Here is a 57671-nt window from a genome sequence, read left to right on the forward strand (position 1 = left end):
GTACTTCCCCACCCAGCCGCGTAGCGTACCGGGATTGATATTTAATTCATTAGCTACATCATCCAGGCTCTTCGTCTGTTCCTGCACATACTTTACTGCTTCACGTTTAAACGTCTCGTTGTACCGCTGTCTTGTTTCACTCATGTCCGACACCTCTTTGTTTTAATAGACTCATTATCTGTGTGATATTAAGAGATGTCCACTTTTTATTCTAGGTCCATTTTCCCCGTTATCTCACCTAACCCGCGAGTTTCGCTCGCTGTAACGGGGAAAAAACCTGTTAGCTCGCGCCGGCCTCCCCATCCCTGCATTGCCTCTTACCTGTAACACGGTTTTTCCCCGTTATCTCACCTAACCTGCGAGTCTCCATCCGCTGTAACGGGGAAAAAACCTGTTTGCGCGCGCCGACCTCTCCATCCGCACACAGCCTCGTCCCCGTAACACGGTTTTTCCCAGTTATCTCACCTAACCAGCAAGCTTCGCCCGCTGTAACGGGGAAAAACTATAAATGCTAACTTAAAGATGTACACTTTTGCTTGTTCAAAACTGTACATTTAGATTCAATCATTTACACTTAACCCACCCCCTCGCGCCCGGGCCTTCCGGCTCAACAAACAAAGCACAGCTGCCGGAGTCCCCTCCAACAGCTGTGCCCATGTTATCTACTTCACTACAAATTCCCTACTTCGTCGATTGGTACCACTCGTTAGCCGCCTTCACCATATCGGCTCCGCCTTCCGCTCTCCACTGCTCCAAGAACTTATCATAATTCGAGATCGGCTCGGATCCGGAAATGAACTTCAGCATGTTATCTTCAAGCAGCTTCGTCAATTTCAGCGTGTTCTTTGAGACGGCATCAATCGGCGGTGCTAATGACATCGGATCGACCACAACGAGTCCCTCTGCGTTCTTTTGGAAATTCTCAAAGTATGATTGCAGAATAGGATCCTTCCGAACCCGCGCCTGCCAGTAGATTGGATAATTCGTCTCATCTACGCCCGTTATGAAGGCACTCGCATTGTTCAGATCATCGTTGAACTTAGGAAGAATCGGATAGTACTTGCCATCCTTTACTTCATGATGAACGCCTTCCTGACCAATCGCGATTCCCTTGAACGTTTCTGGCTCCAACTTCGCGTTCAAGAATTTCATCGCTTCTTCTTTATTCTTCGAGGCTTTCGGAATTGCGATGAACCAAGAGGTATTGGCAACTGCACCTACAGTCGCTTTCCCTTCCTTGTTCTTCAGATAAGGTATGATGGTTACCTTATTATCCGGGAAGTTCTTGTTCAGCGCAGCGATCGTGCTCGCTGAGCTCCACCAAGCAAGCTTATACATAGCTGCGTTACCGCTCGTGAGCTTCTCAATCGCCTTAGCGGCGGTGTTGATCGGCATTTCCGAATCGAGCAATCCCTCACTATACAGCTTATTCATGTATGCGAGAAATTCTCTCATTTCCGGCAGCTCAGCCTTATGCACGAGTTTACCGTCTACCTCTTTCCAGTCCGTTAAGACGCCAAACGTTGTCGCAATATCACCGTACAGGGATTCCTTCCCGCCCGTAAGAGGGATCACATTTTTCTTCTCTTTGATTGTCTTCAGCACGTTATACAGCTCATCCGTGTTCGTTGGGATCTGCAAGCCCAGCTCGTCCATCCAGTCTTGACGCACTACCAGCTCTTCACCGATGCTAACGCCTGCTCCCGTTTCAGGAATCCCATACTTCTTACCGTCAATAGTCGCACTTCCCCAAGATTCCGGTTTAATCGCTTGATTAATATAGTTGCCGTGTGCTGCAAGCAGATCATCAATAGGCTCCAGAGCACCCGCTGTTGCGAGACTATAGAATTGCGCGGCATTCAGCTTCATAATATCAATTTTTTCTTTATTCGCTACGAGCAGGTTCAGCTTCTCATCCGGATTTTCCGCTGGGAGCATCTCATATTTAACCTGGTACCCGGTCTTCTCACTTATATATTTCCCCGGAAATTCTGTGTTTGGATCAAACAAGTTATACTGCATGAGCATCGTGAGCTCTGACTTGGAGTCTCCACCCTTAGCGGAGTCGCCTCCCGAGCCTTTTGTCGAACCGCCACCGCACCCAGAGACAGCTAAGGTAAATACGAGAATAGCGGAAATCCATGCATATTTCTTCTTCATGATCTGACCTCCTTGGAATGATAGTCTTCTATACCTGCACATTCACATGCACAAACACATCGGCCTTAGTCGGCAGCATCACCATCCTTTGCGCGAACAGAATTAACCTTTGACCGACCCAACCAGCACACCCTTTACAAAATACTTTTGCAGAAACGGGTATACCAGCAGGATTGGAATGGTAGCGAGCAGGATAGAGGATGCCTGTATGGACTGCGGCGTGACATTCAGCGCTGCATCCACATTGGTCTTCAAGAACTCTCCGCTGGAAGATACAAATAGCTCCTTTAAATACAACTGCAGCGGCTTCAATTCAGGAGAGGTAATATAGATCATCGCGGCAAAATAGTCGTTCCAAAACGCCACCGCGAAGAATAATGCGATCGTAGCGAGCACCGGTAGTGAAAGCGGCAGTACGATATAGATCAAGATCCGAATGTTTCCCGCACCATCCAGCTTCGCGGATTCCTCAAGCGCATCCGGCAAGCCTTCAAAGTAATTTTTGATGATCAGCATGTTGAATACATTGACCATCGCGGGCAGGAACAGTACCGGTAACGTATTGATGAGATCCAAGTTGTGCATAAGCAGATAGGTTGGAATCAACCCGCCGCTAAATACCATTGTGAACATGAAGATAAGCAGCAGCCATTTCCTCCCGCGAAGCCTGATCTTCGACAATGGATAAGCCGAGATAGTAGTCATAAACAAGCTTAGCGACGTACCGACGACCGTTAACAGCACCGATGTCTTGAATGAGTTCAGGAACATCGAGTTCTGCAGCACGTACTCGTAAGTCCCCCATTGGAATCCTACCGGGAGCAAACCAACATTCCCGGAGATAACCGCCTCCTCACTACTGAAGGACTTGGCGATGAGATTGACGAAGGGCAGCAAGGTGGTAATTCCCATCAGAGTAAAGAATATATAGTTGAATACTGCAAAGCACTTTTCGCTAAATGAGGTCTTGATGCCTCGCTTCGAGCGATCTGTTCGACCGCTGCTCATAGCATGTTGATCCGCCATTGTCTGCTCCCCTTCCATCACCAGATCCCCCGCTGCAGGTACTTGCGGCTTAACGCATTGCCCGTAATAATAAGCGTGAACGATATGACCGATTCAAACAGCCCTACCGCTGTAGTAAAACTGTAGTCTTGACTGCCTAACCCCATTCGATAGACATAGGAGCCAATAACGTCGGATGTCTTGTACACAACGGGGTTGTACATGACCAGAATCTGTTCCGTGCCGGCTTCCATGATATTGCCGAGCCTTAATATGAACATCAGAACGATAATCGGCGCGATACCAGGCAGCGTCACATGAAGCAGCTGCTTCAACTTGCCCGCGCCGTCGATCTTAGCAGCTTCATACAGCTGCGGATCAATCGTCGTGAAGGCGGCCAGGTATACGATGGTGCTCCAGCCTGTCTCTTTCCAACCCGCAGAAGTCACGAGGAGGCCGCGGAACACATCGTTGTCGAGAAAGAACGCGATCGGCTCCATATTCAACGCGATGAGCAGCTTGTTCACGAGACCGCCGTTAGTAGACAGGAGGTCAATGAACAGTCCACTGACGATGACCCATGATAGAAAGTGTGGAAGATAGATGATCGTCTGGATCGAACGCTTGAAGATCATATTCTTCATCTCATTCAGCATAATTGCGATAAAGATCGGCAGCGGAAACAGAATGCATATCTTCAGCAAGCTGATAATGATCGTGTTCATGAGCACAACCGAGAAGTCTGGAGAGGTGAACAGCCTCTCGAAGTGCTTCAGCCCAACCCAAGGACTGTCAGCAAAGCCAGAGAATATATTAAAATCCTTGAATGCGATAATGATGCCGTACATCGGAGTGTACTTAAATATCAATAAGAACAATAATCCCGGGACGAGCAGCGCATACAGCTCCCACTCTCTCCATATATCCGACCATAGCCGACCCATATAACTTCGTCGTGTATTGGGCGCTGGCAGCTTATCGAGCATAGGTCTCATAGGCTTCCCCCTCTAGGCATGATTTACATTTCCGTTACAATAAATTGTAAAATCAACGCCTATTTCTGAGTAGGAGAGACTCATTACTATTTTTGGTAGTTTGATGTTCTCTTTGCGGGATTCATCCTGCAACAAGCGCAAAAAGGCCCGAACGCGTCCAATCAGACAACATTCAGGCCCCTCTTCTATCTATTAAGGTTTGACTTCGCCGGGGTTAACTCCCCAATATTTTCGAAACACCTTTGTAAAATAGCTGACATCACGATACCCGACCAACCGAGCTGCATCGTACACCTTCAGTCCTTCCTGAAGGATCTCCTTCGCCCGCTCCATCTTGCGTTCTAGGACATAGGCGGAGAAGGCAACTCCCATCTCCTGCTTGAACAATCGGCTCAGATACGAGGAGTTCACATATAAGCGATCCGCGACGTTATGGAGCGTAATATCTTGATCCATTTCCTGATCCAATATCGTCAGAATCTCCTTCACCAGCTGATTGCTGGCAGTTCGCCGCTGGTTCTGCATGAAGCCTATAATGTGCTTAACCGTTCGCGTCAGCCACGACCGCGTCTGTTCCTTCGAGTTCAACAGCTTCACATTTTGAAAATAAACGATGTCATCCGCTACGACGCTGCTAACCCTCCACCCCTGCTTCTGAATGATGCGCACGAACAGGCTGCTCAAGTATAGAACAGCTTCATGCACTTCATCTGCTGATTCCGATCTGCTGGTGCCTTCCTCCCATATCTCGAATAATGCTTGCAGCGCCTTGCTCTCGTCGGCAGTCTCTAACGCGATCTCCAGAGTCTTCTCCAGATGCGACTGAGTGAGCAGTCCTTGCTTGCCTTGCTTTAGCTCCTTGCGATAAGGAATAGCGATGTCATGTCCGTATAGGATCCGCTCCTGCAGAGCGCTGCACGCCTGCGAGTACAGCTGATTGATCTCTCCTATGCCGCCGACCGCTGCGCAGATTCCCGCGCTCGCCGTTAGCTTCAGCACCTCTCTTATATGAGAGAGCAGCTTAACGATTGAAGCATTGATATGGAGCATCGCGTCATTTGGATCTTGCCCTTCCTGTACCTGAAACACAAGCAGCAGGTCGTTCTTCGAATCAGTGCATACCCAGCAGGAAGGCGGAGTTAACAGTTCATTTGCAATGCATTGGATCGTAAATTGCAAGAGGGCTCTATCATTCGAGCCGAATCGAGTCTCGTGATCTGGAATCGGATCAAGATCGACAACGGATATTCCGAATTGATCATCTTCTCGCAGATCGATATATAGGTCCTTGCTCTTCTTCAGTACCTCCCAGACTGTATACTTATCGTTCACCCAATTGTAGAAGAAGCTATGCTGCAGATGAGGCAGATGGTCCTTCCACTTCTGTTCAAGCGCCGCCTTGGATTGCCACTGGTCGAGCTCTTCCCGAAGCTGCTGTCTCGCATCCAGAATCGCTTCCAACACTTCCTCTTCTCCAGCAGGCTTAAGCAGGTACTTGGATACTCCATGCTTCATCGCCTCCTGCGCAAAGGCAAAGTTGTCATGACCGCTCAAAATGATGATCTTCATGGAAGCCCTTACACCCTTCTGCTCACTAAGCTTGCGAATCAAAGTTAGCCCATCCATATCCGGCATCTGCACGTCGATCAGCATAATATCCGGCTTCTTGCGCTCGACCAGCCGCAAGGCTTCAAGCCCATTTGACGCGAGTCCAACGACTTCGATTCCATGCTTGTCCCAGGGAATGTTATGAGCCAGAGCGTTGCGCTGCCGCGGCTCATCTTCTACAATCATCAAATTCATAGCTGCAGTTCCCCTTCCGTTTCTTCTTGATCTATAACAGGTGGATTGTTCAGGCGGCATCGATCCAGCGGAATCTTGACGGTTACCGTTGTACCAATTTCCAGCAAGCTATCTATCTCTAGATGAGACTCCTTGCCATAGTATAGTTTCATTCGAATATATACGTTGCGCAGCCCAAATAAATCCTTCACATGCCCCTCATCCTGCGTTAGAGATGGAACGCTGTGCAAGCCGATCTTCATCAGCTCGTTCTGAATATAATGGAGCCTATCTTTTTCCAATCCCTGCCCATTGTCCTGCACACTGATGCACACCATGTTCTCATGCTCGATCCAGCTGGAAATGATGAGACGACCGTCGGAAGCTCTGCCTTCCATACCGTGCAGAATCGCGTTCTCGACCAAGGGCTGCAGCAGCAGCTTGAGAATCGGGATCTGCTTCGTTTCTTCCGCTATTCGATATTCGACCGTAAAGCTGTCTAAGAAGCGAAGTTGCTGGATTCGAATGTAATAGTGAAGATGAACGAGGCTTTCTTCGATGGTGAACACTTCCTTGCCTTTGTTCAAGCTGAGTCGGAAGAACTTCGACAGGTTCATGACCATTTCGCTGATTTCTTCCGCTTCATAGTTTTTGGCAGTCCAATAGATAGAGTCCAACGTGTTGTATAGAAAATGCGGATTGATCTGCGACTGAAGAAACTTCAGCTCGGTTGTTGTTAATCGCAGCTGCTGCTCATAATGATCCTCGATCAAATGTTTTTGATGCTGCACCATCTGATTAAATGATTCGAGCAGATAACCGAACTCATCTCTTCGATTATTTTCGAGTCGGAAGTCCAGCTTCCCGCTTCGGAGCCGCTTCATTCCGCGAGTCAGCTTCTGAACCGGAGAAGCGATTCCGCTGTACACGATCCAGGAGATTCCGATCGCTAACAGAATGCTGATCACGATAATCGTAAACGTGAACATTCGCAATTGGTCGGTCTCAACGTACAGCTCCTTCTTCGGCTGGATCAACGTCAGCCGCCAGGTGGAGTACGGGGAATCGACCGAGACCTCCATCTCCTTATCCGATATTGGCGGCGGTTCGGCTGTCTCATCTATGCTGCCGGTGCCGACCACAAGCTCTCCTTTTTCATTATATAAGGATATGCTGGCTGTTTCGGAGGGAAGAAGCGTGCGGATCACGTTCAGCAGCTTGCTCTTGTTAAAGGTAACGATGAGCAGATTCGAAGCTCGCTCCGTGTTATACAGGTCCATCGAACGAACCAGCGACATGCTGTCGGTGCCTACCATGCTGCCGAATGTTATATCTTTGGCAACCAGCGCATCTGGCAGGATATAGCTGATCCCTGTCCCATTCGCGCGAGCAGTCTCGACCATCCATTCCTGCAGCGGCTCCGACTTTAATTTCCGTCCGCCGAAGTTAGTGGATATGACCATGTTGGAGGCCTGATGATAGATGGCAATCTGCGACACGAAACGGTTTACAGACTTCAAGCTAGACAACTGCTCGATAATGAGCGAGAAGTTGACGATCGTTTCCGGCGCTAGATCAGCGCTGTTCCCATCCAACAGCTTCAGGATACTCGTATCGGCTGCGATCAGCGTCGAGATCTCCTCCACATTTTGCAATGCCAGATCAATGTAGTTCATGGCTGAAGACAACGCTACCTCGGTCCGTTCAACCGCCTGCTCATACAAGATATCGCGAGAGCGCTCGATCGCAAATAAACTAACGACCACAAGCGGCAGCAAGATGAGCAAGAAGTAACTGGTGAGCTTAGTCTGAATATTGCGTGAATACCGTTCCTTCATCCAATAGATTAGATTACTCACTTGGTACACCTTCCGATCCGCTGCTGGCTCGATTCCTGTACCAATCGTTTACTTCCTTCGTAATCTTGCCCCCGCCCTTCTGCTTCCACTCCTCTACATAGCGATCAAAGACATCGAGCGGCTCGAGTCCCATAATGATTCGAATCAGCGTATCGTGCTCTAGATCTCGCAGCTGCTTGTCGTATTTGCTCATCGCAGGAGTCGGAACTCCGTAGAACTGATTCTTGATGAGATTGCTGTTTATCTTCTGCAGATTGTCGTAAAGATTGAAGTCCCCGAGTGAATCAAGCCTCTGCTTAAATAGTTCCTCGTCGGGCACATCAACGAGAGATTGATAGATTCCTCTGTATAGATGCTTGTCATGCATCTCAAAGTTAGTCACCATGCGACCGTTCTGCATCGACCAGATCTCATGTTCAAAGCCTAGCTTCAAATTCTTGTAATCCTGAGCTATAAAGTCCAGCATTCGAATCACTTGCTCGGGGTGCTTCGAATCAACTGGAATCACGTTGTAGCCGCGAATGATATCCTGATTGTAAACGCCCTTCTGTCCATTAGGACCAGTCGGATATTCTAGCGCTATCCATTCCGCGTTCGGATCCTTCTTCTTATTCGCGGCGATCGGGCCGCGCGTATCGTACCAGGTGGCTGAGAACAGCCCCACCGTTCCATTCTCAATCTTCTCATATAGATTATTGTGTAGATTCAAGGGGAACTCGCGATCCAGCAGCCCCTCCTGATATAAACGAGCTAGATAGGCCAAGGCTTGCTTCGTCTCCGGCATGATGCTGCCGTTAACCAGTTGTCCGTCTCGTTCAAACCAGCTATCCAGCTGCGTTCCGAAGGCGCCGAAGAACGGCGCAGAGCGCCCCATTTCTGATGTTAATGTAAGTCCGATCGTATCGTTCAAGCCGTTGCCGTCGGGATCGTCCAGCGTGAAGGCCTTAATGACCTCATAGTACTCCTCAATCGTAACAGGAGGCTTTAAGCCCAGACGATCGAGCCAATCCTTTCTCGCATACATAAGCTCAGTACCACTGACCTCATTCAAGCTCGGCACCGCGTATATTTTGCCTCCGTAACGTACCCGATCCCACGCTTCCTTCGGAATCTTCTCCTTCAGATGCGGACCGTATTGATCAATCCAGTCGTCAAGCGGCATGAGCGCCCCTTGCTTCGCATAGTTGTCGAACCATACCGATTCATAGGTATGAAGCATATCGGGAAGCTTGCCGGATGACATAATGACATCAAGCTTCTCCTTATATACTTCTGGTGGAAGGATGGTAACCTGAATATTGGTTCCGCTTCTTTCCTCTATATATTTCAGATAAGGATTGTTGTTCTCATCCATACCGTACGGAAAGCTCATGCCTAGATTATTGATTACGATGCTGATCGAGGGTAGATTCTTGCTCGTCTCTCTTGATCCGCCTATTCCAGCAATTCCTGCAATCATTCCCGTTTGAACCATAATAAATGCACCTGCAACCATAGCACCAAGCAATAGAAACCACCATCGAACAGATTTCTTTGATACTCCTTGTGCTTGTTTTGTCGAGAACTCATCGTGAACGCTATTGTCCGGCATACTCTCCCCCCTTCAACTCGCAAGCAGATGGTACCATAATTTAGGAGTAATCTAGGATATGAAAATTATAGCAGAGGACTAGATGTAAATAATAGATACTAGAGAAAATAGTGAGGGGAGGAAGCGGACACACGATCCGCTATTTGCACCTAAAATGGTCAAATCGCCATGCTAGCGGACCGTAGAGACGTTATTTGAGCAAAATCACCAGGTAATCCATCAATTCCAAGCAAATAACGGCCTCTGTGTCCGCCAAACTCCAAAAATACGGATGATTCGCCTAAATAGCGGCTTCTGTGTCCGTTTCAATGTGAATGGGTAATTGAGCAAATGGGCAAAAAAAAGAGACTGCTATCTTCTTCAGCAGCCCCTCTTAAGGTGTAATCTATTCACTCGCGATCAGCTAACGCGAACTTATAACAGCAGCGCTGTTTCTAGCGCGAGTTCAATCATATCGTTCAGCGTCGTCTCACGTTCTTCCGGCGTGATCGTTTCGTTCGTCAGCATCTGATCGGTTACCGTCAGAATGGACAGCGCCTTCGCATTATAACGCGCAGCAACCGTATATAAGGCGGCTGTCTCGTTATCCTGTGCAAGCACCTGATGCTTCGCCAGCACATGCTGCATCTCTTCATCGCTGTCGTAGAAGTGATCGTCCGTGCATACCAGTCCCGCACGCACAGGCTTGTCCAGCTTAACGCCAAGATCATATGCGGTCTTAAGCAAGTTGAAGTCAGCGAGCGGCGCATACGCATATTGACGGAAAATATGCGAGTACAAGCTCGAGTTCGTGCACGCCCCCATGGCGAGTACGATGTCCATCTGCTTCACGTCCGGGTGCAATGACCCGCTGGAGCCTACACGGATGACGTGCTTCGCTCCGTAATCTTGAATCAGCTCTGTCGCATAAATGGACATGGACGGCATTCCCATTCCGGTACCCTGTACAGAGATGCGTTTGCCTTTGTAAGTTCCGGTGTATCCCCAGATGTTGCGAATATGATTATAACACACCGCATCTTCAAGATACGTTTCCGCGATATACTTCGCGCGTCGCGGATCTCCTGGCAGGAGTACCGTGTCGGCAATGGCCCCTGGTGCAGCTTCGATATGAAAACTCATAGGATCTCCTCCTTATTCTGTGACAGTTTAATTATTTCTAGCAGCGTTGTAATCGCGCTTCCATTCGAATAGACCGTCGAAGCAGATAAATGTGTTAATGAGCGTCAGCAGGATCATAACGTATAGACCTGATATGAAGTACACGACAACCATAATGACGTTCATGAGTATCCACATGTGCCAGTTCTCCAATATTTTCTTGCTCAAGAAGTACTGTGCCACAAGTCCGACGACCGCGATGAATGCATCTAGATACGGGCTGCTCGCATCCGTGAATTGAATCTGCACGATCGACCATACCGCAGTAGCCGCAAGGATCACAATCGACCAGATCAATACAAGCTTTGGTGTTAAGCGCGTAATCGGCGTATTGTCATCTGCGCCTTTCGTCTTGTTCCAGTAGTACCAACCGTAGATATTAAACCACAGCTGCAGCACAGCCAGAATCGTCATGGCGTATAACCCGGTCGTGAAGTAAATGTACATGAAGCAGATAACAGCGATCGCTCCAAACAAGAAATTAATGACCTTTTGCCGCGCGATCAGCCAGACGTTAATAACACCTACGACCGATGCGAAGATCTCAATGTAAGAAGAGTTGAGATAGAGACCAGCTACAAGACAGATGACGCTGGCGATGATGACAAATAGCGGATGTTTGATCATAAGAAGCAGCACCCCTTTTTCGTGTTGAGTAATTGGTATCATGGTGATGGCTTGGGATGATCCGAGTTGTACTAGATATGATAAGGCTTACATTTTACCATTTCCAGCGCTGATGCCCTCGCCTTTCATACTCTAAGTATAGCGGAGCAGGCTGAGAGATTTACAGGACGAAAGTCCGATAACGACACGAATTCCGCATAATTTGACAGCGTTTTCATAAACTAAGCAGGACAATTGTCCCGACCTCCTCCGTGCATCGTATTTCGCCGAACTCCGTTAACCCTCTAGCTTAGCTTCCTGCTGCAATCTGCCCAAGTCTCGAATGAGTAATTGCTGCTTCTGGATATCAATGATCCCTTCTTCTCGTAGCTTGAAGAGGATTCGGTTAATGCTCCGCTGTGTAACGGCAAATTGCTGGCTCCACTCCTGCTTATTGATCTCAATGGCTATTCCGTCGGGATGCCGGACCCCGTGTTGAGCGCAGCGCAGCAGATAAGTACATACCCGGTGGTGAAGGGGATACAGAATGTTAGTCCCCTCACGTTTCGAGATCGTGTAATTGTAATACAACACGCGGCGAATAAAATATTGATTAAAGTTGCTGTCCAGCTGGATCCACTTTAGGAAATCATCACGATGCAGGCTCAGCATCACGACATCAGTGACAGACTCAACGTTGCTGATAAATGGAATGAGATCATGGATCTCGATCTCGCCGATCATATCCCCTGCCGCGTAAGTAGCTTGCGAGTATTTCTTGCCATTTTCCCCGATCACGTTAATGTCTGCGAGACCCTCTACCAAGATGCCGAATCGATCATACACCTCATCCTGCTGAAATATCATCGATCCCTTCTTGTACCGCATAAGCTTCCATTGCCGCAGTATCTCATAAGGGCAGTGCTTCAGTATGCGATAGAGTTCAGGGCTGTTCTCCATGTAATCGGCTATCTGCTGAATATTCATGCGGCTCACCTCAAGCTGATATTGTACCCTAGTGCTCACAAAAGAATCACTACGATTCATTCGCATGAACACATAGTGATTCTACTATAAAATATAATGCAGTTTCGAGATTATCTCGCTATGCTCTTAGACGTTCTCACACTCGGCAAATAATGGCGAGACGTTCTCTCCACAAATATTCGGCCATTGTTGGCTCGAAGCGCCGCCCCTTCTATCGTAACCTCGTTCATATGATCCTCTTCTACTTCAGTTGTCGCATATGGTATCTGATCATCCAGCGTATGGAATAGGGAAACGACATCCCCCTTCTTCACATTGCGGATCGTGACATCACCTGAAGCACTAATCACCATGTCGGAGGTCAGCACCTTAGCAGAATGATCAGGATAAGCATCATCAAATAACTCAAATGCATAGATCCGCGTATGTCCGCCGCCATTCATGCTCATCTGTGAAGGCTCCATCACCTGCAAACGGAAGTAGCGCGCCGTTACCTCGTCGTACAGAATGCGGTTGATTACATCATCTTGATTATCCGCAACTTCATCCACGATGCTGAAGTTCTCGCCGTCCATACTAGCCAAGATCTGCACATGCTTCGTACTCCACATCCAGCTCTCGCTCGCCTCCGGATGACCGCAATTCACGATCCGATACTGCTTCACCGTGACAGGCTGCTGGAGATCGACCGTAAGATACGGTCTGTGGTCGGATGAACACCATTTGCCGCTGCTAATCTTGCCTGAAATGACTTGATCCGCATCCTGATCCTTACTTATGGACTGGGAAGCTGTTGCCGTTACGCCCAATGATTGCAGAGCGATATTCTTCATCTCATAGCTTGGCACAACGAGCGCCTGCTCCGTTCCTGCTGCGACAGCCGTCTGCACGATCATGTCCGAGATGAACGGTATCATGACCAAGGTCCCTACATCAACGGTGAAATCATGCGGAGCCTCCTCCTTTAGACGACGAACCTTACATTCCTGCATCAAGGTTAGAAGTTCGAAGGCTGCTTCATTGTTCATGTCCATAGCAGCCAAATCGCCTGCACGCTGCGCGTGAACAGCATGAATCACACGCTGTGCCGCCTGCGCCATGAGCCGGAACGCCTTCAAGAACGGCGCCAACTCGCGCAACAGATTCTGGTTCGTACATTGCTGTTCGATATGATCGGCTGCTGTCTCCATGCGAACGAAATGCGCTTGAAGCTGATCGGCGCATGCTGCAACATCATGCCCCTGCTTCATGGCATCGGTTAAGGCGGCTATGTCATCCTTCAAATACCAGGATTCATCGAACAAGAACTCACCGCTCGCACCGCCGTTATCTCGAACGTAGCAGCAGTTCGAGGCGAAGATCTCCAGATCCTCGGCCACTTCTGGTGCCAGTGCCTTGAAGGAAGCGGAGTAGCTCTTATCGGTGTCGTATGCGTCGGTATTCCAGTTATGGTCCGCGATGCAGAACAGCGCCTGCTTAGAGGCTTGCGACTGATTCATCGGATTCGCGAAGAACCCGTTCACGTTATCCAGATCGGAGCTCAGATTGCGTATCTTGCCCATCAGCAGCTTCGCATCGCAATAATCGTTCACCGGATAGTTCCACCATACGGACAATTGCTTCGTTGAATGGATCTCGCGTCTAGGCGCTTCGAATTGCTCCTTCGCAATGTTCGACATCGTCGCCGCGCCTGTCCACATGACCTCGACATCTTCATGCAGCGTGTCCACAAATGGCTTGAAGTACTGCTGCATCGACGGTCCCCAAGCTTCGCAGTAGCGTGTTCCTACCGTGATTAGCGGTCGAATATCCCCCTTAGCCTTGATGAACTCCGCATCGATGCGATTAATGAATTGAGCCTGCTCGACTCCGTTCGGCACACCGACAAGATCGTCGAATAGAATGCCGAACTGCCGCACGCCCAAGCTGTATAGCTGCTCCAGCTTCACGATCACGGACTTCGCATCTTCCTCAGACGACAGATCGATCGAATCGCCCGGATGGATCGTCCACACGAAGTTCATATTGGTCTGGTGGCCTGCTGCTGCGAGCTCAGCGATCTCCCGCGCCTTATCCGCTGGATACAGCTCTCGCCAGTCCTTGCGATGATAAGGATCGTCCTTAGGCGCATAGATGTACGTGTTCAGCTTCTGCTCACCGCCGAAGCGCATGAGATCGATGCGATCCTCATGGCTCCAAGGGTATCCATAGAAGCCCTCGATGTACCCGCGATATAGAATCTCGGGATAGTCCGTGATCGCGCAGTTCTGGAGTACGTGACCGCTAGACTGCTGCAGAATGCTGCGGAGTGTCACGACTCCATAATGAATGCCCTCGCGATCATGACCGACAATCGTTACACGGCCAGCATATATAAGGAGGCGATAGCCTTCAGTCCGATTCAGCATCGTTGCAAGTTCAGGATGCGCAGCAGCCATCGCTTGAAGCTCCGAACTCTGCTCATTGCAGAGGTATATGTTGCTCTGGCTCGGTACCTCTTGTTCCGACACCGTATATGTGAATCCGTGCGTTGTCAGCGTATCCAGCAGCAGCGGCAATGTAGCCGCTTTCAGTTCTGCTGACACGATAACATTAACGTGGTCTGTCATCTTAGATTGTCCTGCGAGATAGGTCATCTCCTGAGGGGTGGGAAATATGTCGTATTGCATCTTCGTTGTATCCTTGAAGTTGTTCATCACTGTTGTCCTCTTCTCCTCATATATGTATTTACTTGAATAGTCCTTCATGTAAGTATAGCTTTCTCTGGTGATCTTTGCTAGAGGATGTATTATCTCGATTGTGACTAAATGGAAGGTAGAATCTGATTGTCTGTAGGAATAATTAGATGATCACTGTAATTGGTCTGTGAATTCATCTTTCCAGCATTAGTTCAGCTACAGATTCGTATATAATACGAAAAACCTGAGGGAATAGGTATATCCTTTCAGCCTCAAGCTCTTTCGTCATACTGTTCAATTAAAGGGAAATAGAATCAACTCTTAGAACGAACAATTGTAATCAGAAGAGTTACTCGTTGTGAATGCCAAGAACCTTTTGTATTCAATCCACTTGTTGACTCTTAATAACTTCATTTTGAATCGTAGAGGAGTATTTAGTTATTATATGACTCTCAAAACTTACTGCAACATACTACACATGCACCGTATGCGGGAACATGTGGGGGTTGGAAGGATTGTGTGTTAGTTGTTTAAAACCCTTGATCTATAAGGGTTTTAAACATAGAGTATTGTTCGTTTTGTTTGCGTTTGATTGCTTGTTGACGACGTTCGTCAACAAGCCGTCAACAAAATACGATATGTAAATAATATCAAGGGCTACGTAAACGGAAACAAAAGTCTAAAACAAATCTGTACTACTCTCCAAACCCGCTCCACTACTGCCCTATCAGCACACTGTACCATCCCACACCAACAAAGCCACAGCCTCCCAATGGAACGATAGGATCATGTGGATGTCTGGAGTGTGTTTTTGCACTTTTCCGACACGGACAATACGATCGCGCCGTTTTATGTGATTTATACGTCCACGGGAATATGTCCACATTTATAGGTTGAGTAGTCAGTCTGGATGTTTTTCATATTGTGAATGGAACGATAGGATCAGCTTGATATCTGGAGTGTAATTTTACGTTTTTCCGACGTGGACAATGCGATCGCGCCGTTGCATGTATTCTATACGTCAGCGGCAATATGTCCAGTAAACGGATAATCCTCATAGGCGTCAGGAAATGTGAGGAAGATGTCGATAAAGTCTTGTCGGGTCATATCGCTATCGACTTATTCTCTTCGCCAAGCATCAATTCTAACATTCTTTCTTGGTGTGCTTCTATGTCTTCAAATTCCCATTCCTGACCAGCAGCTCTGACTTTTTGGTTGTCTTTGCATTTCTGCATCATGATCATAAACTTAATCGATGCGACACTGACCAGCTTAATCTTTCCGGAAGCATCTAAATAGTGATCGAGTTTGGTTTTTGGGCTCCAGTTCGAACCGGAACTGTTCGTCTCGCTGCCTATCATGGCATAATTACCTAAGCAGTTTATTTGATCTTCATTAGGTGCACCGCTTTCACCGTTTGCATTGGCTTGTGGATAGTAATGCTCTAAACTTCTGCGCGTTCTCGAAAAATAAAACTGCTCAAAAGCTTTCAGCCCAAAATCAGCACATCCGAGTACAGTGAAAAATTCAGTCCGTTCTTTACTACCTTCTTTTGTTTTCTTGCCGCGGAACTCATTAGCATATTTCTCCCACAGTTTATAGTCAAGATAGTTGAAAACGAACAAAGGAATTCCCTTTGACATTATCGTGCCGTCTCCATAGATAGCGGCAAAATCAAAACTGTCATTGTGAGGCGTAATATCAAGTTCGTTTTTGCAAAGAATGGTGCTGTCAAAACTGCCGGGTTTCGGCGTATTTATTTCGTTAAGGTTATCCGCCACCAAATATACATCTTTGATGTATTTATCCGCCAGTCCCAATAAGAATTCGTAATACTTGCCAATATCCCAGTCCTCAGAATGGAAAAGGTAAAGCAAGCAGTAGAAGAGGTAATTCTTCCTTTGCCTCGCCGTAAATGATACTTCGAACATAGAAAGCAGTTGCACCAATTTATGCTGGATATCGCTTTCGCCATCAAGATTTTTCAGATATCCTTTTTTCCCCTCTTTCTGCCAATATTGCAGCTTCCAAGGATTGTTCTCAATAGTGTCATCTTCATTTGAATGATGCACGATATAGTTGTCCAACAGATATTTTGCCATCAGCAAGTTGAAACCGAACCTCTTGACAAACCCTGTATCAACTTTTACCTTATCAAATTCATGAATCAATTCTTTGTCATCGAGATTAAAACTTACAGGATCAAATTCACTTTCTTCCATGCGTGTGAGCTTCAACACAATAAGCAAGAAGTTTGAATAATCCATAATCGGCTGAAACGTATCGATTTTATCCTCCTCTTCCTGCCAGTTGTCCAAGCCTTTATAATTGATAAGTTCGCTAATTTTCAGCGTATTGGTTTTGTCCTCTACACCCGGCAAAGCATCAAAATCCATAACATAACCAAAATCGCCAAGAGACTTCCCGAAAATTTGTTCCGCGCTTTTCCTGTCGCTGCTGTACTTTTGCTGAATATAAACATTCATCTCACTACAATATTCCCAAAGGCGGTTGAATTTCGCTTTGTCAGCGTTATTTAATTTTTGGAGAAGGCGCGCCTTAATAATCTCGTGTTTTTCAAGTTGCTCCCCTCTGGAATTCATAATCTCAAAGTAGTGGTTTAGGTCTATATCCTTCGGTACTTGGTAGTGAATTAGATGAACACTATTTTGGAAATAGATCTTAAATCCATCTTGGCAGGCTTTCGGAACTACCTCATCAATAGCATCCTCGGCGTATTTATACCCATTTACGATTCCATAGTCTTTTTCGTCAATCTGAAAATCGGGAAGGTTTTGGATGGTGTCGTTCGATTTTTTGCGGGCCCGGTAAGTCAGTTTATTTTGAAGAGGAATACCCAAGGCGCCAAGCACAAGGTTAATCGTGGTTAACCTCTGCTGGCCATCTATCACTTCATAAACTTGGTCGCCCTTATGAAACGACACCAATGTCCCGATGTAATATGTTTGCTTTTTAGCGGTAAACGCATCATAAACGTCCTGAATCAGTGCGGAAATTTCGTCCTTTTCCCACGCATAGTTCCTTTGGTATATCGGCACTTCATAGGTTGCTGTGTCTCCGTTGTAAATTTCGGAAATTGACATTTCTTTGAGCGGTAGGGTTTTAGTTTTCATCTTCTCCCTCCAAAAACTTATTTTCTTTGAAATAGTGAAGGTAATTTTGATAAATTCCATCTGCATCTATCTCATCAAAATTATCTCTTTTGTTAACTTTATTTTCAGCTATGCTGTCAATCAGCAACGGATTAACCCTTTCGGAAAGTGTGCTTAATAGCGAAATCGGTGAATCCGACTCGGTGATGATTTTGTATATATTGAAAGAGTTAGTGATATCGTTCCCCATGATGAAGTTTTGTGCAGTCAGCCAACCGACATTATAATACTGCGCTCTGAGCGAATAAGCCCAGACGAAAGCAAACACCACAAACTGGCTTACCATTTCCAAGTCTGCTTTTGTAGGTCGTTCGGGACAGAATCTGTCAACATAGAGCAAGATGGCAGTGTCGAATAGCAAACGTGTGATTCGGTTACCGATTCCGTTCTTGTATATCCGCAAATTGAGTGTTTTCACGATATCGTTGTCCTTAATGTAATATCCCTCATATTTGTCGTTGTTCTGAATATCTTTAAGGATTTCAAAGTAGTGCTTTGCATAATCAAAGAACGGCTTACCTGCCACAATAGGCGTGTCTAACTGAAACGGCTTAAGATTCCGTATACCAGAAACAAAAGGTATTGCGGAATGATTGACCGTATCGGCATAAGCAAATGCCCCTTTGTAGAATTGAGCGTAAGGGAAATTATCTTGCCGGGTGATGCCCTTGAATTTATGTATATTATGCTCGGTGAGTTCCCGAGCTTTATTGCCTCTTGTCCATTCTTTAACGCGATAAAGATAATCACTGAATAGCGCCGACAGTTTTTTTTGGTCTAAATCCTCCCAAGCCTTTACAACCTTCTCTGTTTCTGTAGGATCCAAATCGTTCATCTCACGAAGATGATACGCTTTAAGTAAATCATGGGGATATAGCTTTTTACCGCGCGCATTTTGCGAGTCAAAGAACTGGAAGGCCTCGGACAAATCTTCTGTGATTACAACGATGAGTTCACAGTTGTTCTCAATGTAATCAAGCAATTCTCTTCTGTCCCTGTCGTCGATGATATTATTTACACGCCTATCCAGTATACGGTAGTTGTTTGGGATGTTACGAATGTTAAATGGATTATTAGCGAGTGGCTGTTCTAAAAACGTTATCGTTTCAGCCCCAAGTGCCTTCAGCAACAACGAAAAAGTAATGGTTCGCTGTTGCCCGTCAACGATGTTATACGCTTCTCCCTCTTGGTGGAGTATGAGTGTTCCTACCCGGTAGGTTTCCTTGTTTTCGATTTTGGCATCAACAATATCGTCTAACAACTGAATTACATTTTTTCCTGTCCATTTATAGGGTCGCTGATAATCAGGTATCAGCAAATCTATGTCAGTAATAGTATTTCCGTTATTATCTTGCGTGATTTTATCGCGCAACAACAAATCACCGATTCTAGTTATTGCGAGTTTTAAGCAAGTGTTCATAATATTCAACATCCCCCGACTACGCTGTTCACACGCTATGGTGAAAAGAGCCAAGGTTTAAATTCTCCTTAGCTCTTTTCTATTACTATTATTTACCTAAAAGACTGATAAATTTGCTCAGTTCTTTTTTGGATTCATCAGTTGTGCCCTGCAACTCATTCAATAACCCAAACAAGTTATCATATGAATTCGCAATTTCCGCTTTAACTTCTGTCAACTCTTGAGCCACTTGTGAAAGTGAAATAACTTCTTCTTCTTCAAACGTGTCGACATAACGTGGAATATTCAAATTGTAATCATTTTCTTTTATTTCATCCAAAGATGCCAGATGAGCATACTTCTCAACGTCTTCACGATTACTGTAAGTCTCGATAATTTTGTTGATGTTTTCAGGAGAGAGTTTGTTTTGGTTCTTGCCTTTTTCAAACTCATTTGAAGCATCAATAAACAAAATATCTTTATTCTTGCGAGCTTCACGACCTTTGAACACCAGCACACATGTCGGGATGCTTGTACCATAGAACAAGTTAGCTGGCAATCCAATAACAGTATCTAACAGATTGTTGTCGATGATATTCTTACGTATTTTACCTTCAGAAGCACCACGGAAGAGTACACCATGTGGCAACACGATAGCCATTGTTCCTGCTTTATCTAAATGATAAAGTCCATGAAGAACGAAAGCATAATCTGCCTTAGATGCTGGTGCTACACCATAACCCTTGAAACGTGTATCTTTTTCTCGATCAACGTTTTTTGTATCCCAATTCTGAGAATATGGCGGATTAGCTACGACCGCGTCGAACTTCAAAGGAATTTGTGTACCATCTTTTTCAGCAAATGGCCAGTCAGCATCGAGTGTGTCTGCGCGTTTCAACTCCATATTGCGATAATTCACCCCATGCATCATCAAGTTCATGCGGGCCAAGTTATATGTTGTAGTATTCAACTCTTGACCGTAAAAATCAACGCTTCCTTCTTCATCACCATTTGGCAATTCTTTTTGAACTGTTAAAAGAAGTGAACCTGATCCCATTGTAGGGTCATATACACGGAATTGATCGCCAGTAGTAGCCGCACCAACCGTGACGATCCTTGCTAGGATTTGACTAACTTCATGAGGTGTGTAGAATTCCCCCCCTTTTTTACCAGCATTAGCTGCGAATTGCCCGATCAAATACTCGTAAACGTCACCCAAAATGTCACGTCCTGAATCGTCTTTGAAACTGAACTCGTTAATCATCAAAACAATATCATTCAAAGCCTTTGCACGTTCGTTTGTATTTGAACCTAGACGAGTGTCCCCAAGGTTAACATCTGAGAATACGTTAGCAAAGTCAGCTTCTGCGACTGCGTTACGTTTGGCATTTGTATTGAATGAATCAAACATGTCTTGGAAATCACTAGGTTTGATTTTGTGATTTTCAATTTTCGATACAATTTTGTCCCAAGTGTAGGCTGGATCAATTGCATATCCGATACCTCTACTGATTTCTTCAAGGTAATCTTCTTTTTCAGTATCATCTGTCACTTCGTAGAACTCTTCCAGGTCATTGACTTTCAAGTATTCATCTTGATTTTCTGATAAGTAGCGATAGAACATAAATGGCAAAATATAATTCTTGTACTCACTTGCATCCATTGTCCCACGCAGTTTGTTAGCCATTTCCCATAGCTTTGATGTAATATCTGTTGCATTACTCATTTGTGTAATCCCCTTTTCTTATACAAACATTTGTTGAAGCATTGATTTCTTTAAATTTTTCAGCAAATTTAACTCACGCTGATGAAGGGTGATGAGGTAGTCGAGCGAATAGAAATAATATCCAATTTTCCGCTGTTCATCAAGTGATGTCATCCATATTCGACTGGCCAAAATATTATCATTATACAAATGTTTTACTGTGGACCCTTCAATAATCCAATCTATAATTTGATATGATATTTGTAAAAATCTCTTATCAATAACATTACTATCCGTATCTAACCAGACAATATTTGAATCCTGGAAATACTCGTCTTTTCCTTTATATTCGGCCGTTCGTCCAATGCTACCTACTACTGACATTAGAACATCTCCCACTTTAGGAAAAGGATATATTTTTTTATATTCCTCATAAATATCTCGGGCTATATATGCATCTGCTTTTAGGCCAAGAGTGCCATTTTTATAAAAAGGAATATCTCCTTCTTCTTTTGTCTGTTCTTTAAATATTCTTTTACATGTTCGAATTGCACCAATATCTCCAACCTTACGCTGTTCCCAAGCATCAGTAAATCCTGCAAATCTAATTTCAGGAACATTGGATCCATCTTTCGGAAACATTTTTTGAAGTAGACTCTTTTTCGTATCCTTTAACAGTTCCAACTCACGCTGATGAAGGGTGATGGTATCGTCCAGTTGTTTGAAAAATGAACCTATTTTTTTTTGTTCTTTCCAACTAGGTACTCGTATAGGGATTTGATAAAACGACTCTAATTCAAGATTTCGACGAACAACACTCGCTCCTTGTGTCGAAGCATTTTTGTACTCTTCCAACATTCTTGGAAGTCTAAGTTGTGGTTCGATGAACTGGCTATTTAAATCTACAAACTTAAACGTCCTATAACTAGGTGATACAAGTCCTTTACCAATGTCATTAACGTTAATATTTCCAAGCCAAAGATTCTGTGGTGACAGTACTAAATCACCATCTTCAATAATCTTATATCCTAGGTTTGATATCCCCGAGACTCGACCATTTCTAATTTCCATCCCAGAATTTGTACTTGATAGAACAGTATATTCATTTTCAGTCTTTGTCTTAATACTAAATTCTTTTAGCATTTCTCCCAACTTCCACTGTTCCCAAGCATCTGTAAATCCTGCAAATCTGATTTGAGGTGACTTTGTTATTTTATCGCTCATTTCTGCTCTCCTCTTTGTAGTCTGCTTAATTTTAACACTTGACTATTCTCCCTTCTTAATTTCGTCAGCCATTTCGTAAAATGCCTTACGGAATTCAATGCGATATCGTACCCAAGATAATTCTGCAATCTTTTTATCTGCAATTTCTTTATAATCAGCTCTTGCGTCATTCATGATTGCTGTTAACTCACCTTGTTTATCCATATCCTCTTGACCTAAACGGTGTCTCTTAATCAAGCTTTCAAGTTCCTTAGGTTTTATGCTGTTATCAAGTCCCCAAGTGCGGATGAAGTTCGTTACAAGTTGAATATTCGTATCCTTTTGTGCTCTATCCATAGCTTGGTTCATTTTTTCAACACTTCGAGGAGCTGGATAATTATCAAATTCAAATTCTTTTGAGAATATCTTAGATACAAAGTTGCGCATCTTAGATTTTTCTCTTTCATTATCTGACTTAGCAATTTCAATATGGATTTCATCACGTGTTTTTTCTGCTTTAGACATAAAGTTCGCGTGAACTTCGTCAGCCATTCGAGCAATCAAATCAATTAAGTAATCATAGTTGATGGTAACATCGTGAATATGAACCATAGAGAGATTGACTTGCGAAATATCAATGTCTTCTCGCTTAGCGCGTCGTTCTTTCAACTCACCAGCGATAACAGTTGTTAAAATTACTTCCTGCTCTTCAGTAATCCCTAAACGTTCATAGAACTCTTCGGGATTATCATAGGCAGAAATAGGATTTTTGTCATCATCTTCGGTATATTGTTTCAACTGACTAAGCAAGCGATTATACTCTTTCAAATTCTCAAAAACTTCATCCTGTGCTTTTTCACTTGGTGGTAATTGTACAAAATCATCTGTGAGCGTTGAAAGTTTCTTGATTACTTCTTGCATCTCAGCTTGAACCTTACTAAATGGTTTCGAAATGATACCAGAGTCTTCATTACCTTCTTTCAAATCTTCAAGTGAAAGCTGTTCAGCAGCAGATGCACGATTTGAATAGATAGCAAAAGCCTTATTCATTTCATACTCGTTTTGCTCTGGCCAACGATAATTAACAACATTTCCCCAAGGCTTATCGACAAGGCTATGCATTCGATTTGTACGTGAATATGCCTGAATAAGGTTCCCACCCTTAAGCGTTCGATCAATATAGAGCGTATTCATCTCAGGAGCATCGAAACCAGTCAAAAGTTGGTCAACGACGATAACCAAATCTAAATACTTACCATCATCAGCTGTCTTGTTAAGTCGCCGTGCTAAGTCTTCTGTGTAGGCTTTAACTGTCGTCATATCAAAAGCTGTGCCGAACATTGTGTTATAGACTTTGATGGCTCTATGCAAGTTCTCGTTCGTTTTAAGTTGATGAATACTATTAGATGTATCTACCGAGAAACTCACTGCAACTTTTAACCGTTTATCTGCTGGACGATTCGCATTTTCTTCAACAAACTTATCGAAGTATTCCATCGCTCTTGGTGTACTTGCTTTGTTACCTCCAACGTGGACTGTAAACAAAGCATTATACTTGCGATCATTTGAACGTTCCTTCCAGTTATTGAATATGTCTCTAACTACCAATTGCACATGTTCCGGGCTATAGTCATAAACACTACCACGAACATTATCGTCGATATCATCTTCGGTTGGATCTTCGGGAGCCTCGATAGTTTCCTTGAATTCAACGTTAAACCCTAAGACGTTTTTATCCGCAATTGCTTCTTTAATGGTGTAAGCATGTAGAATATCACCAAAAATCTCTCGTGTTTCAGGAAATTTTGGTGTACCAGTATAACCAACCCAAGCAGAATTAGGAATAGCTTTTCGGATCGTTTCAAGCATACCATCATTTTCAGTACCGTCACCAGTTGAACGATGGGCTTCATCAACGATAAAAAGAATACTTTCATTCAGTGGCTTGAAGCTATCTCGCGCTACATAACGCGACATCTTTTGAATACTTGTCACGATGATGTTCTTATCACTCTTCTTCGTTAATTTGCGATGAAGGTCTGAGATATTTGCAGTGTCACTCACCACACCCGTTTTCCCTTCAAATCCAGCAACAGGATCATAGGCTTTATAGGCATCAGATGTTTGGTTTGTGAGCGCAATACGGTCAACCAGGAAGACAACTTTATCTACATTAGATAGACGACTTGCAAGCCATGCAGTCTTAAAACTTGTGATTGTCTTACCTGAGCCAGTAGTATGCCAAATGTATCCTAACTTTCCATCATCATATTTGAAATCAAATTTTCTAACTTTATCAAGCACATGCTTTGTGGCATAGACTTGATAAGGACGCATGACTTTGATACTTTCTTTGTTTTTAGTACCATCAAGTACCATGTAGCGAGTAGCTAAATCATGAGCCATTGGAATTGACAACACTTTATCCGCAAACACTTTCCATGAACGAATAGGGCGAGCATCATCTGCGTTTTGCCAGTTGAATGCAAAAGCTCGGTTAAAGCTTTGGAGTGGGGTGTTGGCCATATAACGAATATCATACTGCGTCATCGCGATTAGAATTTGCAAGGTTGAAAAGATACCGCTGTATTGTTTTTCAGCAATATACTGTTCCATCTGGTTCAAGGATTCTGTAGTACTGTGAAGTGCTTTCTTTAATTCGATTTGAATAATTGGTAAACCATTAATAAGCAACGTCACATCAAATCGACGATTTGGCTTACCATCAATTACTTTTGGCCGTTTAATTTGATTTACCACTTGATAAACAGTGTTTCCGCCACCAACTTGGGCTTGGTCGAATACTGTTAAATACACATGTTTACCATTGTCAAGGTCAACTTCAATTTCAGAAACACCATTAACACCATACAAAAACTGTCCGGCCTGGTATGGTGATTCAATACTAGTGATAATTTTCTTCACCTGGTTAAATTCAGTAACAGACAATGGTTCATCTAAACGAGCACGATTGTTTTGTTCTAGGATCATTTTAAAGTTATCCCAGAGCTGTTCGGTTGATTTGATATCTTTTTTGTATTCCCATTGTTTTACTCCACCAATTTTGGTCAAATAATCGATGACTTCATTTTCGAAAGCTAGTTCCGATTGACTTTTCATTTAATTATCCCCTCCCTTTAAGGTTTCCTCAATTATTGAGCTCGTAAACTGCTCAATCAATCCTGCATATTTGTTTAGCTTACTTTGCAGCTTCAATGTTTCTGCGTAAATAGCGCCTATTTTCTTCTGTTCCTCAAGGGGAATAACAGGAACGTTAATTTCTCCAAGAGCACGAAGTGGAATTCTTAGAACTGGGCCAGTCCCCTGTAACTCCTTTTCTTTTTGGCGCCTCACATCTTTGTAAGCATTAAACAAGTAAAGAAAATATCTCTTATCAAGTTGTTCGCTATCAACCTCTATTTTTGTGAAGTTGAGAGACAACACTTTACCAACATTATTTTTACCAACCATTGTTGCAAGCTGTAACGAGTTACTGATAACAACATCACCCTCATTTAACGATGGGCTGTTTTGAGATGAACATTTCTCCTCATTTTCAAAAAACACATCCTCATGATAATAATCAGCTTCAAAAGACGGCTGGTCATAATAATTTATTGTTTGATTTTCAAACTGCTTTTGCGCCCTTGTTGGATTTATACCTGGAATGAATGTTACGAACTCTTTTAATCCTCTTTTCTCCAAATAAATCACCCCCCCAAAATTCAGATGTCATTTTTTGAAATATCTTTATATTACTAATTAAATCACCTCAATCCCATTTTGTCAAACGATAATATGTAATATTATTATATTTCATATTATCGTTTGACAAACCCTACAGAACTAATCTACAAGCCAAGTTTTTATTCACTCTTCCTTAAAAAGATTCTCTTCTCACCAAATTGCTAAACCATCTCCGTAAAACTCCACTCCCTTTTAATGTCATTCTGTTTTCACAGACAGCTTCAATAACAGAAAACCACGCCCATCAAAATCATACCCAACAGTCTCTAAAAGAGAAAAACCCTTGAAACCATCGACATTGGGCGATAATAAGGGTTCTAATACTTATATTAACTCTAGCAATTCAGTATGTAGGAGAACATGCCGCGCTAAACTCCACTTTCATGTTGGGGATACGGCAAAAAGTCATGATTGTTTAAGGCTCTCTTGTCACTTGAAAAAGAAATATAAGGCACTTCCATAACGCGACTCATCTATTGAAGTTAGGACGCAAGATTTCAGCCATAAGTCCCCTATACCTTACCAATTGGTTTTACTCTTCTTCGTAGTGGCTCTTCGCTAATACAATATGGGGGGATTAACAATAATTAGGCTATTATCGCTATTTGACCCGGAGCCTTTGCGGACATGAGGACCCACGAAAGCCACGATAGGTAAGGATTTCGCATTGCTATCTAGCTTATCATGCCTGCTTCTACATATATCTGCTCTCTCATTTAAGGACTGATATCTAAACTGCTTTCTCACTAACAACTGACATCTAATCCGCTCTGTACGCCGCTTCCCCCTGCAACTTGGACATGTTCCTACAGGTAATAATAAAGGGATTTTAGAGCCACCGGATTCCAACCCGTAAAACCCAAAACCCCTTACCTATAAGACTTTTAAGCCCTTACTCTTTTACCCTAGATATCCATGCTACACTCTCAACATGTGTTGAATATGTACAAAACCATCCATAACAAGTTCCCAAGTTCTTGTTGACTCACAGGGACAGGACAGTTCCTGCAGCTGTGCTGACCATCATAGCCCAAAGTGTCTCAAGCAATGCCGACAAAAAGAACTTAGTATTCATACGCATCCCCTCCTTGTTGGGAACAGAAATCAACTTAATGCTGAAGAATCTAATCAGCGCTAATCATGCAACAATAAACAAGTCTATGGCGTCTGTACATAACATGGATAACTGTCCTGTATAGAGGCATCCTACCCCTGTCAGCCAACAACAGAAGATGAACTCTTTCTAACCAATAACATTCTTTATGCAGGTTAACAATAAAAAAACGGCATCTCTGCCGTTATTAATCATTGTTGGTGGAACGTGGGGATTCGAACCCCCGACCCCTTCGCTGCCAGTGTGGTATGCGCGGTATCCCACAATGAACCGATGTGTCCGAAAGTCTGCTGTAGTACGTGCTTTCGGACTTCGGTCTGTTTTGGTGTATCCTTGAATTTCCCTCGATAATCTAGTGTTCGTGAGCATATATGTGATCACGACTCACACATCCTAAGAGTTAAAATACATCATCATCAAACTCGAATGAATTCTGTTGCAACTTCCTACTGGAAATGTAACGTCTTCTTCCTGACTCATACTTTATTGTAGATTTGCAGTCAGGCCAATTAGTGCAACCATAAAAAGCTGAACTACCAAATCTAATCTTATACTCTCCATCCTCACAGCTATTGCACAACAAATGCTCAAGCATCAATGCCTCACTTTTATTTTGCGAAGCTCCAAACGCTAGAACAGTTACTTTCTCTGCACCAGCCTCATACAGTATCTTGGCGCACTCCAAGGCAGTTGCACCACTAGTAATGATATCATCTACAAGTATTACGTGCCCGCTTACCGTCTTATTTGTCTTGAATTTATTTTTAACGTTTAGAAAGCGATTCGTATAGTTACCCACTTCTTTTTGTGGGGTATAGTTCTGTTTTAATTTGAGTAATTCAGTTACCTTGAATTCAGCAATCAAGCTTTCCTCGCCCAAGTCCTTGGATTTATTAATTACTTCCATCAATACATTTCGCTTGTTTGGCTTCGGAGGAACTACAGTTATAGTGCCCTCTTCAAGAAGCTCTTGTTCGTGCAAAAAGTTAATGGAAGATGAAAAAAGCCTTGCTACTGACTCGATTTGTTTGGGATACCCATTCTTCATTTGTAAGGTCAAATGAGTAAGTGGATGAATATAAGCTCTGCTGTCATGGGAGACATAATAACGACCAAATATCACCAAGTCAGTATCCACTGATGGGATAAGATCGTTATTCAATTTACTAAGAAAGTACCCACCATTACCACCAATACCATCCGCATATAGCTCTCCGAAATAACCATAACTCTTGCCTTTTAAGCATTTTATCAATGATTTAATACTTTTTGCATGATGATCTGGAAGATTATTTTTATCTATTACGGTATCTTCATCTACTATTAATACAGTGGAGACTCCTAAATGGTTATAGGCTTCTTGGGGATCACCAGTAATATAGACAGCCTCGTAGGGTTCTATATCATTCTCTCGCAAGATTTTTGATATAGTCTGACTGTTGGAAAAGCTAAACCATCCACTTGGGGAGGTATAAGTGAAGTCATCAATTTCTTCTTGAAGTTTATCAACTCTTGATTTGTCCGATAAGATAAACACACAGTCTTTGTAGTCGATCAAATCAGAGAGAGCGTCATCAAGTTCAGTAGCCACCTCGTCTAGGTTGACAATTAGCAGCTTTATTTCGTCGCACTCAAGTAACATTTTCTGGCCCCCAAATCTGCGCAGTTCCCTTACCCATTGGCTGCTCATCAACCGCACTCAAAAGGCCTTTTGTCTGAAGTTGCCCCACTAGGTCTTCTATGGTTGTAAACATATTTGCACCTAACTCATTAATAAATCTTTTTGGCCATTTCAGATTCGGATTTTCAACTGCACTGTACGGAATGAACACTTCGCGCTTTTGTTTGAGGGCTTCTCTTGCTTGTATTAGCGCTCCACTTGTTTCACTTGCTTCAATAACAATTGTGGCTATCGATATACCACTCATGGTGGCATTTCTCATTGGAAAATTCCAACGCTGGACAGGAAAGCTTGGTGCAAACTGAGACACGACAAGACCTGTTTCGGAGATATAGTTCTGTAATACTTCATGCTCTTTTGGATAGACCTTGTTAATAGGAGTTCCAATGACCGCGATAGTTGGCTTCTTTGCATCATGTGTACCTTGATGTGCAGACTTGTCTATACCTGTCGCTAATCCAGAAGCAACAATGATTCCACGCTCGGATAAAAGTCGTGCTAGCCTTCTAGCTCTGTTTTGCCCTTCTTCCGAAGCCTTTCGCGATCCAACAACAGAAATCACTATACTATCCAGCAGACTTAATTCCCCTCTAAGAAATAAGATTTCTGGGGAATCCTCGACCTTAAGCAGTCTTTTTGGGTAAATAGGATCATCTTTGCAGGCAACAATAACGTACTCACTCAACTTCTCTATCCCTTGGGTTACTTTCTTTTTAGCATCACTAATGAGCTTCGATTCATAACCAAAGTTTTCTAAGCAACTTTCCCAATTCTCAAAAGATGGGATTTGCTTATAAGTAATCGCTGTTTGCTTAGGTGAGCTTTTATTCAAGGCAAGGAGTGTAAAGTAGCATTCAGCCGCCTGTTGTGAATTTTTGTTAAGATATGTAGGCATAGGCAACTCCTTTGTACTATTTCTTATTATGAATATAGCGAATCTAATATAAATCCGCAGATTATGAGTATTTCCTCAATTAACATTGCAGATACATCATCCTTATTTATTCCGCTCGTTAGGCGACTTGTAAACTGCTCCAAAACATTTAATGGTACAGACACACTAAGCGATAATAGTCCATTCATCATGTCATCAGGTACTGCATTCTGATCTTTCAAAACCTGACGTATTAACTCAGCACATATCACTAAAGATGCTTTATTTTGAGCTCTTTCATGAAGATCAATTGCTTCAAAAACTAATGCTTCAATTGGTTCGGGCATTCTTAATTTGTTAAGATTCACATCTTTTTTTGGACTATGCGTTACATAATCAAACCAATAGTCTGGATCAAAATCATAATCAAAACACCTAACTTGTACGACAGCATTACAGTTAGAACAGGAAGCAGTAGAAAAGAAATCTCTATCAGTACCCATTGCCTCATCTAAATCATGAGTGACTACAACAACACTAAGTGTAGTAAATTCATGATAACTTGAACATTGAGGGCAGAGCAATTCAATTCTCGCAGGTCCATTATGATCTACAAGATCAGAACCATAATAATCTAATGTATAATTTGGACGAATAGTAGAAGCCACATGCTTCTCAGAATCTTGAAACCCTCTACTAACCTTTATAACAGATTGAATCTGATTCATATAATATTCTCCCTTCCATAATCATGGATTTTATTCACTTAAACAACAACACTTTGAATACGTTGTTTAATAATACTATCAATACAAAGAGCAACGTATTGATTTATGATGCGAAAAGTATTAAAATGGTATTGTCCGAAAGCATCGGCAATTAATCCTCAGGGGGAAGAACCCTCTGGGGATTTTTATTATATTGTGTTGTATCAGGGGCTCAACTAATCAGTATTGGTATATAAATATCATAGTGCTAGGAGAACCCAAAAACCACAGCATTTCCAGCACACATAATAATTCGACCCTTCACGACCATTTTCCTGCCAACGGAAATTAAAAAGCACCTGCGCAGCGTTTCTTGTCTGTTCATCGTTTCAGAGACTAACGTCATCTTCTTCTTATCATTGCTCAATTTAAGAGTAGTTTATTTTTACTACGGTGTACTGCACTAAAAGCTCATGCCATTAGCATGAGCTTTTAGTAATATTTTTAACTTTAGGCGTTCCCAATTATTTGTCAACACGGTATGTTGACACTACACACTCCACATGCACGGTATGCGAGAACATATTATCGTAAAATGTAAATCTGTTGCACTTTGCTTGCGCGAATCTTTGATGTTTCTTCGAAATTCTTACATGACCGTTTATTTTAGCGTTGTGATCGTATGACGGCATAATCGTTTCACTTTTCAAGTAGTGGAGCTGCCCATACAAGAGTCTCGGCATCGGTGAACTCGGCTTCAATTTGCCATTCAATAAAGTCAATGACTCAACATTTTTGAATGTGATCGCAAGACGATCAGGACTGGTTCAGTCTCACGAACTTCCACTACTGGATTTTGCCATAGCAAAGGGCGAGTGGAAGCCTTCCTTCACGCCCCAAGTCCACAACATCGAGGAACCGCAAGAGGAAATGAAGCGTAAAGGAATTAAAAAGTACAGGAGAATAGTCAACAAGTATGTCGGAGGTTGTAGCATTTAGTACCTCGCCCCGGATGGCAATACCCTTCTGGAGATGGGGCGGTTGAATGATGAGGGAGACAGTAATAGCGTGATACTGGTATAGAAAGCCTTAATTCAATATGATATAAATTAATCATATTTATAAAAAGTATCCAAGGGGAAACCATGCAACCAACAAACATACTCAATCTATTAACACAGTTCACCATTCGAAACGATGCATTAGAAAAACTACGATCACATATCCAAAGTTTCAATCCGCTTAAAGTGCTTCGAATGAATCATTATGAAATTAGACACTCGAATGTGCTTGGCTGGCTGTTGGATGCGAGCGGGAATCACAATCTGCAGGATAAAGTTTTTAAAAAGTTCATGATTGAGGTTATCCTCCACGCTGAGAACGAACAAAAAAATAGCCCTGCGGGAATAAACGAAACGTTTTTCTTCCTCAATCACTTTTGGGACTTGGAAGTACACAGAGAGTGGAATCATACGAAAAAGCAGAAATCGTCATTTAAACGTCTGGTCGACCTTTTACTCATTTCTCATCAACATAAATTGGCCATCATTATTGAAAACAAAGTTTATTCCGGAGAAGGTGTCGATCAATTATCCGAGTACAACACCATGGTCGAGTCTGCGTACCCAGGATACAACATAATTCCGATTTACATGACGCTCTTTGGCGATCAACCTTCAGACGAACGCTATTTCATCTTTAGTCATCTTGCGTTCTATCTGTTGCTGAATCAGTTCATCCCTTCACAATTTGATCATATGAATCAGAAGGTCTATGAGTTTATTCAGGATTATTTGAAGGTACTGGAAGAATTAATACTTCCTGATAAAACCTATGTAGAATTATGCGAGGAGTTATATTTAAAGCATAGACAAGCCATTGAGCTGATTCTAAGTTTAGACCTCAGGACCCTTGACCCACATGAAGAGCACTCCAGACAAATCTACGAACTTGTCAGGTATTATAAGGAAGTTTCAAGTTGTATTAAAACGAACGGCTATATTGATTATTTTAAAGCCGCATCCAAGAAATTTGCCATACAACAAACGGAGCTGATTTTCAGCGGGGCTATGGGCAATACGGCAATGTGGTTTTATCCCAAAGAATATGAAACGGTCCCTGGGTTCTCATCTCCGACAGCGACGAATTACCAACGCTTCTGTCCTTACCCCGTCCCCTATATTTTCGGGCCTGGCAGAAACGGACGACTAGAGTTAAAGATCGAAATAGGGGAATGTGCGGAAGATTTTTCCGCCCGAAGAATGGAATTTGTCACGTTCGCAGCATCGCAGTTGGGGATTAGCATTAAGCATTCTCCAAAAATTACGCAATTTGAAAAAGAAACGATAGAAATGTCGGAATCCGACTGGACAAATGAGGCGGTCATATTGGAAAAAATGAGTGTGCTCTATAGTCGAATGCAAGACTTCTATCAAAAGATCTGGTCTTGTATTCAGCAATTTGATTGGAATCGGCATTAAACATGAAGAGCATCCCTGACAAGTAGTTCTTCAGGGATTGCTCTTCTTTAGCTATAGATCGAACTAGCAACAGCCATGCCTTCCTTCCGGACAGCCTCGTAATAGTACTTCTCCTCTTTCTCCAATTCTGATCTATCCGCTCCAACATTACTTGTACTTAGTTCAATGCGACTTGGACACACTATTTCATTCATCCTTGATCCGGATAATGTAATTCTGAGTTTTTCCAAACTATACAACATTTTTTTGTAAAACGAGGGTTTCAATCCCACTCCGGCCTGAAGAAAAATACTCCAAAGGATGCAGAGCCAGCGCGCATTCCTTTGTTCCAGTCGAATTCCATTCTGATTATATTTCACGCTCTCGAAATAATTAGCCTTCAGCATTTATCGTCGCAGTGTAATCTCTTCTATATTCCCGCAATTATTGAATAGAGATTGTTTTGATCAACTGTCGAATAAATTTGCTGTATCTAAAAATGAAATTTTCTAAGGAAAATGATATCATAATACTGTAAGAATTATGAGGAGGCAATTATGAAAAAGCATGTGAAAGTAGTAGCAGCAATTATCGAAAATGATAGACAAGAAATTCTATGCGCTTTAAGATCGCCCCAAATGTCTATTCCAAATATGTGGGAGTTTCCTGGCGGGAAAGTAGAGGCAAACGAGGACATTTATGCAGCCCTCGAAAGGGAGATTGTTGAAGAGTTGGATTGTAGGATCGAACCATTTAAAGAAGTATTCAATGTTAACATTCATGAATACGAAAAAACCATTATTAATTTAATATCAATTAAATGTAGAGTCGTCGAAGGAACTCCAGCACCCAGTGAGCATTCAAAGTTAATTTGGCTAAAAAGAGATAATTTATCTTCACTAAAATGGGCACCTGCTGACATACCGGCTGTTGAACAATTGATGAGTGAAAAGTAGTCTTCTCCAAATGAGAAGACTACTTTTTTAAATGAGAAGACTATACTTTTCTGGTAAACTCCGTAAATAAAGTTGAAGGTATTTCGTTATCCAACTCGATTTTAACTGTGATTGGTTTCTCACCTTCATAATGGACAGTATTACCTGTTCCAATATAAATAAAAGGCTCATTCTTACCGTCTATTTCTCTATATTTCCTCACAAACAAATGAAGCTTAATCCCGCGGCGTTTATTATCAATTATATTTTGCCCTCTATCTGTATTTTGAGAGGTGCTATTTGGAGTTTGCCACTGGAAGTAACGCCCGTCTATAAATTTATCCTTATAATTTATGCTCTCCTTGATGTCTTCTTCCTTGTGAAGGTCTATGAACAAAAAATAGTCGTTACCATTTGTAAGTAGTCCTGACCCTCTATACGAACTATGGATTTTACGATAATTAGACAGCAAGGCAGCATCAACCATTGGATATTGTTCATAAAGTTTAAAATGTGGAACACCGTAGTATTCTTTTTTAAATTCTTTTTCATAGCGGAAAATTCCGTAAGAAACGATATCCTCAATATACTTTCGGTATTCCTCGTTATTTAATAACTCTTTTAAATGCAGACTCTTAACAAGCTTTCCATTGCTGTATTGAACTAATTTTGGCTTATTCTTTATTTGAACACTATCATAGTAATCTTGATTCAAACACTCAAATGCATGCAGAATGCTATCATCATCAACATCATTAATCATCTTAAGAATCTGATGCTTTGCGATTTCTGGATTAATTTCCTCGTGATCTAATAAATATCTTATGATAACAAATTCATAAATCCTTTTAAGTGGTAGTTTACTTGATAATTCTTTTAAAGTTCCTTCAAACGCTTCGTTTTGTAAAAGTTCCTTTAAAAAATCATCTTTCTCTACATTGGCCACGAACTGCAAATATGTCTTTTCTCGATCAATAAATTTAACTGGATCAGGTGCACCGTCAAACTTCATATAGTCCAATAACAAATAAGGAATTCGCCCCTGATTCAGTTGTTTAAATTCAAAATACTCTTCCTTTAAATACTTCAATGAATTGAAATTTTCTTTATCTATCTGTTCCAAAATTCTTTCCTGAGCGATCTTATCCATCTGGATATGTGTACACCCAGGTATATTGGCGAACCCAGTCGCAATAGCTACCTTCAAGCTTTCTTTGTCATAATAACGACTTCCGTTTAGTGCGAGTGCAATAAGGAAAGTCTTATTATGGTTCCCGATAAAATCAAGAACTGTTAAAAAGCTTTTATCAGCATGCTTTCGCAATCCTCTTCCTAATTGCTGAATAAACACAATCGGAGAGTTTGTTGGTCTTAACATAAGTACGGAATTTACAGAAGGTATGTCGACTCCTTCATTAAAAATATCAACCGTAAAAATAAATTCTAGTTCGTCATGGTCACTTTCTAATCGAGTTATATATCGCTCGCGTGTTTCAGGTGAATCAGCACCTTGCAAACAAACGCTTGTATAGCCTCTTTTATTAAATTCACTAGCCATATATTGAGCATGCTCGATACTAGCGCAGAAACCAAGACATTTTCTTTTCTCACCGTCATGTCCATAAAAGTTCATTTTCTCAATAATAAAGTCTACTCGTTCATTAACCTTTAACCTTTTTGTGATTTCAGTAATGTCGTCTATACTTACATCACTTAAGTCAATGCCTTCAACATCGGTTATCCCAAAGTAATGGAATGGAATTACCAACTCATCCTCTAAAGCCTCATGTAAACGGACCTCTAACGCAACATTATTATCAAAGAGGTCAAAGACATTATAACCGTCGCTTCGTTCTGGAGTAGCAGTCATCCCCAATGTAAACTTTGGCTTAAAATAATTTAAAACGGAACGATAAGTCGGACTAGAAGCATGATGGGCTTCATCAATGACTAAATAGTCAAATTCGTCATTATCAAACTCATGAAAACATTTAGAAATGGTTTGAATGGTGGCAAACACATAATCCACATTTTTTTGCTTATGATTTCCTGTAAGCAATCCAAAGGTAAGACCCTCATTAGAGAGAAGCAATTCAAAAGTATCTTTTGCCTTTCTCAGTATCTCTTCCCTATGTACAATGAAAAGAAGTTTCTTTGGTCTTAAGTTCTTCACATCAAAAGCCGACATATACGTTTTACCTGTACCAGTCGCAGCAATAACGAGTGCCCTTTTCTCCCCAAAGTTTCTCAGTCTTTCTAAATTTTCAGTAGCTCGCTTTTGCATCCTATTTTGGACAATATTTTGTTTATTTTCATAGAATAATCGATGAGAATTTTGTGTATTCTTCAAGCTTTTTAAAAAATCTTCATACCTCTGAATAAAATCTTGATCGGCTTCCTCACTCCTACTCCATAGATAATCATATTCTTTTAAGACATCTTGAATAAATCGACCATTTTCCTTGGTAACAAGCTCAACATTCCATTCAATATTACTTTTCAGTGCACTTTGAGTGATATTGGATGATCCAATAATCACCTTATAGTTATCTTTGTATTCAAATATGTAAGCTTTCGTATGAAAACCAATTTCTTTATCGGTAACGAAAACCTTTAAATCAATATTATCAAACTCTCTTATTTTTTCTAATGCCTTTGCATCCGTAAAATTGAGATAAGTTGAAGTGATAACCTTACCTTTAATTCCCTTGTTTTCTGCTTCCTTTAAAGGATCAAGCAGTAGTTGTAGCCCGCTAAAGTTAATAAAAGCTACACTAAAATAGAAACTCTCGCACTCGCTCATCGATTTGACTAACTCACGTAATAAATTGCCCTTATCAGAATTAACTATTAGTTTCTCTTTAATTACTTCCATATTATTACTCATCACCCTATATTCCCTGGAATTTTGTCTCAACATAGCATGAGCCTTATTTCACAATTTGCTGCTCCCGTGATGCTGATATGGCGTATTTATTTAAAAAAGTAGTTGGGAAACCGAATGTATAAATTATTAATAACTTCTTTGCCAAACATATTTAATGTACTACTTAACGCATAATCCCCGTGGGATCTACCGTTAATATCATTACCACCACCTAACCCAATGGTATGTGTTCGCATGAAAAAACCTCCGCCACGTGTAAACTGTACCCTATCGAGAAGACACTTAAAAAAGTCTCTCGGTAGGGTACAGTTTATTATTGAAGGGGTCTTTGCTTTTGCTCTTTGCGCTCAAAGTGATGATGCAGCCTATAAAGGCAAATTTCTTTTGTCCAGCGATACAGGATAGAACGATGCTCGGGGGCGGGCTCAATCCTTAGATTAAACACCCAATCCTCAAAGCGTGTCATACTCCCTTTAGCCGTACCCCACTTCGTCATTGGCATACGTTCAATAAGCTGGCTAATTCCGGCCTCATTATACTCCCAGAGCCTTTTTGAGTCCTTGTCGGAGAAATCGATTCTTCTCCGGTATTCCTTCTCCATAAGGTAACCGTGAAAGAATGGCGCTACCTCCAAAGGCGTAACAGGCAACGCCCAGTGATCCGGACCACGTTCGAGCATATAGAGGAGTATGATCATTTTATAGCTCTTGGTCATGACCGTCTTCTCGACATCACGTATCCAAGCCTCATATTGATAATAAACTTCTTCTTCTTCCTTTGTTAAGCATTCGGCCCATTGAAGAAAACCAACGTAAGAACCGAATTCATTCCGATATTCCCAGCTGTTGGATCTCCCATATAGGTGAAGTTCTAGATAACTAGGGATTCGTCCGAGCTCATTCTTTAGATCTAGGAAGGAACAGTGCAATCTTTCGCGATGTGGCAGCTTTTTACGTCTTAATTCATCGAGCAGATTGATAACAGCCGTCTCCAGATGGAGTTCACATCCAGCCGGTACAGATGGAATGACTGCTTCCTTTGCTTTCCCCTCTACTTCCCCTTCATTTGCGAATAATCGAAGTTTCACATCTGCATTTCGATAATTTCCTATCAAGTCGATAATCGTGCAATGCGACTTCTGCTCCGATAACCGCAGACCCCGGCCAACCTGTTGTGTGAAAACCGTTAATGATTCCGTCGGACGGACGAAAAGTAAGGTATCTACACTAGGAATATCCACACCTTCATTGAACAAATCGACTGTAAATATGACCTCTAGATCCCCTCTGACTAGACGTGTTATCGCTTCTTCCCTCGTGATTCCTACCGTTCCAGAGTGAAGACCGACTGCTGATACTCCCCTGTCTTGAAAATAGCCCGCCAAAAAATCTGCCTGCCGAATGGACGAACAAAAACCAATTGTACGTGTTTGCTTATGCTCAGTCCAGGCGTCGTAGATCTTGTCGGCCAGTGCTTGTTTCAACTGAGCTGCAGTCAACTGTTCATCATCGTAGTGCGTTCCAAGCCACCTAATGGATGAATAATCCGTATCATCATAAACACCAAAATATCGGAATGGGGACAACCAGCCACGACGGATGGCCTCAATAAAATGAATCTGGTAGGCGACGTTACCATCACAAAGAGCATACACATCCTTGCCGTCCATCCGATCTGGTGTTGCCGTTATGCCAAGTAAAAATTTCGGATTAAAATATCGGATGACCGATTGATACGACGCAGCGGCAGCATGATGGAATTCATCTACAACGATAAGATCAAACTGGTCCGGCATGAAGGATTCACGGTGTTTCTTCATCCCGAGGGTGTAAATCGAAGCAAACACACAGTCTGCGTTCCCCTCTTTCATGACTCCGTTATAAATACCGAAGGTATTATCCGGCATGATACGCTGGAACGATCGTTTCGCTTGAAAAAGAATTTCTTCACGATGCGCTACGAATAGCACACGTTTAAAACGCTGAGCAAAAAAGCCAGCAAGATAGGTTTTACCAAGTCCCGTGGCCATGACAACCATAGCTTTGTCATATTCCTCTTCTAACGTTCTCTCTAATGCATCCAGTGCATCGATTTGAGCAAATCTAGGATGGATAGGAGTTTGTTCCCCGTCCAAAACCGTTTTTTCTACGGAATTGCCCGTATTATCGGTGAGGTACTCATCCTCTTCCATCTTTGTAATCATGCGGATTAATTCTGGATTTTTACGATGGCAGGTCCGATACTCCTCTCCATAGATTGCAATGGTATGCTCATTCAAAGGTAATGTAGAATCGTGATAGAAATTCTGCATGAACTTGTCCAAAGCAACTTGGAAGGTATAAGGTTCTGCTTTTGCATTCATCGCTAGGTTCCATTCCATCCCCATTCTCATGGCGGACATGGAAAAATTAGAGGAACCGACGATAAGCAATCCTTCACCGTTTTCATAGTCAAATAAATAGGCCTTAGGGTGAAAGGACGTTCCCATACTTCGCCATAATCGTGCCTCCAGCCGAGTATCAATATCGAGTAATGCCTGCAGGCCTTCCGGCTGCGTAACAAAAAGATAATCGCCGGCCAGAACCTTCACTTCGGCTCCTCGCTCTATCGCACCTTTCAGATAGGGCGCCAATAAGCGCACACCTGACTGCATAACGAAGGAAGTCATGATATAGATACTGGAAGCATTCTGCATTCCGGTAATTAACTCGTCCGCTAGATTTTCTGTAATTAATTTGACATTAAGCGTTGTCGTCGACATCGATTAGATACACCCGCTCCTGAAATCCACCACGCGCTTTCGCCTTCTTCTCTCTCAAGGCTTCAAGTTGTTCCCATGTTGCACCATGTACAGGGGCCAACGCCCGAATAATCTCAAGCATATCTGCAAGTTCTTCTAACGATTCTTTTGGACTTTGAGCTGTGAAGTATTCTTCCGACTCTTCCTTTAACTTTATGATAAGTTCTTTTTTATACTCTTCTTCATCCAATATACGTGTGCGGAATTCTTTACCTGTAGATTTAATGATTTGGGGAATAAGGTCACGAACAAGCTTGTTGTAAACCGGCATGGGCATTTCATCCTTTGCAAGTTAGTTATCTATTATTGTATCACAACTAAGGGAATGGAAGAGATCGGTACAATTAGCTCGCAGCTCTGATGCGTTATGCTCCGCTGCCTTCTACAGGATACTTTCATTCCAAGTTCAAGATAAATCTAGCGGAATGGGGAATATATTCTTGTATCCATGAATCGCATCGTGCATAAAGAGCAGAGAGAGCTTCAATCTCGATCTTTTCAGATATTCTTATTGTACCAGGTTGATCATCTTGGCACCTGGCACAATAATAATTCCGCGCCAACAATATAACTTCACAACAAAAGACCTGGTCTCAGCAGCCAGGTCCCATGTCTACCATTTCACTATCCGCCTTGCCAACTTGATTCCTTACTTCCACTCCAGCTTCGGCAGGATATCTTTTTGCCGCTCGCACATCTCATCGATCATCGCGCACGCTTGATAATAAGTTGGCGCTTGAGGATCAAGCAGAATCGCTTGCAGAAGCTTCGTCTTCGAATTCTCTACATAAGCCTCTAGCAGCAGCTTGTGGATCGTGCCTTGAATATGAATCGTACCGATAAGAGCAGTTGGCAGTTCAACCGTCATGGGTACGAATTCAATGTTGTTGCCTCTCACAACAGCTTGCGTTTCAACGACCATATCATCTGGAAGTCCCTTAATAGCGCCTTTATTTTGCATATTAACAGCATTCAGATGAAGCTCTTCCCCGAAGAACATCGCTTCGATAATTGGAACAGCATATTCTCCGCTGCATCTAACCTTTTCCTTATCGAATACATAAGCCTGTTCTGTCCAGAGCTCTTGTGTCATGATTGGCGAGAATAGATCCTGATCTATATTGTAGCCGCCAGCGCAGTACACGAATTCAGGCACTCTTGAATCTTTCTCCCACATCGTTTCTCGGATTGGATCATAGCGATATTGCAGAGACAGTCCTGCGTAGAAATCATCCGCATAGGAAATATACTCTCCGATATGGTTCGTTCCTGGATAAGGATAATAGCCGTAAGTGCGGTACATCGTTCTGGACAACGCCATATGCTCGAATTTCGCCAGACGATTCGCCTGTTTCTCTTTCTTATGGAACAGTGGGTACAGATCTTCCCCAGTCTTCTTGTTCCAGATCTTAGTGAAGAATCCGAAGTGATTCAAGCCGCCGCCCTCAACGCCGATATCCTTAATATCCATCTCCAAGAACTCAGCCAGCTGATGAATACCCATTTCCAGACCGTGGCACAAGCCTACGACTTTAATAGAAGTCATCTTGGAGATAGCTTCTACTAGCTTAGCTTCCGGATTCGTATAGTTAATGAGCCAAGCATCTGGACATACGTTCTCCATCGTCTTCGCAATCTCGAGCATAGGACCTAGGTTTCTCAGCGTGTGGAACATAGATCCCGGGCCGCCATTCTCGCCATAGATCTGTTTGCTGCCGTAACGACGTGGAATGTGGAAATCTTGAGACCAGTAGAAGTATCTCTCTACCTCGATCGCTACGATGACAAAGTCTGCTTCTCTTACTGCATCTTCTAGATTGAGAGTATGCCAGATCTTCGCAGGGTGCGAATATTCAGCGAACATATCGGTTGCATACTTGTGGGTTCTCTTCACATTCTCTTCTACAATATCCATCAGCGCGATCTCAAGATCCGCATGATTCTTCAAACGTTCAGACAATACCAGATCGTTAAGCGCGCCTAGTGCAAAGGAAACACTGCCTGCTCCAATCAAAGCCACTTTCAACTTTTTCATCGTTCTCATTCTCCTTTAGCCTTTGTATATACGTTGTATCCAGCCCCAATAATTCCAGCATCAGGGCCAAATTGAGATACCACTATCTTGACGTTGTCGCTTAAGCGCGGAAGTACTTTCTTCTTCGCGCTTTCGATTACTCTTTCGATCAACCACTGATTGTGATGAATGACAGCTCCACCGACAACAAAAATATCGGGATCTATCGTTTGCATCAACGAAACAATGGCATTGGAAAAGTACTCGATCCAGGATTCAATGACTGCTATCGCTTGTCTATCGTTCAGATGGTACTGTTCGAACAATAGACTCACCGTTGCATGGCTGCCATACAGAAGCTTGCTTTCCTCTTCCAAGGCGATGCCGCTGCACAGAGATTCCAAAGTACCATCGTATAACGTGGAGTGATTCTTCTTGCTGTCGGATATAATCATGCTTCCGATCTCACCGGCATAACCGTGGGCGCCATGGACAAGCTTATTATCCAAGATGATCCCGCTCCCAATTCCGGAGCTAACTGTTATGTAGATCGAATGATGATAGGCTTTCGCTGCCCCATGATCCGATTCAAGCAGTGTGATCACATTTACATCGTTCTCGAAGAAGACATCATATTCCGGAAAATAAGATCTAATCATTCCAATATGAACATTCTCCAGACAAGGGATGTTGGTTGCATCACAGATGACTTCAGTTTGATCATTCCAAGGAACCGGCAGCACAATGCCAATCTTGCTGGCTTGCTGTTCAGGATCCACTGTCTCGATCATCGCTTTAACAGCTGCAAAGATCTCCTCGACATGACGAAAGCTGCTCGTTAACGCTGTTTCCTTCCGAACTAGCTCCAGATTCTCATTAACAAGTCCAACTCGAACATTTGTGCCTCCAATGTCTACACCAATTACGTAATAACCCATGTTTGTGCTCCTAAACTTTGATGACTATCAAATGTATTTCGCAGCCTCCGCATCTAGATAGAAATCGATGTGCTCATAACCTAGCAATTCCTGCGCAGGCAGATTCGCATCCGGATTCGTAAATATTTCTTTCACGATGTCAGCTTTATGCGCTCCCGTGATGGCTACAACCACTCTCTTGCTGCAGATAATCTGGCCTAAACCCAATGTGATTCCGTCTGTTAATTCCGTCTGTTCATTAAAATATTTCTGAGCAACTTCCTTAGTTGTTTTCGATAACGGTACTACACTGCTATGCTGCAAGATAGGAGATCCCGGTTCGTTGAGTCCGATATGCCCATTCATGCCTACGCCCATTAAACTGAATGTAATAGGAAGCTGCTCGATACAATGATCAATTCGTAAGCACTCCTGCTTCAGATCCGAGGATGTTCCATTGAAGAACTCAATCTGACTGTCATCAAGCGATACTAGTGAAAATAAATCCTGATTCAGCATTTGAAAGCAGCTGCCTTCTGAGTTTCTATCAATTCCAGCCCATTCATCTAAGCTCACAATATTAAGCTTCTTTATATGCTGATGAATATCCGCATCACCGGCAAATGTTTTATAGCTCTTCTGTGGTGTGCTTCCCGAAGCCAAGCAAAAGACGGGCTGTTCATCGTTTAATAGATGATCTTTCATTTCCTTGGCAATCTCGTATGCTACTTCCTCTTCCGTATCAAAGATCATAATCATATGGTTCACTCCTTTGAAGGTTATCCTGAGATGATATGAATCATCTCTTGCTGAAGAGTGAGTACAGCCGCTCCGATTGCTGTTGATTCGTGGCAATCACTTGCTGTAATCGTAGGAGTCCATTCCGTGTATTGCTCGACATAGCTTCTGGTGCGATTCAATATACGTTCTGGGAACAGCGCTATCGTCTTGCCGCTAATCATGATCCGATCGATATCCAATATGCTGATCACATTCGTAATGGTTAGAGCGAGATTCTTAGAGATGTAGTCGATGCAAGCTTCGACATCTTCAGCAGAATTCAGATCATACGTGCTTAACAGATACTTGATGCCTAGTCTGCTTTCCAACCAGCCTACGGACGACGGAGTTCGCTTATATTCGGAATCGAAGCACATGTACTCCAGCTCACCCGCGCTCGCATTAACGCCTCGATGCAGCTCCTTATTCAGGATTAAGCCGCCCCCAACCCCATCACCAGCAGCGATATGAACGAGATTCGCCGGCGCTTGATCTCCATTTTCCAGATTACGAAATTCCGCCACTGTCGCTGCGTTCACATCGTTCTCTAGAAGAATGGGCAGGCTCACTGCACCTTTCAGCTTCTCGATAATCGCTTCATAATGAAAGTCATTCTCCTGGTTATGCTGGGTTCTCATGCGGATCGTTTTCTTCCTTGTATTGATCGCCCCATCAACGCCAATGCCTATTCCCAAGACCACACTGTTCGTTTCCTTCGCCTTATGCTTGAAGTGCTCCACGATTTCTATAAATATCGCAGTGAACTCTTCACTATAGAAAGGGATGTCGGTTTCAAGCGAATACGAATCAATGATCTTGCTGTATAGATTAATGAGCACTGCTGTAATCGTGCTGCCGATAATCTGGATTCCGATTGTGGTATAGCTATTTTCATTAAATCGGTATACCGTACGCTTTCTTCCCAAGCCGCCAGAGCCTTCTCGACTCTCACCCGTGACAGTCAAGATCCCGACCTCTTCAAAGAAGTTAACAATCTTGCTCACAGTTACGAAGCTCATCGCCGTTTTTTCTGTGATCTCGACTTTTGCCAACTCAGGATGCTGCAGCAGAATGTCAAATATGATTTTTCTATTCTCATCTTTAATGTCATTTGGTAGAAACGACTTCATAAGTGCACCCACCTGTAATCTATTTAATTTAATTAATAAACAAACTTAAATAATTGATGTCTTAAGAGCTATTATATGCTCACTAGCGCACATGTCAAGTAATGATGTGTCCGCTTTCACAATGATTCAGCTGCCGCACACAAAAAAGAAGCGGAATTATTCCCGCTTCATATAACTCCAGATCCTATGCTTTTATCTGCTTGTTTTTATTTCTTTTGGTAAACCATTCGGACTTTGGCTTACGCTTCGGATTAGCCTTGGATTTCTCAGGTTTGGAGACTGCTGATCGTGGTGCTGTCTCTACCTGCGCAGGCGTCGATGTTAACTGCATCTTATAGGCGTGGTCTTCGACTCTCGGAATGGTCTTTCCAATCAATTTCTCGATATCTTTAAGATACGGAATTTCCTCATTATCGCAAAACGAAATGGCAGTCCCACTCAGTCCTGCTCTGCCTGTACGCCCAATACGATGAACATACGTTTCCGGAATATTAGGAAGGTTAAAGTTGATTACATGCGAAAGTTCCTCGATATCGATTCCTCTTGCAGCGATATCCGTAGCTACCAACACTCTCGTTACCCCGCTCTTGAAATTACTTAAGGCTAGCTGACGAGCATTCTGAGATTTGTTGCCATGAATAGCCTGAGCAGTTATTTTTACTTTGGTTAATTCACGCACTACGCGGTCTGCGCCGTGTTTGGTACGAGTAAATACGAGAGCAGTAGCAATAGATTTATCCTGTAACAGATCATTCAATTGTTTCTGCTTGTTCCCCTTATCTATCAAATATACCGATTGTTGTATGCGATCCACCGTAGAAGACACAGGCGTGATTTCGACTTTCACGGGATTTACGAGCAGCGATTTTACCAATTGGGATATCTCTGGCGGCATGGTTGCCGAGAAGAAGAGGGTTTGTCTTTTACGAGGCATTTTCGTAATAATTCTTTTCACATCGTGAATAAAGCCCATGTCTAACATCCTGTCGGCTTCATCCAATACCAGCATGTTGACATATTGTAAATCAATACGTTTTTGATTGATTAGATCAATAAGTCTGCCCGGAGTTGCAATAATAATATCCGCTCCTCGACTTAGCGCCCGCTCCTGTACCTTTTGCGAAACACCGCCAACGATCGCAGAACAACGTAAATCAGTGAACTGACTATACGCTTGAATGTTGTCGGCAATTTGCAGAGCAAGCTCTCTTGTCGGTGATAGGATCAATGCACGGATACGGCGCACTCCACTAGCCTTACTGTGTTGTTCACTTAACAATTGGATCATCGGAACCGCAAATGCTGCCGTCTTCCCTGTTCCCGTTTGAGCGCATCCAAGTAAATCTCTGCCAGCTAATACAGCTGGAATCGCCTGTTCTTGTATGGGCGTCGGCGTTGTGTAGTTCTCTTTGGTTAAAGCTTTTAATACTTCAGGTATTATATTCAAGTCTTTAAATATCATTTTTTCTCCTTCATGTCGATTTCATCTATTTCATTGGTACGAGTGACCATGGAATCCCACTTCATATCGCAATATATAAAGATACCACACATAGGCATACAATATGAAGCGGTATATTCAACCGCCTTAGGGCGTTATTACTTGTTCCATGAACACCGAATAATCCTCGGACTAGCTATGAACATTCCTTCACATATCAAATTAACGAATAGAATACGATGTACTATGGGCTTCGTGTGTATATCTATATGGAGGTGATCATGGTGTCAAATGTGTTCGTCGCTCGTTCATTGGATGAAGTGCGTTTTTGGTCACGCATTATGAAGGAGCATTCGCTATTTCTCAAATTAGGATTTCGGTGCGAGGACACGCAGTTAATTAATGAGGCCAATCAATTCTATGCTTTGTTTGAAGGGATCGAGAGGCAAGCGCATGCGTTCACAGTCGCAACAGATCCGGAACAGATTCGCCGCTTTAATGTCGAAGTACATAATGCCGCATCACACATATGGGCGTTCAAACGGAAGGTATTGGGCCTGGTGCTCAGCTGCCAGATGCCGGGGGCGAATAACTTCCCCTTACTCATCGATCATACAAGCAGAGAAGCAAACTATTTCCGAAACCGCTTGGAAGAGCTGAACAGCGGGAGATTAGAGCCATTGCCAGATGCGATTATTGATGAAAATGTGTTCTTCCTGCGGATTATGGCCGATCATGCGAAATTCATCGGACATCTGCTCGACCCTTCCGAGCGGCAGTTGGTTGAGCAGGCGCGCAACTTCAGCCATGACTTTGACCAGCTGTTATTCCAGGCTAGAGATCTGGATTCCATGCGGCCGCAGTCGCAAACGATGCCACTGCTGGACCAGTTCCTGGATCAGAATCGCGTATCTGTAAAGTCACTGCGCGACTTCAAGAAGACGGCGAAGGACTTGATAGAAGCCTGCCGAATCAAAAGCATCATTCACCCTTTGTTGGCTGATCATGTATTTCGTGAAGCGGAGAGATTCCTGGCGATCATTGACATGTTCGAACAGAGTTTAAATGCTGTAAAGCAGCAGTGACTACCACCCCTAAGCAGTTGGAACGTATGATGGCTCGTAAAATAAAGAGGAGTGGGTTCCCCCCACTCCAACTTGGAGTCAATTCACACTAAGCTCTTCAGATGCTTCTTATCTAACTTTCCCACCGGCGTATAGGGCATTTGTTCAACGAAGGTGATTTCTTTCGGCATCTGGAATCTCGCAACTCTAGGACGCAGCCACTCCAGAAGCTGTTCTTGTGTCGCGCCGCAATTCATGTTCAGAAGTACAAATGCCTTCAATCGTTGCCCAAACAGCTCATCAGGTATTCCGATAATCGCTGCATCCTCTACTTGCGGGTGCTGGATGAGGATCTGCTCCACTTCAATCGGATACACATTGACACCACCAGACACGACCATGTCGTCTACCCTGCCGCATAAATAATAGTACCCCTTATGATCTCGATAACCCAGATCGCCTGTCGCGATCCATGCATCATGGCCATTGGTTTTGGACCATTTATTTTTAATGAGCAATTGACCTACCTTGCCGATCTCGACCTCATGATGATGATCATCGACGATCTTCAATTGAACGCCATGTATGGCCTTACCGATTGTATTTCCTGCGATGGACAAGTCCTGCGGTGTTGCGATCATATTCAGACCCGCTTCCGAAGTGCCGTACAGATTGTACACGATATCTCCTACCTTGCTGCGCGTCTCCTCTACAAGCTTCGGACTCAGCTCCGCGCTTCCAGAAGCGATGCAGGCCAGAGAGGTCAATTGACTCGTGTCCTGCCTCAGCAATTTATGAATCATCGACGGGACTACCGTTATGATCTCGACTTGATGCCCCCGAATGAGCTCGCATGCTTTTTGTGCATCGAACCTGTTCTGAATGACTATTTTCTGACCCATAGCGATAAATAACAAGCATACTCCCACACCGTAGCCGTGATAAATAGGCGTCGCAATATAAGCCGTACGATAGTGAAAAAGCTTCAATCTGGTGATGAGCGCAATAAACGGGTTTACATAATTGAACATCGATGGTTGATGCGCGGCTGATTTGGACTTTCCCGTAGTCCCTCCCGTCAATAGAATCAGCTTGCTCCGGGAGGTCCGCTTCAGCTTCGGAATATCATTCAGATTCGTGGTCAGCAGGCTGCTTATGGCTGGTAAATGATCATCATAGCTAAGTATCTTATTCATCGTATAATGGGACTGCTCGATCAACGAATGTAAGTCACGATCATAGATGATGAGCTGAAGATCATGCTCATGCAACAGACTTTCCAATTGACCCTTGCTCATCTCCGCATTCAACAAGTAGACATCCGCTCCGAGCCGCGATACCGCGAATATGGATTTCACCAAACACGCATGATTTCTGCATATCACTCCGACCTTATGACCGCTGCGAAGATGGTATTGCTGCTGCAGGAGAAAGGCCAGCTTATCCGATTGCGTCAGTAATTCTCTATAACTTAACATCTCATGCTCATCCACGATCGCTGTTTGATTGCCATAGGTCTTGGCTGCGAATCCTAGCAGAGCCATGATATTGATGCCGTATGTCCATATCGCGGCGATGAATCGCACGAGTCCGACAGGAGTCAGCAATCTGATCTTGCAGCCCACGTACACCAAGTGTATGAAATTTATCGCTGTTTCCTCCTTTTTCGCAAACGTGCCAGAGTCCATACCTCCCATATCCCTCTACATAGGATCGAAGCCCACTGTCCAAAGATGATCCACCACGGCTTATACGTCCGACTCCGCGTGTACATGGACTTGCAGATGATGTTGGCGACGTGCCGCGAGCTCATTGCCGGAAGGTCTTGATAAGCTGCTGTCGGCAGGATCATAGGCGTCTTAACTAAGGGAAGATAGATCGAAGTGGTGGAGATCCCCATCGCGTTCAACTCTGGTGCCGTGGACCGAAACCAGTTGTCAAATGCGGACTTCGAGGCCTGATAAGCCGCCCAGTAAGGAATGGGCAATAACAGAACGTTAACGGTAGATATGTTGATGATATGTCCTTGATTTTGTTCAAGAATAGGAATAGCTGCGAGCAGTAATTGTACAGGCGCCAAATAATTAATCGCCATCGTCCGCGTAAAGTCGTGATATCGGTCCAAGGAATCATGGATGGAGCGTCTGATCGAAATGCCCGCATTGCTTACGATATAATCCAAGCCGTCAGGCAGCTGTTGAATAAAGGCGATTACCTTGTCCATCTCGTCTTGATGTCTAAGATCCGCTCGTACGATACTGACTCGAGCAGCATGCTGCTCAATCTCATGCTTCATCGCGATCAGCTTATCCTCTGTTCGAGCCACTAATATCAGATGCGTATTCAGATCCGCCAGCCGAAATGCCAGCTGTTCTCCAATCCCCGAGCTAGCTCCTGTGATGAGAATTGTCTTGCCCTCTAGCTGCCTCCTGAGCTTCTGCTCATGGATCCTAGTAGGCGGAAATAATAACTTTTCCAGAAAACTATAGGTATGCATGCCTGACTCCTTCCTATCTAGCGGTTGCGGTCAGCTATGTCTACATATTCTCCATGGGAAGAGACAGTCCTCTAGTTTATACTCAGAATTCACCTCTTTGTCCAATACTTCTAATGCAACATATGGTAGACTATGATTATCAATATTTGTCATTTACTGATAAAAAGGAGAGGAACTAGATGGGTTTTCTTAAAAAGATATTCGGTGGTAAGAACGACGGAGAAAAGTCGAATGACGGCACTACAATTTACAAATACGAAGAAAGTGAAGAAAGAGCTGATTACGAGCCGCCAGCTTCCATGGAATACGTGGAAGAAATCGTATCCCATTTCGAAAATGCATTTCCCGGAAGAACAAGCAGTGTATTTCATGAACTAATATCCGATATCGTACATATTGATGTAAATATGATGGAGCCTACAGAAGAGGAGCCATTCTATGTGTTGTATACCAATGGTATGAGTGACTTGCCTATGACGATTCCGGATGAGATAGTAGCTCAGCTCGATGAGAACATCGACCGAGCGGAAGTGATGATGTTTCTTCCAGCATCCTGGAAACTTTCAGAAGAGTCCTTAAAGGATGAAAACAATTACTGGCCGATCCGATTGATGAAGCAGATGGCTCGTTTTCCTCATATGTATAATACTTGGCTGGGATATGGACATACGATCCCCAATTACCAGGAATATGAACCTTATGCCGACGGAACTGGCTTGAATGGGGTTGTTCTCTATCAGTTAAAAGAGGAGATCAGCGAGATTCCAACTAAGGACGGCAATAAGATTCATACCTATTTCTTGATTCCTTTGTATAAAGAGGAGATGGATTATAAGTTAGAGCATGGCATGGATGCACTACTTGATAAATTATCAGAGTTGGAAGATGACGTGCTCGTGCTAGATCCGAACAGAACCAATACCTGCAAATAGGAGTCAATTTCATAATTCAGAGATTAAGGGGTAGTAGAGTGAGGGGCGAGGAGTTGGGTAGAAATGTTGTATGAAGTACAACATTTTCACCTATATTCCTCAGAAACGACTGAAATGTTGTACACCATACAACAATTTAGTCGTGATAGGACTTCTCATACGTCTTTTTCGAGATATTGTTGTATCCTGTACAACAATTCTACTGATCTATGTCGCTAACCGTTCATATTGTTGTATAAAATGCAACATAGAACGTCTCATCGCAGCGAACCCAGAGATCAAGGGGGAGTAGAGCAAGGAGCAAGGGTTTGGGTAGGAAATGTTGTATTCTGTACAACATTTCTGCTGGGCTATGTCGTTTATCGTTTATATTGTTGTATAAAAGAGTCAATTTAAATGTAGTGCACCCCTTACAGTAGACATTGGATAAACACCACTGGTGTTAATAACCGATGAATAACTATAAGGGGTGTCTTTTTTCGTCTATTCAAGCACTATCTTAACTGTGCCTATCTGATAAGGCTGGATGACGATCTTGAGTGTTGTACCTTCTACCATTAGCTCATCTTCGCACGCTGCCTTTTGTTCATTAATATCGGTCCAATAGGCATGCTTGATTGGTTCCGGGCAGGTCAAGGTGATGGTGTCCATCTTCCCTTCCATCTCGTTAACACGCACGATGAAGCTTCTGTCTCCTTCTTCTGCACCTTTTACACAAGAAACGACTGACGTCTGAGACTCAAATGCTGCAAAGGTATCTCTCGGATTAAGCTTACCTTGTTGTCTTAACCCGGTTACAACGGTCATGGAGTGGTTATAAGTTTGAACATAGTCATTCAGCGCTTTAGGTTGGCTAGATGGCATAACACCTAATCCGAATTCCAGATGATTGATTCCATACTCTGGACATGGGTCTGGATCGTAAGAGCCTCTGAGCAAGGTAAGGGTAAGACTATTATCTACTCCTCTGAATCCATAGCCTACCTTGGACATAAGCATTACACCTGCTGAGCCGTCCTGACCTTCTCCATAGATATAGTTGTTCCCCGGAAGATCAATGCCTAGCGCTTGACGCGTAACCCTGCCAAATGGAACATCATAATGATACATCGCACATGAATCATAAAGCGGCATAAAGAATTGCAGTTGCGGTACGCCTTTGCCAAGACGCCCAATCTCTTGCCAATCACACTCTACTTTAAAGTCTAAGTGACTGCTGCCTTTATCTAACGAAACAATCACTTTAAGCTTTGAATTTCTAAACCCGAACTCATATGCAATGTGGCTTCTCAATGCACCTGCAGCACTTGTGATCTCTAGATCTTGATGAATCCATTGGATATTTTTGTAGCGTCCAACAAACCATGAAGACATTCCGGTACCTTCATCTGTAATCTCCTTATGGTCTGCTTCATCCACTAATCTGAATATTCCTGATTTTCTCGAAGGATCTATCATTTCTTTCCCAGTTGCTTTATCAATCATCGAGTCAATCGATCCGTCTAAGCTATTAAACACAACTTTAAGGTTCTCATTTTCCAACGTATAGCACGGTTCATTCTGGGTGCGCTTTTCATGCCAGTAACTGATCTTGACCTGTTCAATCGCTCGTTCCGTTAACACGTAGGTAGCATAACCGCACGCGGGAGCGTCCACTTCTAATGCTACTTTTAAATAATTGTGTCCCCAATAGTGATTGAAGTCTTTTTCCAATACCTGATGTGTTACGACTTCACCTTTTTCATTGGTAAACTGCATACGCTCGTGGTCATACTGCCATTCCCAGATCATCAATTCAATCACTTCTTGGCGGGCCTGCATCGTTGGATTGAACACATGATAGATTCGGGTTTTTCCTGTACCATTTTCATACTGTTCAGACCCTGCACCTGCGCCATAAGCCAAGCACTGCTCATCATCACCCTCACTGACGACAAGATCAGCCGTATGAATCTGCTGAGTTATCTTTTGAAGGGCTATTTTCTTAGTGGTGTTTACTGTTGCCGATACCTCTTGATACAGGCCTAGAGCATAATCTCTAGTGGCGTCTACCCCTGATCCTGTCAAGATATCATGGAACTGATTGAATAACACATCTCTCCAAGCTTGTTCAAAGCTTTGCTTCGGATAACGCGCCCCTTGTGTCATGGCCGCCCATGTACTAAATAGCTCTGCTTCGTACAACCCATTTTCAGAAGCTTTATTGCCCTTCTTAATCCGGCTCTGAGAACTATAGCATCCATCACAGATGAAATTCTGCTCTTGATATTCAATCGGCAGCTGCTCTTTATACTGTTCAACGATTGCAAAATACTCGCGATAGGTAGAGAATCTCACTTTCGGATAGATCGGCCACGTGGAAACATCGATGATTCGTTCAATGTCTCTTCTTGTTGGTCCGCCCCCATGGTCTCCCACTCCATAGACTTTTAATACATAAGGCATATGGGTTCGTTCTGCCATTTCGGGTACATAGAGACACATGTCTGAATGAATAAACGAATTATAGAATTGAGGTTCCCAGTTGACGATGATCTCAGCTCCTGAAGGACTTTTCCATCGATAAAGTGATGGTCCTTCTTTACGCCCTCTGCAATGATAGTAATACTTCACGCCAGCCTTGGTGAGAAGCTCCGGTGTATGGATACTATGTCCAAATGTATCGGGTTCAAAGTCGATATTGAAGGAATCTAATGGCTGATTAAACAGTTGAGATAAGTACTTTTTCGTATAGAGCAATTGTCTTGCTTGGCTCTCGCCATTTGGCATGTTTTTATCTGCCTCAACCCATGTGGAAGCCGTAATCTCCCATCTGCCTTCTGCCACTCGTTGCTTAATCTCTTCCAGCATTTCCGGATCATAAGTCTCTACAATCTTATACAGCGAAGCTTGAGACTGCGAAAAATTGAAATCTTCATACTCCCTCATGATCTGCAGCATCGTGCGAAAAGTATCTAAAGTAACACCTACGGTTTCATCCCAACCCCACTGCCAATTCATATCAATATGGGCATGAGCCACACACAGCATCTCAAACTGCTTGGCTTCTTGTTGAAGCGGCATGAGCTTGCGCTCCATCTCACTTACTAGCTCATTGGTAATAGCACCTTGTGCGTCATACGCTGCTACTAAGTCCTTCTCTACTTCTATAATAAGATCATCAAATGCCCCCTCTTTTCTTGCTGACAAAAGGGTTGCATACTTCATCTGTGTCATGACACGGTCTTCTTGGTAGGTTAGCTTTCTATTTCTAAATCTAGTGGTCAATTTCTCCAGCATAGCTCGTTCCTCCTATCCTTTATCCTGTATCGTAAAATATAGTGTACAATATCTAGGTACGGGAATCTTTAAGTCATCTGGACATTGGATTGTGAAATAACGACATGGGAGGGTCTATTATGGCTAATATCATTAGTTATCTGACTGCTAAAAATTTCACCATTAGCCTTAGTGGGCTTCAGATCAAGGTACTAGATGCTGCTGTATTAGATGCTGGACCACATTGGGAAAAAGAAGATCACTTTCACACTTACTTTGAATTTCATATGATTAAGTCCGGGAAAGGCCTTGTATCCATAGAGGGCTCGACGCTCTCTTTTCAAGAAGGAGACTTCTATATCACGGGACCTTATGTGACGCATCGTCAAGTGTCCGACCCTGTAGATCCTATGGTTGAATACTGTATACAATGTGAAATTAGCCTGGCTGATACACCAGATTCCAACTACTTTAACTCAGCAGAAGATACCGAATTTTTCATCAATATTCTCTCTACTACCTACCCTCGCACCTTTCAAGACAACTATGGCGCCATTGGGTTATTTGAGTCCATTATCAATGAAACATCCCTTAAACTTCCGGGATATTCCTTGCAGATTCAACCGCTGTTATTCCTGTTAGTGATAAGCTTATTTCGCTCGGTGATCACCACACTTGATCATACCCATTTGCCTCAGCCGCAAAGCGATGTCCGTGTATCCCGAATTATGAAATTTATCGAAAATAACTATCACCTTTCCCCTTCGATCGATGATCTGTCGAAGCTGATCTTCCTCAGTCCCAAGCAGATTAATCGGATCATGAAAAAATATATGGGCTGTACCTTTAATGAACAACTTTTACTTTACAAAGTCTCTCAAGCTAAGCACTTGCTGAATCATTCTGATCTTAGCACTCAAGCTATTGCCGATGCTTGCGGTTTTTCCAGCCACTACTATATGTATCAAGTCTTTAAACGCTTTAATCTCCCACCGCCTGCTCGTTTTAGAACAAACGCAAATAACTAAAACCTTCAGTTGCCAAGTCCTCGGGTGACACTCGGTTCTGGAAATAGAAGCAAACTTGTATGGAGTTTTGGAGGTGCTGAATGAACAATATCAATGGATATACTTGTAGTTGCTGCGGCGAATATCACCATGAACTTCCAATAAGTTATGGATGTCCATCTCCGGTCTATTACGAAATGGCAACGCCAGAGGAACGCGAAAAAAACTTTGAACTAACCCCAGATTTGTGTGTTATGGAAAATGAACACTTCTTTATTCGAGGATGTGTTGAAATCCCCATTATCGGTACCAATGAGGAATTGATTTGGGGTGTTTGGGTCTCTTTAAGTGAAACTAATTTTAAGAAAGTAAAGGAAAACTGGAACAATCCAGAAGTGTTAGAGCCAATGCTTGGATGGTTCTCTTCTGCATTACCTTGTTATCCTGATACAGTTAACTTAAAAGCGAAAGTTTATCATAGAGCCGATGGAATTAGACCATATATTGAACTTGAACCGACGGACCATCCATTAGCTGTAGAGTTGAGAAATGGAGTTTCTTTAGAACGAGTCCAACAAATAGCTGAAATGTTTTGCGCAAATCACAGAAGTGATCATTTGGATTCATTCGAATCGCCTAACCATAAAGGTAGGAAATTCGCACTCTCAGCGGACGATATAAAACAACTTATAGATTCAGAAGAAGGATGCATTGCAACAGATAGAATTACAGTTGATGGCTGTAAAGTTGGATTTATGTACAGAGAAGAACCTTACCAAAACGGAAATCCTGATAGTGGTTGGAGGTTTATGGCTGGCGACGAAGACCAGGATTATATGGACAATTCGGAAAACAGTGCTGTGTACCAAGTTAATACAATCTGTAATTATGATTCGGATATCATTCCATATCTTGATGCACCTCCGGGCACGGCGTTTATCAGAGATGAAAATGGCAAATTTGTTCTTGATGAGGAATGGAAAAATCCAGAAACATGAATAGGTACCTCATGATCGGATTAGTAAAGGAAATGGAACATGGCATTGAATTGTTTATACATTGTATATACATCGTCGTTTTATGATATAATATTATTGAAGTACTAATTGTGAGGTGAAAATGATGAAGATACAGAAATGGGGCAACAGTTTAGGCATTCGTATTCCTATGTCATTTGCTGAACAGTTGAAGATAAGTGATGGATCTGAAGTGGAAATGTTTATTAACGGAGAGGACTTGATCATACAACCGAAGAAGGTAACTCTTGATGAACTGTTGGATAAGGTAACATCAGAGAACAAACATCAAGAAATTGATTTTGGAACTTCTGAGGGGAGAGAAATATGGTGATTCCCAAGAGGGGTGATCTAGTCACTCTTAATTTCAATCCTCAATCCGGTCATGAACAAGCTGGACGAAGACCAGGATTAGTATTATCACCAGAACGTTTCAATGAAGTAACCGGATTCGCCGTAATATGCCCTATAACATCTCAGCAAAAGGGATACCCCTTTGAAGTTGAGCTGCCTGAAGGTCTGAAGGTCCAAGGTGTAATACTAAGCGATCAAATAAAAAATCTCGACTGGAAAGCTAGAGAACTTAAGATTATTGACGAGACTCCACAGGATGTAGTACATCAAGTCCTTGATCGGGTAAGGACATTCTTGTAGATTAGATAGCCGGTTCATTTGAACTGGCTATCTTTGTTTTTACGATTGAGTCAATTTCATAATTGCTTTATCACACGTTAAAAACAAACATTAAACGATAAACGACATAGCCCAGCAGAAATGTTGTACAGAATACAACATTTCCTACCCAAACCCTTGCTCTACTCCCCCTTGATCTCTGGGTTCGCTGCGATGAGACGTTCTATGTTGCATTTTATACAACAATATGAACGGTTAGCGACATAGCTCAGTAGAATTGTTGTACAGGATACAACAATATCTCTAAAAAGACGTATGAGAAGTCCTATCACGACTAAATTGTTGTATGATGTACAACATTTCAATCGTTTCTGAGGAATATAGGTGAAAATGTTGTACTTCATACAACATTTTCACCTATATTCCTTGCCCCTCACTCAACTCCCCTTAATCTCTGAGTTCGTTGTCAAATGTATAGCTTGGGATTACCTCCGTTTCCTTTTCTCGAGTTTGGTTTAGTCGCCTATTAATTCGAGATTTGGGGAGGTACTCCTTTTTTTATGTTCAAAAAATCTAGCTAAATCAAGGGATCTGAATTATGAAATTGACTCGCTTGGTAATAATCTCTTTACGTTCATCACTACATCCAGCTTGTCTATGCAAGTCAGTTAACTTAATGACTGCATCGCAGTTTTCACATTTGCTGATCTCCTTCACTTCGACCACGGGGTTGACCGTCATACTTTGCAGTTATGCTACGTAATTGTTATAAATTATGCGGACAACTTCCCTGATGAACAAATGTATGGACGCGAGCCTTATGTTTTACTAAAATTTGAAGCCCCTGCATTGGATATTTTTACAAGGAAGTATTCCTCGATCAGAGTAAAAGACGTTCGGCCATATATGTAGTCATCCAATTGAAATCCCCCTTACAAGAAACAATGTTCCTGCAAAGGGGATTTTAACGATCCGCTATCTCGATTCAAACAACATAAGTAACTCCATTTACGGTAAACGGCGCAGCTTGAAGTGACAGTTTCCAGCTGGTTTTTGGAGTTTATTGGAAAAACATGAAAAACACTCTATAATAATAGTCATATATTATGGAGGTGATTGTTGTTGAAGTTATCTAAGGCTTTCAAAATGATAATCATTGCATCTCTTGTCTTGTGTTCAGCTAATGTTGCGTACGCATCAAACAAGGAAACAGTATCGTTGAACGATGTACCTGCCTTACTTCAAATCAATGAATATCATGTTCTATACACATATCCCAAACCACCGTATATTGACAATAACTATCGTTTAATGATACCTCTACGAGCTGTTAGCGAAATGCTGGGGGCACAAGTCTCATATTCATCAAAGGACAAACAAGCGTTAATCGAAATGAATGGAAGTACATTATCTATTACCGCAGATTCAAAAATGATAGAAGTTGATGGTACTCCAGAATTAATGGATACCGTTC

General features: G+C 42.8%; 40 protein-coding genes and 1 pseudogene (1 of these 41 running past the window's edge). 10 read left to right on the plus strand and 31 right to left on the minus strand.

Annotated features, from left to right (window positions below):
* From ACXX53_RS17820 to ACXX53_RS17915, 20 genes are all read right to left on the minus strand, one after another.
* Positions 1–144, minus strand: a 144-nt coding sequence (locus ACXX53_RS17820; RefSeq protein WP_458567635.1) for a transposase, incomplete at its 3' end; no start/stop codon positions are given.
* A 537-nt stretch (positions 145–681) separates the two neighbouring features.
* Positions 682–2160 (minus strand): extracellular solute-binding protein, encoded by a 1479-nt coding sequence (locus tag ACXX53_RS17825; RefSeq protein ID WP_458570034.1) that lies wholly within the window; start codon positions 2158–2160, stop codon positions 682–684.
* A 102-nt stretch (positions 2161–2262) separates the two neighbouring features.
* The gene (locus ACXX53_RS17830) at positions 2263–3186 is read right to left on the minus strand and encodes a carbohydrate ABC transporter permease (protein ID WP_458570035.1); all 924 of its coding nucleotides are present in this window, start codon (positions 3184–3186) and stop codon (positions 2263–2265) included.
* Between the two features lie 17 nt (positions 3187–3203).
* Positions 3204–4160, minus strand: coding sequence for an ABC transporter permease (locus tag ACXX53_RS17835; protein ID WP_458570036.1), 957 nt, complete (start codon positions 4158–4160; stop codon positions 3204–3206).
* A gap of 192 nt (positions 4161–4352) precedes the next feature.
* The gene (locus tag ACXX53_RS17840) at positions 4353–5963 is read right to left on the minus strand and encodes a response regulator transcription factor (RefSeq protein WP_458570037.1); all 1611 of its coding nucleotides are present in this window, start codon (positions 5961–5963) and stop codon (positions 4353–4355) included.
* The gene (locus tag ACXX53_RS17845; protein ID WP_458570038.1) at positions 5960–7801 is read right to left on the minus strand and encodes a cache domain-containing sensor histidine kinase; all 1842 of its coding nucleotides are present in this window, start codon (positions 7799–7801) and stop codon (positions 5960–5962) included. The genes ACXX53_RS17840 and ACXX53_RS17845 overlap by 4 nt, the downstream gene beginning before the upstream one ends.
* Positions 7794–9392, minus strand: a complete 1599-nt coding sequence (locus ACXX53_RS17850) for an extracellular solute-binding protein (RefSeq protein WP_458570039.1) — start codon at positions 9390–9392, stop codon at positions 7794–7796. The genes ACXX53_RS17845 and ACXX53_RS17850 overlap by 8 nt, the downstream gene beginning before the upstream one ends.
* A 414-nt stretch (positions 9393–9806) precedes the next feature.
* The gene (deoD, locus tag ACXX53_RS17855) at positions 9807–10514 is read right to left on the minus strand and encodes a purine-nucleoside phosphorylase (protein ID WP_458570040.1); all 708 of its coding nucleotides are present in this window, start codon (positions 10512–10514) and stop codon (positions 9807–9809) included.
* A 27-nt stretch (positions 10515–10541) separates the two neighbouring features.
* Complete coding sequence (gene pnuC, locus ACXX53_RS17860) at positions 10542–11180, minus strand: nicotinamide riboside transporter PnuC (protein WP_458570041.1); 639 nt, start codon at positions 11178–11180, stop codon at positions 10542–10544.
* Positions 11181–11456: 276 nt separating this feature from the next.
* Positions 11457–12146 carry a Crp/Fnr family transcriptional regulator gene (locus ACXX53_RS17865; protein ID WP_458570042.1) on the minus strand — a complete coding sequence of 230 codons (690 nt, stop codon included), beginning with the start codon at positions 12144–12146 and terminating at the stop codon, positions 11457–11459.
* 110 nt (positions 12147–12256) lie between these two features.
* On the minus strand, positions 12257–14842 hold the full coding sequence (locus tag ACXX53_RS17870) for a beta-N-acetylglucosaminidase domain-containing protein (RefSeq protein WP_458570043.1): 2586 nt from the start codon (positions 14840–14842) through the stop codon (positions 12257–12259).
* A gap of 1085 nt (positions 14843–15927) precedes the next feature.
* Positions 15928–17958, minus strand: a complete 2031-nt coding sequence (locus tag ACXX53_RS17875; RefSeq protein ID WP_458570044.1) for a GmrSD restriction endonuclease domain-containing protein — start codon at positions 17956–17958, stop codon at positions 15928–15930.
* A complete protein-coding gene (locus tag ACXX53_RS17880) occupies positions 17948–19417 on the minus strand; it encodes a DUF262 domain-containing protein (RefSeq protein WP_458570045.1) in 1470 nt (489 codons plus the stop codon). Before ACXX53_RS17880 ends, ACXX53_RS17875 begins: the two co-directional genes overlap by 11 nt.
* An 88-nt stretch (positions 19418–19505) precedes the next feature.
* Positions 19506–21122 (minus strand): type I restriction-modification system subunit M, encoded by a 1617-nt coding sequence (locus ACXX53_RS17885; protein WP_458570046.1) that lies wholly within the window; start codon positions 21120–21122, stop codon positions 19506–19508.
* An 18-nt stretch (positions 21123–21140) separates the two neighbouring features.
* Entirely contained in the window at positions 21141–22325 is a 1185-nt protein-coding gene (locus tag ACXX53_RS17890) for a restriction endonuclease subunit S (protein ID WP_458570047.1), read from the minus strand.
* A 42-nt stretch (positions 22326–22367) separates the two neighbouring features.
* The gene (locus ACXX53_RS17895) at positions 22368–25424 is read right to left on the minus strand and encodes a type I restriction endonuclease subunit R (protein ID WP_458570048.1); all 3057 of its coding nucleotides are present in this window, start codon (positions 25422–25424) and stop codon (positions 22368–22370) included.
* A complete protein-coding gene (locus ACXX53_RS17900) occupies positions 25425–26009 on the minus strand; it encodes a restriction endonuclease subunit S (RefSeq protein ID WP_458570049.1) in 585 nt (194 codons plus the stop codon).
* Positions 26010–27565: 1556 nt separating this feature from the next.
* Entirely contained in the window at positions 27566–28807 is a 1242-nt protein-coding gene (locus ACXX53_RS17905) for a hypothetical protein (protein WP_458570050.1), read from the minus strand.
* On the minus strand, positions 28797–29741 hold the full coding sequence (locus ACXX53_RS17910; protein ID WP_458570051.1) for a DNA-processing protein DprA: 945 nt from the start codon (positions 29739–29741) through the stop codon (positions 28797–28799). Before ACXX53_RS17910 ends, ACXX53_RS17905 begins: the two co-directional genes overlap by 11 nt.
* Positions 29742–29767: 26 nt before the next feature.
* Positions 29768–30448, minus strand: coding sequence for a hypothetical protein (locus ACXX53_RS17915; RefSeq protein WP_458570052.1), 681 nt, complete (start codon positions 30446–30448; stop codon positions 29768–29770).
* Positions 30449–31572: 1124 nt separating this feature from the next.
* Here ACXX53_RS17915 and ACXX53_RS17920 point away from each other — a divergent pair.
* On the plus strand, positions 31573–32907 hold the full coding sequence (locus ACXX53_RS17920; RefSeq protein WP_458570053.1) for a PD-(D/E)XK nuclease family protein: 1335 nt from the start codon (positions 31573–31575) through the stop codon (positions 32905–32907).
* Positions 32908–33443: 536 nt separating this feature from the next.
* Complete coding sequence (locus tag ACXX53_RS17925; RefSeq protein ID WP_458570054.1) at positions 33444–33842, plus strand: (deoxy)nucleoside triphosphate pyrophosphohydrolase; 399 nt, start codon at positions 33444–33446, stop codon at positions 33840–33842.
* Positions 33843–33882: 40 nt separating this feature from the next.
* Here ACXX53_RS17925 and ACXX53_RS17930 read toward each other — a convergent pair whose 3' ends face one another.
* From ACXX53_RS17930 to ACXX53_RS17965, 8 genes are all read right to left on the minus strand, one after another.
* Positions 33883–36696 carry a DEAD/DEAH box helicase gene (locus ACXX53_RS17930; protein ID WP_458570055.1) on the minus strand — a complete coding sequence of 938 codons (2814 nt, stop codon included), beginning with the start codon at positions 36694–36696 and terminating at the stop codon, positions 33883–33885.
* A gap of 325 nt (positions 36697–37021) precedes the next feature.
* Complete coding sequence (locus ACXX53_RS17935; protein WP_458570056.1) at positions 37022–39469, minus strand: DEAD/DEAH box helicase family protein; 2448 nt, start codon at positions 39467–39469, stop codon at positions 37022–37024.
* The gene (locus ACXX53_RS17940) at positions 39450–39779 is read right to left on the minus strand and encodes a nucleoside triphosphate pyrophosphohydrolase (RefSeq protein ID WP_458570057.1); all 330 of its coding nucleotides are present in this window, start codon (positions 39777–39779) and stop codon (positions 39450–39452) included. The genes ACXX53_RS17935 and ACXX53_RS17940 overlap by 20 nt, the downstream gene beginning before the upstream one ends.
* Positions 39780–40157: 378 nt before the next feature.
* Positions 40158–41543 (minus strand): family 4 glycosyl hydrolase, encoded by a 1386-nt coding sequence (locus tag ACXX53_RS17945; RefSeq protein WP_458570058.1) that lies wholly within the window; start codon positions 41541–41543, stop codon positions 40158–40160.
* Between the two features lie 5 nt (positions 41544–41548).
* Complete coding sequence (locus ACXX53_RS17950; protein WP_458570059.1) at positions 41549–42460, minus strand: ROK family protein; 912 nt, start codon at positions 42458–42460, stop codon at positions 41549–41551.
* Positions 42461–42487: 27 nt separating this feature from the next.
* Positions 42488–43198, minus strand: a complete 711-nt coding sequence (locus tag ACXX53_RS17955; protein WP_458570060.1) for a 6-phosphogluconolactonase — start codon at positions 43196–43198, stop codon at positions 42488–42490.
* 20 nt (positions 43199–43218) lie between these two features.
* Positions 43219–44349, minus strand: a complete 1131-nt coding sequence (locus ACXX53_RS17960) for an ROK family protein (RefSeq protein WP_458570061.1) — start codon at positions 44347–44349, stop codon at positions 43219–43221.
* 184 nt (positions 44350–44533) lie between these two features.
* Positions 44534–45811: a DEAD/DEAH box helicase gene (locus ACXX53_RS17965; protein ID WP_458570062.1), complete on the minus strand. Its 1278-nt coding sequence runs from the start codon at positions 45809–45811 to the stop codon at positions 44534–44536.
* Between the two features lie 260 nt (positions 45812–46071).
* Here ACXX53_RS17965 and ACXX53_RS17970 point away from each other — a divergent pair, with 260 nt between their 5' ends.
* A complete protein-coding gene (locus tag ACXX53_RS17970; protein ID WP_458570063.1) occupies positions 46072–46875 on the plus strand; it encodes a DUF2935 domain-containing protein in 804 nt (267 codons plus the stop codon).
* A gap of 83 nt (positions 46876–46958) precedes the next feature.
* Here the strand turns inward: ACXX53_RS17970 and ACXX53_RS17975 are convergent, their stop codons facing one another.
* On the minus strand, positions 46959–48551 hold the full coding sequence (locus tag ACXX53_RS17975) for an AMP-binding protein (protein ID WP_458570064.1): 1593 nt from the start codon (positions 48549–48551) through the stop codon (positions 46959–46961).
* On the minus strand, positions 48500–49351 hold the full coding sequence (locus ACXX53_RS17980; protein ID WP_458570065.1) for an SDR family NAD(P)-dependent oxidoreductase: 852 nt from the start codon (positions 49349–49351) through the stop codon (positions 48500–48502). The genes ACXX53_RS17975 and ACXX53_RS17980 overlap by 52 nt, the downstream gene beginning before the upstream one ends.
* A 179-nt stretch (positions 49352–49530) precedes the next feature.
* Here ACXX53_RS17980 and ACXX53_RS17985 point away from each other — a divergent pair, with 179 nt between their 5' ends.
* Entirely contained in the window at positions 49531–50283 is a 753-nt protein-coding gene (locus ACXX53_RS17985) for a suppressor of fused domain protein (RefSeq protein ID WP_458570066.1), read from the plus strand.
* A 483-nt stretch (positions 50284–50766) separates the two neighbouring features.
* Here ACXX53_RS17985 and ACXX53_RS17990 read toward each other — a convergent pair whose 3' ends face one another.
* Positions 50767–53562 (minus strand): glycoside hydrolase family 38 N-terminal domain-containing protein, encoded by a 2796-nt coding sequence (locus ACXX53_RS17990; protein ID WP_458570067.1) that lies wholly within the window; start codon positions 53560–53562, stop codon positions 50767–50769.
* Between the two features lie 119 nt (positions 53563–53681).
* Between ACXX53_RS17990 and ACXX53_RS17995 the strand changes: the two genes are divergently transcribed.
* From ACXX53_RS17995 to ACXX53_RS18020, 6 genes and pseudogenes are all read left to right on the plus strand, one after another.
* A complete protein-coding gene (locus ACXX53_RS17995) occupies positions 53682–54569 on the plus strand; it encodes a helix-turn-helix domain-containing protein (protein ID WP_458570068.1) in 888 nt (295 codons plus the stop codon).
* Positions 54570–54649: 80 nt separating this feature from the next.
* Positions 54650–55138, plus strand: a pseudogene (locus ACXX53_RS18000) (DUF2199 domain-containing protein); the annotation flags it as partial.
* On the plus strand, positions 55136–55546 hold the full coding sequence (locus ACXX53_RS18005) for a DUF2185 domain-containing protein (protein ID WP_458570187.1): 411 nt from the start codon (positions 55136–55138) through the stop codon (positions 55544–55546). The pseudogene ACXX53_RS18000 and the gene ACXX53_RS18005, both read left to right, overlap by 3 nt.
* 121 nt (positions 55547–55667) lie before the next feature.
* Positions 55668–55898, plus strand: coding sequence for an AbrB/MazE/SpoVT family DNA-binding domain-containing protein (locus ACXX53_RS18010; protein WP_458570069.1), 231 nt, complete (start codon positions 55668–55670; stop codon positions 55896–55898).
* Positions 55892–56218 (plus strand): type II toxin-antitoxin system PemK/MazF family toxin, encoded by a 327-nt coding sequence (locus ACXX53_RS18015; protein WP_458570070.1) that lies wholly within the window; start codon positions 55892–55894, stop codon positions 56216–56218. Before ACXX53_RS18010 ends, ACXX53_RS18015 begins: the two co-directional genes overlap by 7 nt.
* 1101 nt (positions 56219–57319) lie before the next feature.
* Positions 57320–57671, plus strand: the 5' portion of a protein-coding gene (locus ACXX53_RS18020; protein ID WP_458570071.1) for a copper amine oxidase N-terminal domain-containing protein. The gene runs 497 nt beyond the window's last position; only the first 352 of its 849 coding nucleotides appear in the window; its start codon is at positions 57320–57322; its stop codon lies off the right edge, out of view.

It is taken from the genome of Paenibacillus marinisediminis (genome assembly GCF_054343325.1).

Bases quoted from the DNA above. Each gene is read 5' to 3' on its own strand.
- ACXX53_RS17825 (WP_458570034.1), bottom strand. From the start codon at position 2,160: ATGAAGAAGAAATATGCATGGATTTCCGCTATTCTCGTATTTACCTTA.
- ACXX53_RS17830 (WP_458570035.1), bottom strand. From the start codon at position 3,186: ATGGCGGATCAACATGCTATGAGCAGCGGTCGAACAGATCGCTCGAAG.
- ACXX53_RS17835 (WP_458570036.1), bottom strand. From the start codon at position 4,160: ATGAGACCTATGCTCGATAAGCTGCCAGCGCCCAATACACGACGAAGT.
- ACXX53_RS17840 (WP_458570037.1), bottom strand. From the start codon at position 5,963: ATGAATTTGATGATTGTAGAAGATGAGCCGCGGCAGCGCAACGCTCTG.
- ACXX53_RS17850 (WP_458570039.1), bottom strand. From the start codon at position 9,392: ATGCCGGACAATAGCGTTCACGATGAGTTCTCGACAAAACAAGCACAA.
- deoD (WP_458570040.1), bottom strand. From the start codon at position 10,514: ATGAGTTTTCATATCGAAGCTGCACCAGGGGCCATTGCCGACACGGTA.
- pnuC (WP_458570041.1), bottom strand. From the start codon at position 11,180: ATGATCAAACATCCGCTATTTGTCATCATCGCCAGCGTCATCTGTCTT.
- ACXX53_RS17865 (WP_458570042.1), bottom strand. From the start codon at position 12,146: ATGAATATTCAGCAGATAGCCGATTACATGGAGAACAGCCCTGAACTC.
- ACXX53_RS17870 (WP_458570043.1), bottom strand. From the start codon at position 14,842: ATGAACAACTTCAAGGATACAACGAAGATGCAATACGACATATTTCCC.
- ACXX53_RS17875 (WP_458570044.1), bottom strand. From the start codon at position 17,958: ATGAAAACTAAAACCCTACCGCTCAAAGAAATGTCAATTTCCGAAATT.
- ACXX53_RS17880 (WP_458570045.1), bottom strand. From the start codon at position 19,417: ATGAACACTTGCTTAAAACTCGCAATAACTAGAATCGGTGATTTGTTG.
- ACXX53_RS17885 (WP_458570046.1), bottom strand. From the start codon at position 21,122: ATGAGTAATGCAACAGATATTACATCAAAGCTATGGGAAATGGCTAAC.
- ACXX53_RS17890 (WP_458570047.1), bottom strand. From the start codon at position 22,325: ATGAGCGATAAAATAACAAAGTCACCTCAAATCAGATTTGCAGGATTT.
- ACXX53_RS17895 (WP_458570048.1), bottom strand. From the start codon at position 25,424: ATGAAAAGTCAATCGGAACTAGCTTTCGAAAATGAAGTCATCGATTAT.
- ACXX53_RS17905 (WP_458570050.1), bottom strand. From the start codon at position 28,807: ATGTTACTTGAGTGCGACGAAATAAAGCTGCTAATTGTCAACCTAGAC.
- ACXX53_RS17910 (WP_458570051.1), bottom strand. From the start codon at position 29,741: ATGCCTACATATCTTAACAAAAATTCACAACAGGCGGCTGAATGCTAC.
- ACXX53_RS17915 (WP_458570052.1), bottom strand. From the start codon at position 30,448: ATGAATCAGATTCAATCTGTTATAAAGGTTAGTAGAGGGTTTCAAGAT.
- ACXX53_RS17920 (WP_458570053.1), top strand. From the start codon at position 31,573: ATGCAACCAACAAACATACTCAATCTATTAACACAGTTCACCATTCGA.
- ACXX53_RS17925 (WP_458570054.1), top strand. From the start codon at position 33,444: ATGAAAAAGCATGTGAAAGTAGTAGCAGCAATTATCGAAAATGATAGA.
- ACXX53_RS17930 (WP_458570055.1), bottom strand. From the start codon at position 36,696: ATGGAAGTAATTAAAGAGAAACTAATAGTTAATTCTGATAAGGGCAAT.
- ACXX53_RS17935 (WP_458570056.1), bottom strand. From the start codon at position 39,469: ATGTCGACGACAACGCTTAATGTCAAATTAATTACAGAAAATCTAGCG.
- ACXX53_RS17940 (WP_458570057.1), bottom strand. From the start codon at position 39,779: ATGCCGGTTTACAACAAGCTTGTTCGTGACCTTATTCCCCAAATCATT.
- ACXX53_RS17945 (WP_458570058.1), bottom strand. From the start codon at position 41,543: ATGAAAAAGTTGAAAGTGGCTTTGATTGGAGCAGGCAGTGTTTCCTTT.
- ACXX53_RS17950 (WP_458570059.1), bottom strand. From the start codon at position 42,460: ATGGGTTATTACGTAATTGGTGTAGACATTGGAGGCACAAATGTTCGA.
- ACXX53_RS17955 (WP_458570060.1), bottom strand. From the start codon at position 43,198: ATGATTATGATCTTTGATACGGAAGAGGAAGTAGCATACGAGATTGCC.
- ACXX53_RS17960 (WP_458570061.1), bottom strand. From the start codon at position 44,349: ATGAAGTCGTTTCTACCAAATGACATTAAAGATGAGAATAGAAAAATC.
- ACXX53_RS17965 (WP_458570062.1), bottom strand. From the start codon at position 45,811: ATGATATTTAAAGACTTGAATATAATACCTGAAGTATTAAAAGCTTTA.
- ACXX53_RS17970 (WP_458570063.1), top strand. From the start codon at position 46,072: ATGGTGTCAAATGTGTTCGTCGCTCGTTCATTGGATGAAGTGCGTTTT.
- ACXX53_RS17975 (WP_458570064.1), bottom strand. From the start codon at position 48,551: ATGGGAGGTATGGACTCTGGCACGTTTGCGAAAAAGGAGGAAACAGCG.
- ACXX53_RS17980 (WP_458570065.1), bottom strand. From the start codon at position 49,351: ATGCATACCTATAGTTTTCTGGAAAAGTTATTATTTCCGCCTACTAGG.
- ACXX53_RS17985 (WP_458570066.1), top strand. From the start codon at position 49,531: ATGGGTTTTCTTAAAAAGATATTCGGTGGTAAGAACGACGGAGAAAAG.
- ACXX53_RS17990 (WP_458570067.1), bottom strand. From the start codon at position 53,562: ATGCTGGAGAAATTGACCACTAGATTTAGAAATAGAAAGCTAACCTAC.
- ACXX53_RS17995 (WP_458570068.1), top strand. From the start codon at position 53,682: ATGGCTAATATCATTAGTTATCTGACTGCTAAAAATTTCACCATTAGC.
- ACXX53_RS18005 (WP_458570187.1), top strand. From the start codon at position 55,136: ATGTTTTGCGCAAATCACAGAAGTGATCATTTGGATTCATTCGAATCG.
- ACXX53_RS18010 (WP_458570069.1), top strand. From the start codon at position 55,668: ATGATGAAGATACAGAAATGGGGCAACAGTTTAGGCATTCGTATTCCT.
- ACXX53_RS18015 (WP_458570070.1), top strand. From the start codon at position 55,892: ATGGTGATTCCCAAGAGGGGTGATCTAGTCACTCTTAATTTCAATCCT.